The 57671-nt window shown below is 28.5% G+C and carries 61 protein-coding genes, 1 tRNA gene, 1 pseudogene and 1 riboswitch (2 of these 64 cut by a window edge); of the genes and pseudogenes, 46 read left to right on the forward strand and 17 right to left on the reverse strand.

Annotated features, from left to right (window positions below; all coding sequences use genetic code 11):
* Window positions 1–2196, forward strand: partial view of a Cna B-type domain-containing protein gene (locus tag WFJ11_RS00255; RefSeq protein ID WP_338817414.1) — the 3' portion only. It extends 1377 nt beyond the left edge of the window; only the last 2196 of its 3573 coding nucleotides appear in the window; the start codon falls outside the window, past its left edge; it ends in the stop codon at window positions 2194–2196.
* A 487-nt stretch (window positions 2197–2683) separates the two neighbouring features.
* On the opposite strand, the gene purD is transcribed toward WFJ11_RS00255, so the two are convergent.
* On the reverse strand, window positions 2684–3910 hold the full coding sequence (gene purD, locus WFJ11_RS00260; RefSeq protein ID WP_338817415.1) for a phosphoribosylamine--glycine ligase: 1227 nt from the start codon (window positions 3908–3910) through the stop codon (window positions 2684–2686).
* A 336-nt stretch (window positions 3911–4246) separates the two neighbouring features.
* On the opposite strand from purD, the gene WFJ11_RS00265 reads away from it, so the two are divergent.
* From WFJ11_RS00265 to WFJ11_RS00280, 4 genes are all read left to right on the forward strand, one after another.
* On the forward strand, window positions 4247–7645 hold the full coding sequence (locus tag WFJ11_RS00265) for an ATP-binding cassette domain-containing protein (RefSeq protein WP_338817416.1): 3399 nt from the start codon (window positions 4247–4249) through the stop codon (window positions 7643–7645).
* Between the two features lie 398 nt (window positions 7646–8043).
* Window positions 8044–8991 carry an NAD-dependent epimerase/dehydratase family protein gene (locus WFJ11_RS00270; protein ID WP_009354912.1) on the forward strand — a complete coding sequence of 316 codons (948 nt, stop codon included), beginning with the start codon at window positions 8044–8046 and terminating at the stop codon, window positions 8989–8991.
* A 22-nt stretch (window positions 8992–9013) separates the two neighbouring features.
* Window positions 9014–10198 (forward strand): glycine C-acetyltransferase, encoded by a 1185-nt coding sequence (locus WFJ11_RS00275; RefSeq protein WP_293440481.1) that lies wholly within the window; start codon window positions 9014–9016, stop codon window positions 10196–10198.
* A gap of 282 nt (window positions 10199–10480) precedes the next feature.
* Window positions 10481–10822 carry a hypothetical protein gene (locus tag WFJ11_RS00280; RefSeq protein ID WP_338817417.1) on the forward strand — a complete coding sequence of 114 codons (342 nt, stop codon included), beginning with the start codon at window positions 10481–10483 and terminating at the stop codon, window positions 10820–10822.
* Window positions 10823–10865: 43 nt separating this feature from the next.
* Here WFJ11_RS00280 and WFJ11_RS00285 read toward each other — a convergent pair whose 3' ends face one another.
* Window positions 10866–11045 carry a hypothetical protein gene (locus WFJ11_RS00285; RefSeq protein ID WP_338817418.1) on the reverse strand — a complete coding sequence of 60 codons (180 nt, stop codon included), beginning with the start codon at window positions 11043–11045 and terminating at the stop codon, window positions 10866–10868.
* Between WFJ11_RS00285 and WFJ11_RS00290 the strand changes: the two genes are divergently transcribed.
* Window positions 11035–12021, forward strand: coding sequence for a S1C family serine protease (locus WFJ11_RS00290; RefSeq protein ID WP_338817419.1), 987 nt, complete (start codon window positions 11035–11037; stop codon window positions 12019–12021). The two genes, WFJ11_RS00285 and WFJ11_RS00290, sit on opposite strands and share 11 nt — an antisense overlap.
* A 119-nt stretch (window positions 12022–12140) precedes the next feature.
* Here the strand turns inward: WFJ11_RS00290 and WFJ11_RS00295 are convergent, their stop codons facing one another.
* On the reverse strand, window positions 12141–12533 hold the full coding sequence (locus WFJ11_RS00295) for a hypothetical protein (RefSeq protein ID WP_313961346.1): 393 nt from the start codon (window positions 12531–12533) through the stop codon (window positions 12141–12143).
* 447 nt (window positions 12534–12980) lie between these two features.
* On the opposite strand from WFJ11_RS00295, the gene WFJ11_RS00300 reads away from it, so the two are divergent.
* Together WFJ11_RS00300 and WFJ11_RS00305 are read left to right on the forward strand one after the other, a co-directional pair.
* Entirely contained in the window at window positions 12981–14720 is a 1740-nt protein-coding gene (locus tag WFJ11_RS00300; protein ID WP_338817420.1) for a DEAD/DEAH box helicase, read from the forward strand.
* A gap of 27 nt (window positions 14721–14747) precedes the next feature.
* On the forward strand, window positions 14748–15452 hold the full coding sequence (locus WFJ11_RS00305) for a TrmH family RNA methyltransferase (RefSeq protein WP_338817421.1): 705 nt from the start codon (window positions 14748–14750) through the stop codon (window positions 15450–15452).
* A gap of 502 nt (window positions 15453–15954) precedes the next feature.
* On the opposite strand, the gene WFJ11_RS00310 is transcribed toward WFJ11_RS00305, so the two are convergent.
* The 10 genes from WFJ11_RS00310 to pip all read right to left on the reverse strand — a co-directional run bounded on the left by WFJ11_RS00310 (window position 15955) and on the right by pip (window position 20168).
* Window positions 15955–16173, reverse strand: a complete 219-nt coding sequence (locus WFJ11_RS00310; protein WP_009354846.1) for a DUF1858 domain-containing protein — start codon at window positions 16171–16173, stop codon at window positions 15955–15957.
* Between the two features lie 173 nt (window positions 16174–16346).
* Window positions 16347–16423 (reverse strand) — tRNA-Pro (locus WFJ11_RS00315).
* Between the two features lie 120 nt (window positions 16424–16543).
* Entirely contained in the window at window positions 16544–17146 is a 603-nt protein-coding gene (locus tag WFJ11_RS00320; RefSeq protein ID WP_323988536.1) for a YdcF family protein, read from the reverse strand.
* A gap of 9 nt (window positions 17147–17155) precedes the next feature.
* Complete coding sequence (locus WFJ11_RS00325) at window positions 17156–17641, reverse strand: GAF domain-containing protein (protein WP_338817422.1); 486 nt, start codon at window positions 17639–17641, stop codon at window positions 17156–17158.
* A 27-nt stretch (window positions 17642–17668) separates the two neighbouring features.
* Window positions 17669–18040, reverse strand: a complete 372-nt coding sequence (locus tag WFJ11_RS00330; protein WP_009354355.1) for a DUF6483 family protein — start codon at window positions 18038–18040, stop codon at window positions 17669–17671.
* Between the two features lie 8 nt (window positions 18041–18048).
* The gene (locus WFJ11_RS00335) at window positions 18049–18324 is read right to left on the reverse strand and encodes a hypothetical protein (RefSeq protein WP_338817423.1); all 276 of its coding nucleotides are present in this window, start codon (window positions 18322–18324) and stop codon (window positions 18049–18051) included.
* Window positions 18321–18599: a hypothetical protein gene (locus WFJ11_RS00340; RefSeq protein WP_338817424.1), complete on the reverse strand. Its 279-nt coding sequence runs from the start codon at window positions 18597–18599 to the stop codon at window positions 18321–18323. Before WFJ11_RS00340 ends, WFJ11_RS00335 begins: the two co-directional genes overlap by 4 nt.
* A gap of 40 nt (window positions 18600–18639) precedes the next feature.
* Window positions 18640–18894 (reverse strand): hypothetical protein, encoded by a 255-nt coding sequence (locus WFJ11_RS00345; RefSeq protein WP_338817425.1) that lies wholly within the window; start codon window positions 18892–18894, stop codon window positions 18640–18642.
* Between the two features lie 16 nt (window positions 18895–18910).
* Window positions 18911–19201, reverse strand: coding sequence for a hypothetical protein (locus WFJ11_RS00350; RefSeq protein WP_338817426.1), 291 nt, complete (start codon window positions 19199–19201; stop codon window positions 18911–18913).
* 25 nt (window positions 19202–19226) lie between these two features.
* A complete protein-coding gene (gene pip, locus WFJ11_RS00355; RefSeq protein ID WP_338817427.1) occupies window positions 19227–20168 on the reverse strand; it encodes a prolyl aminopeptidase in 942 nt (313 codons plus the stop codon).
* Between the two features lie 119 nt (window positions 20169–20287).
* Between pip and WFJ11_RS00360 the strand changes: the two genes are divergently transcribed.
* From WFJ11_RS00360 to WFJ11_RS00500, 29 genes are all read left to right on the forward strand, one after another.
* Entirely contained in the window at window positions 20288–20527 is a 240-nt protein-coding gene (locus tag WFJ11_RS00360; protein WP_338817428.1) for a SemiSWEET transporter, read from the forward strand.
* Between the two features lie 71 nt (window positions 20528–20598).
* A complete protein-coding gene (locus WFJ11_RS00365) occupies window positions 20599–20787 on the forward strand; it encodes a type II toxin-antitoxin system HicA family toxin (RefSeq protein WP_324010486.1) in 189 nt (62 codons plus the stop codon).
* 31 nt (window positions 20788–20818) lie between these two features.
* Window positions 20819–21202 carry a HicB family protein gene (locus tag WFJ11_RS00370; RefSeq protein WP_324000053.1) on the forward strand — a complete coding sequence of 128 codons (384 nt, stop codon included), beginning with the start codon at window positions 20819–20821 and terminating at the stop codon, window positions 21200–21202.
* 164 nt (window positions 21203–21366) lie between these two features.
* A complete protein-coding gene (locus WFJ11_RS00375) occupies window positions 21367–22254 on the forward strand; it encodes a fructose bisphosphate aldolase (protein WP_338817429.1) in 888 nt (295 codons plus the stop codon).
* A gap of 144 nt (window positions 22255–22398) precedes the next feature.
* Window positions 22399–22722, forward strand: coding sequence for a PadR family transcriptional regulator (locus WFJ11_RS00380; RefSeq protein WP_009354962.1), 324 nt, complete (start codon window positions 22399–22401; stop codon window positions 22720–22722).
* Window positions 22715–23266 (forward strand): DUF2812 domain-containing protein, encoded by a 552-nt coding sequence (locus WFJ11_RS00385; RefSeq protein WP_323988530.1) that lies wholly within the window; start codon window positions 22715–22717, stop codon window positions 23264–23266. The genes WFJ11_RS00380 and WFJ11_RS00385 overlap by 8 nt, the downstream gene beginning before the upstream one ends.
* A 230-nt stretch (window positions 23267–23496) precedes the next feature.
* Window positions 23497–24096 carry a Type 1 glutamine amidotransferase-like domain-containing protein gene (locus WFJ11_RS00390; protein WP_293440511.1) on the forward strand — a complete coding sequence of 200 codons (600 nt, stop codon included), beginning with the start codon at window positions 23497–23499 and terminating at the stop codon, window positions 24094–24096.
* Between the two features lie 138 nt (window positions 24097–24234).
* Entirely contained in the window at window positions 24235–24762 is a 528-nt protein-coding gene (locus WFJ11_RS00395) for a hypothetical protein (RefSeq protein WP_338817430.1), read from the forward strand.
* Window positions 24763–24860: 98 nt separating this feature from the next.
* Window positions 24861–25082, forward strand: coding sequence for an AbrB/MazE/SpoVT family DNA-binding domain-containing protein (locus WFJ11_RS00400; RefSeq protein ID WP_338817431.1), 222 nt, complete (start codon window positions 24861–24863; stop codon window positions 25080–25082).
* Complete coding sequence (locus tag WFJ11_RS00405; RefSeq protein ID WP_338817432.1) at window positions 25072–26202, forward strand: alpha/beta hydrolase; 1131 nt, start codon at window positions 25072–25074, stop codon at window positions 26200–26202. The genes WFJ11_RS00400 and WFJ11_RS00405 overlap by 11 nt, the downstream gene beginning before the upstream one ends.
* A 32-nt stretch (window positions 26203–26234) precedes the next feature.
* A complete protein-coding gene (locus WFJ11_RS00410) occupies window positions 26235–26792 on the forward strand; it encodes an EFR1 family ferrodoxin (protein ID WP_338817433.1) in 558 nt (185 codons plus the stop codon).
* Window positions 26771–26992 carry an EFR1 family ferrodoxin gene (locus WFJ11_RS00415; protein ID WP_338817434.1) on the forward strand — a complete coding sequence of 74 codons (222 nt, stop codon included), beginning with the start codon at window positions 26771–26773 and terminating at the stop codon, window positions 26990–26992. Before WFJ11_RS00410 ends, WFJ11_RS00415 begins: the two co-directional genes overlap by 22 nt.
* A gap of 54 nt (window positions 26993–27046) precedes the next feature.
* Entirely contained in the window at window positions 27047–27490 is a 444-nt protein-coding gene (locus tag WFJ11_RS00420) for a GNAT family N-acetyltransferase (protein WP_338817435.1), read from the forward strand.
* A gap of 138 nt (window positions 27491–27628) precedes the next feature.
* Entirely contained in the window at window positions 27629–27904 is a 276-nt protein-coding gene (locus WFJ11_RS00425) for a hypothetical protein (protein WP_338817436.1), read from the forward strand.
* 112 nt (window positions 27905–28016) lie between these two features.
* Window positions 28017–28301 (forward strand): hypothetical protein, encoded by a 285-nt coding sequence (locus WFJ11_RS00430; protein ID WP_313961328.1) that lies wholly within the window; start codon window positions 28017–28019, stop codon window positions 28299–28301.
* 238 nt (window positions 28302–28539) lie between these two features.
* On the forward strand, window positions 28540–28974 hold the full coding sequence (locus tag WFJ11_RS00435) for a MarR family transcriptional regulator (RefSeq protein WP_324000037.1): 435 nt from the start codon (window positions 28540–28542) through the stop codon (window positions 28972–28974).
* The gene (locus WFJ11_RS00440) at window positions 28964–30202 is read left to right on the forward strand and encodes an acyl-CoA thioesterase/bile acid-CoA:amino acid N-acyltransferase family protein (RefSeq protein ID WP_338817437.1); all 1239 of its coding nucleotides are present in this window, start codon (window positions 28964–28966) and stop codon (window positions 30200–30202) included. The genes WFJ11_RS00435 and WFJ11_RS00440 overlap by 11 nt, the downstream gene beginning before the upstream one ends.
* A gap of 139 nt (window positions 30203–30341) precedes the next feature.
* Entirely contained in the window at window positions 30342–30752 is a 411-nt protein-coding gene (locus tag WFJ11_RS00445) for a DUF6608 family protein (RefSeq protein ID WP_338817438.1), read from the forward strand.
* Between the two features lie 26 nt (window positions 30753–30778).
* Window positions 30779–31270 carry an SF0329 family protein gene (locus WFJ11_RS00450; protein WP_338817439.1) on the forward strand — a complete coding sequence of 164 codons (492 nt, stop codon included), beginning with the start codon at window positions 30779–30781 and terminating at the stop codon, window positions 31268–31270.
* A gap of 29 nt (window positions 31271–31299) precedes the next feature.
* Window positions 31300–31686: a hypothetical protein gene (locus WFJ11_RS00455; RefSeq protein ID WP_338817440.1), complete on the forward strand. Its 387-nt coding sequence runs from the start codon at window positions 31300–31302 to the stop codon at window positions 31684–31686.
* Window positions 31687–31711: 25 nt separating this feature from the next.
* Entirely contained in the window at window positions 31712–32350 is a 639-nt protein-coding gene (locus tag WFJ11_RS00460; RefSeq protein ID WP_338817441.1) for a DJ-1/PfpI family protein, read from the forward strand.
* A gap of 584 nt (window positions 32351–32934) precedes the next feature.
* A complete protein-coding gene (locus WFJ11_RS00465; RefSeq protein ID WP_338817442.1) occupies window positions 32935–33711 on the forward strand; it encodes a leucine-rich repeat domain-containing protein in 777 nt (258 codons plus the stop codon).
* A 10-nt stretch (window positions 33712–33721) separates the two neighbouring features.
* On the forward strand, window positions 33722–34324 hold the full coding sequence (locus tag WFJ11_RS00470; protein ID WP_338817443.1) for an alpha/beta hydrolase: 603 nt from the start codon (window positions 33722–33724) through the stop codon (window positions 34322–34324).
* A 461-nt stretch (window positions 34325–34785) separates the two neighbouring features.
* Window positions 34786–35379 carry a TetR/AcrR family transcriptional regulator gene (locus tag WFJ11_RS00475; RefSeq protein WP_004832653.1) on the forward strand — a complete coding sequence of 198 codons (594 nt, stop codon included), beginning with the start codon at window positions 34786–34788 and terminating at the stop codon, window positions 35377–35379.
* Between the two features lie 4 nt (window positions 35380–35383).
* Window positions 35384–36721 (forward strand): MATE family efflux transporter, encoded by a 1338-nt coding sequence (locus tag WFJ11_RS00480; RefSeq protein ID WP_338817444.1) that lies wholly within the window; start codon window positions 35384–35386, stop codon window positions 36719–36721.
* 391 nt (window positions 36722–37112) lie between these two features.
* The gene (locus WFJ11_RS00485) at window positions 37113–37370 is read left to right on the forward strand and encodes a SemiSWEET family transporter (RefSeq protein ID WP_269720679.1); all 258 of its coding nucleotides are present in this window, start codon (window positions 37113–37115) and stop codon (window positions 37368–37370) included.
* Window positions 37371–37386: 16 nt separating this feature from the next.
* Entirely contained in the window at window positions 37387–38019 is a 633-nt protein-coding gene (locus WFJ11_RS00490; protein ID WP_338817445.1) for a DUF421 domain-containing protein, read from the forward strand.
* A gap of 190 nt (window positions 38020–38209) precedes the next feature.
* Complete coding sequence (locus WFJ11_RS00495; protein ID WP_338817446.1) at window positions 38210–39397, forward strand: ATP-binding protein; 1188 nt, start codon at window positions 38210–38212, stop codon at window positions 39395–39397.
* A gap of 124 nt (window positions 39398–39521) precedes the next feature.
* On the forward strand, window positions 39522–40094 hold the full coding sequence (locus WFJ11_RS00500) for a hypothetical protein (protein WP_338817447.1): 573 nt from the start codon (window positions 39522–39524) through the stop codon (window positions 40092–40094).
* A gap of 45 nt (window positions 40095–40139) precedes the next feature.
* Here WFJ11_RS00500 and WFJ11_RS00505 read toward each other — a convergent pair whose 3' ends face one another.
* Window positions 40140–40832, reverse strand: a complete 693-nt coding sequence (locus WFJ11_RS00505) for a class I SAM-dependent methyltransferase (RefSeq protein WP_338817448.1) — start codon at window positions 40830–40832, stop codon at window positions 40140–40142.
* A 141-nt stretch (window positions 40833–40973) separates the two neighbouring features.
* Here WFJ11_RS00505 and fsa point away from each other — a divergent pair, with 141 nt between their 5' ends.
* Genes fsa through WFJ11_RS00525 form a run of 4 tightly spaced genes read left to right on the forward strand, consistent with a single transcriptional unit; the run spans window position 40974 to window position 44420 of the window.
* Complete coding sequence (fsa, locus tag WFJ11_RS00510; protein WP_004832661.1) at window positions 40974–41615, forward strand: fructose-6-phosphate aldolase; 642 nt, start codon at window positions 40974–40976, stop codon at window positions 41613–41615.
* Between the two features lie 12 nt (window positions 41616–41627).
* Entirely contained in the window at window positions 41628–42608 is a 981-nt protein-coding gene (gene glpX / locus WFJ11_RS00515) for a class II fructose-bisphosphatase (protein ID WP_004832662.1), read from the forward strand.
* 1 nt (window position 42609) lies between these two features.
* On the forward strand, window positions 42610–43920 hold the full coding sequence (rho, locus tag WFJ11_RS00520) for a transcription termination factor Rho (protein ID WP_338817449.1): 1311 nt from the start codon (window positions 42610–42612) through the stop codon (window positions 43918–43920).
* A gap of 38 nt (window positions 43921–43958) precedes the next feature.
* Window positions 43959–44420: a flavodoxin gene (locus WFJ11_RS00525; RefSeq protein ID WP_338817450.1), complete on the forward strand. Its 462-nt coding sequence runs from the start codon at window positions 43959–43961 to the stop codon at window positions 44418–44420.
* A gap of 611 nt (window positions 44421–45031) precedes the next feature.
* Here WFJ11_RS00525 and uraA read toward each other — a convergent pair.
* Together uraA and WFJ11_RS00535 are read right to left on the reverse strand one after the other, a co-directional pair.
* A complete protein-coding gene (uraA, locus tag WFJ11_RS00530; protein ID WP_313961314.1) occupies window positions 45032–46297 on the reverse strand; it encodes a uracil permease in 1266 nt (421 codons plus the stop codon).
* Between the two features lie 62 nt (window positions 46298–46359).
* Window positions 46360–46485 (reverse strand): hypothetical protein, encoded by a 126-nt coding sequence (locus WFJ11_RS00535; protein WP_009354988.1) that lies wholly within the window; start codon window positions 46483–46485, stop codon window positions 46360–46362.
* A 356-nt stretch (window positions 46486–46841) separates the two neighbouring features.
* Between WFJ11_RS00535 and WFJ11_RS00540 the strand changes: the two genes are divergently transcribed.
* Both WFJ11_RS00540 and yjeM read left to right on the forward strand, forming a co-directional pair.
* The gene (locus WFJ11_RS00540) at window positions 46842–48434 is read left to right on the forward strand and encodes an ABC transporter ATP-binding protein (protein ID WP_338817451.1); all 1593 of its coding nucleotides are present in this window, start codon (window positions 46842–46844) and stop codon (window positions 48432–48434) included.
* Window positions 48435–48925: 491 nt separating this feature from the next.
* The gene (gene yjeM / locus WFJ11_RS00545) at window positions 48926–50422 is read left to right on the forward strand and encodes a glutamate/gamma-aminobutyrate family transporter YjeM (RefSeq protein ID WP_293439600.1); all 1497 of its coding nucleotides are present in this window, start codon (window positions 48926–48928) and stop codon (window positions 50420–50422) included.
* A 73-nt stretch (window positions 50423–50495) separates the two neighbouring features.
* Here yjeM and WFJ11_RS00550 read toward each other — a convergent pair whose 3' ends face one another.
* The gene (locus tag WFJ11_RS00550; protein WP_338817452.1) at window positions 50496–51098 is read right to left on the reverse strand and encodes an ECF transporter S component; all 603 of its coding nucleotides are present in this window, start codon (window positions 51096–51098) and stop codon (window positions 50496–50498) included.
* 49 nt (window positions 51099–51147) lie between these two features.
* Window positions 51148–51261, reverse strand: a riboswitch (FMN riboswitch).
* Between the two features lie 210 nt (window positions 51262–51471).
* Between WFJ11_RS00550 and WFJ11_RS00555 the strand changes: the two genes are divergently transcribed.
* From WFJ11_RS00555 to WFJ11_RS00565, 3 genes and pseudogenes are all read left to right on the forward strand, one after another.
* Window positions 51472–55227, forward strand: coding sequence for an N-acetylmuramoyl-L-alanine amidase family protein (locus WFJ11_RS00555; RefSeq protein ID WP_338817453.1), 3756 nt, complete (start codon window positions 51472–51474; stop codon window positions 55225–55227).
* Window positions 55228–55570: 343 nt separating this feature from the next.
* Window positions 55571–56386 carry a 2-hydroxyacyl-CoA dehydratase family protein gene (locus tag WFJ11_RS00560; protein WP_338817454.1) on the forward strand — a complete coding sequence of 272 codons (816 nt, stop codon included), beginning with the start codon at window positions 55571–55573 and terminating at the stop codon, window positions 56384–56386.
* 23 nt (window positions 56387–56409) lie between these two features.
* A pseudogene (locus WFJ11_RS00565) lies at window positions 56410–57671 on the forward strand (double-cubane-cluster-containing anaerobic reductase); it runs 14 nt beyond the window's last position.

The following is a 57671-nucleotide window of genomic DNA, read 5'->3' on the forward strand; positions in this document are numbered from 1 at the left end:
ACTTTGAGCGAAGAAAATAATTGGCAACATACTTTTAAAAACTTAAATAAATTCAAAGATGACGGAAAAACTGAAATCAAATATACTGTTGAAGAAGAAAAAATCAATGGTTATGATACAGAAATAAAACAAAATGGAACTAATGATTTTACTATCATAAATAAAAGTAATGAAAAAGTTAAAATTCCTGTAGAAAAGAGATGGGAAGACAATAATAACCAAGATGGTAAAAGAGTTAAAGAAGTAGTTGTAAGATTACTACAAGATGGTATTCCTACAGATAAGACTATAAAATTAAATGAAGAAAATGGTTGGAAAGGTGAATTTACAAACCTTGACAAATACGATGCAAAAGGGAATGAAATCAAATATACTGTTAAAGAAGAAACAGTAGTTGATGGATATGAAAATGAAATAATTGCAGGAGAAGTAGGTGGAGTTTTAGGATATATCATCAAAAACAAACATAATGTTGAAAAAACTGAAATCCCTGTAGAAAAGAAATGGATTGGACCAGAAAGCGTTGAAGAAGTAACTGTAAAATTACTTGCTGATGGAGAAGATACTGGTAAAACTTTAACTTTAAAGAAGAGTGAAAATTGGAAAGGTAAATTTACAAACCTTGACAAGTATAAAAACGGAAAAGAAATAGTTTATACAGTTCAAGAAGTAAGTGTTAAAGGTTACGAAAGCAAGATAGAAGGAAATGCAAAAGACGGCTTTGTGATTACTAATAAGAATATAGAAAAGACAGAAGTTCCTGTAGAAAAGAAATGGCTAGGAAAAGCTGTAAATGAAATCGAAGTAAAACTTTTAGCAAATGGACAAGAAGTTCAATCAGCTAAATTAAACGAAGGAAATTCTTGGAAACATACATTCAAAGACTTGCCAAAATATGACGATAACGGAAAAGAAATAACTTATACAGTAAAAGAAGTAGCAATTGAAGGTTACGAAAGTAAGGTAGAAGGAAATGCAAAAGACGGCTTTGTAATTACAAACAAGAATTTAGCAAAGACAGAAGTTCCTGTAGAAAAGAAATGGCTAGGAAAAGCTGTAAATGAAATCGAAGTAAAACTTTTAGCAAATGGACAAGAAGTTCAATCAGCTAAATTAAACGAAGGAAATTCTTGGAAACATACATTCAAAGACTTACCTGTATATGATGACAATGGAAAAGAAATAACTTATACAGTAAAAGAAGTAGCGATTGAAGGTTACGAAAGCAAGATAGAAGGAAATGCAAAAGATGGTTTTGTAATTACAAATAAGAATTTAGCAAAGACAGAAGTTCCTGTAGAAAAGAAATGGATAGGAAAAGCTGTAAATGAAATCGAAGTTAAATTGTTAGCAAATGGACAAGAAGTTCAATCAGCTAAATTAAACGAAGCAAATTCTTGGAAACATACATTCAAAGATTTACCTGTATATGATGACAATGGAAAAGAAATAGTTTATACAGTAAAAGAAGTAGCAATTGAAGGTTACGAAAGCAAGATAGAAGGAAATGCAAAAGACGGCTTTGTAATTACAAATAAGAATTTAGCAAAGACAGAAGTTCCTGTAGAAAAGAAATGGATAGGAAAAGCTGTAAACGAAATCGAAGTTAAATTGTTAGCAAATGGACAAGAAGTTCAATCAGCTAAATTAAACGAAGCAAATTCTTGGAAACATACATTCAAAGACCTACCTGTATATGATGACAATGGAAAAGAAATAGTTTATACAGTAAAAGAAGTGGAAATTGAAGGATATGAAAGCAAGATAGAAGGAAATGCAAAAGACGGTTTTGTAATTACTAATAGAAATGTAGAAAAAACACAAGTTCCAGTTGAAAAGAAATGGATTGGAAAGGTATTAAAAGAAATTGAAGTACAACTTTTAGCAAATGGAAAAGAAATTCAAAATGTTAAGTTGAACGAAGCAAATTCTTGGAAACATACATTCAAAGATTTACCAAAATATGATGACAATGGAAAAGAAATAACTTATACAGTAAATGAAGTTGCAGTTGAAGGCTATGATACTAAGATAGAAGGAAATGCAAAAGATGGCTTTGTAATTACTAATAAGGAAAAACCAATTAAACCAAGAGTTCCAAAAACATCAATAGGAACACAGTTATTTGGATATATGGCAATGGCTGGAGTGAGTCTTGGACTTCTACAAATTTCTAGAAAGAAAAGAAATAAATAGTTAATTAAAAAGCAAAAGAGAGCGTAAGCTCTCTTTTTTGTCGTTTTACAATACATTTCACGTCATAGTACTGTTAGAAGAAGCACCCCTGAACACGTCATTTCGACCGAAACGGAACGTAGTGAAGTGAAGTGGAGAAATCTCAACTATTGCTTGCTGGCAAGCAATAGTATTTCTGAAAGAAATAAAAAATAATTAGATAAAATTATTATGTAAATCTTTCAAAGTCCTATTTAGTATGAGAGTTTCATATTTTATGTATCTACGATACATTTATATTTGCTTGTTTACAAGCAAATATATGAGATCTCTCCGCTGTGTTTCGCTTTGCTCCACTCCGGTCGAGATGACGTATAAGGGAGATAACTTCGTTTAGTAGCTAGACGTTAAAGGTAAATAAACTTCAAATTTTTTTATAATTTTGATATAAATAAAAAAGCATACCCATTATATTTCTGCTTGAGTATGCTTTTTAAAGTTCAATTTTTTAAAACTTGCCTACATCTTCTCTGTAGAAGAAAGAGTCACTCTTTAATTTTTCAATATCTCTGTAAGCTAATTCTCTTGCTTTTTCAAAATCTTCTGCCATAGCTGTTACAATTAAATTTCTTCCGCCCTTTGCATAGAGTTGATTGTTTTTTTCTTCAACTCCCATAAAGCAAATATCACTTTCTATCGGAACTAGATTAATTTTATCTTGACATTTTTCTTTTGACGGATAACCGTTAGATGCAAGAACTACACCAACACAAACTTCATCATTCCATTTGATTTCAGGTTCTTTATCATTCATTACATCCAAAATGTTTTGAACAAAGTCGGACTCTAAACGTGGTAATAGGACTTCAGCTTCAGGATCTCCAAGTCTGGCGTTAAAACTTAAAACTTTTATTCCATCTTTTGTTACAACAATTTCTCCATATAAAAACCCTTCAAATCCATAACCGTCTTCAAACATTGATTTTGCCATAGGTTTTAAGATTTTATCGACAACTTGTTCAATTTCATTATCCGTAATTTTTGCAACAGGGCTACAAGCTCCCATACCACCTGTATGTTCAGCCTCGTCGCTATCAGATGTTCTCTTATAATCCTTAACAATTTGTAGTGGATAAACTTTGCTATTTTTTACTAATGCAAAGATTGAGAATTCTTTACCTATGATAAATTCTTCAACTAAAATTTTTGAATTTTCATTTTCATAAAAGATTTCATTAACTATATCTGTTGCCATTTTGTTGCTTCTTGCAATGAAAATTCCCATATTTTTTGGAAGAGAATCAATCTTTATAGTGACAGGAAATTTTTCAATTTCTGAAACGAATTTTAGAGCTTGTTCTCTATCAGTAAATACAACATATTTAGTTGTAGGTATCTTTAATTTTTCCATAAGTTGTTTAGTAAAATATCTACTTGATTCTATTCTTGTTGCAGATTTAGTAGGTCCAAAAAGTCTTAAATCATTTTTATCAAACTCGTCTTTTATTCCAAGAGCTAAAACGTCAGCAGGTCCTACTATAGTTAAGTCGATATTTTCTTTTATTGCAAAATCTTTAATTTTTTCAATATCATACATATCTATATCTACTTTTGTTGCACCATCCATCTTGCAATTTCCAGGTAAAACGTAGATTTTTTCGACTAATTTACTCTTTTGACATGCCTTTAACATTGCATGTTCACGTCCGCCTTTTCCAATAATTAGTATTTTCATAAAATCACCTCTTTTTTATTAACGCTAAAATTGTCTATAATTGTTTTAATTTTAAAATTGAATTATTTAACTTTATATTATATCGTGTTTTGTTTTTGATAAATTTTTAAGGTAAACACAATGAAATTAATATAATTTAACAAAGTTAAATTATATTAATTATATCACTAGAACAAAGTTTTTTCAATTTTATTTTTCTATATTAATAAGAAATGTTAATTTTTTGTACAAATTTTTAGTTGAAAGTGTTTATTTTTATTGTATTTATTTAATTTTTTAGATAGAGGGTATATAAAATTTAAATCAAAAAATTTATATTAGTAAAGGAGGACGGGAATGTTACAGCTTAAGAATATCAGTAAAAGTTATAAAACAGGAGATTTAATTCAAAAAGCATTAGATAATGTATCTCTTAATTTTAGAGATAATGAATTTGTATCTATTCTTGGTCCGAGTGGTAGTGGAAAATCTACTCTGTTAAATATAATAGGTGGATTGGATAAGTATGAACAAGGTGAGCTTTTAATTGATGGAATATCAACAAAAAAATATAAAAATGAAGATTGGGACAGCTATAGGAATCATACAATAGGTTTTGTTTTTCAAAGTTATAATTTAATTTCTCATCAGACTATTTTGGCCAATGTGGAATTGGCTTTAACTATTTCTGGAATTTCTAAGGCTGAAAGAGAACAAAGAGCTATAGATGTACTGGATAAGGTTGGGCTTAAAAGTCAAATGCACAAAAAGCCTAATCAGTTATCAGGTGGACAAATGCAAAGAGTTGCTATAGCAAGGGCTCTTGTAAATAATCCTAGCATTGTACTTGCGGACGAACCGACAGGTGCGCTCGATTCGGAAACGAGTGTTCAAGTAATGGAGTTACTTAAAGAGGTAGCCAAGGATAGACTTGTAATAATGGTTACTCATAATCCTAAGTTGGCAAATGAATATTCGACTAGAATTGTTGAATTAAATGACGGACGAATTATTTCTGATACTAATCCTTTTGTTTTAGAGAATGAAAGTGAAGGGGTTCATAAAAATTTTGGAAAGTCTTCAATGTCATATCTAACAAGTATAGCTTTAAGTTTTAATAATTTAAAAACTAAATTCAAAAGAACTCTAATGGTAGCAATAGCTGGATCAATTGGAATAATTGGGATAGCTTTAATTTTAGGCCTATCCAATGGAGTAAATCAGTTTATTAAAGATACAGAAGAGGAAACAATGATTTCTTATCCAATAGAGATTGATAAAAGTAGTTTTTCTATGGGTAGAATGTTTGAAACATCAAGTGGAGAAAATAATGATGGAGATATAACAGAAATCAAAATTATTCAAAAGATGTTATCAGCAATTAATAAAAATGATTTATCTTCTTTAAAAGAATATTTTGAAAATGACGGAAAATCAATCAATAATTATGCTAAGACAATAGAATACAAATATGATATTACGCCTGTAATTTATACTTTAAATAAAGAAAAATATGTTAAAGTAAATCCTAATGAGGCAATGAAATCAATGGGTTTTTCTTCAAATAATTTTCTTTTTTCAAGTAATTCTATGAAAGCATTTAATAAATTACCTAAGAATGATAGTCTGTATAAGGATCAATATACTTTAAAATATGGCTCTTGGCCAAGTAACGAAAATGAAGCGATAGTAATAACTAACTCAAAGGGTTATCTATCTGATTTTATTTTTTATTCACTGGGGCTTCGTGATAATGATGAGCTTTTAAAAATGGTAAAAAAATTTGCAAATAGAGAAAAAACTGATGTAGAAGAGGATAACATCTCTTGGAAGTACGAAGATATTGTGGGTAGAGAGTTCAAAGTTTTAAGTAGCTCACAGCTTTATTCATATGACTCTAAAAATAAGGTTTATATAGAAAATTCTATGGATAGTACATTTGTAGAAAATCTTTTGAAAAATAATTCAAAAAAAATAAAAATAGTTGGAATAGCGTCTCCAAATAGTGACGAAAGTACACTCATTTTAAAACCTGGTATTTGGTATACGGATGACTTAGAAACAAATTTAAGAAAAATATCAAAAGAAAGTGAAGTTGTAAAGGCACAAAAAGAAAGCCCAGATGTTAATGTTTTAACAAATACTCCTTTTGGAGAAAAAATCAAACAAAATTTAGACTTTGCAAAGTTGTTTTCGATAGATCAGAAAAAACTGTTTGAAGCTTTTAAAATAGATATTTCTAAATTAAATTTTGATGCTAATTCAATGAAAAATATTGATTTTTCAAAATATTTAAATACTAGTTCAGATGTTGATTTTTTTAAAAATTTAGATATAAAACTCGATTCGGATAAATTAATTGGATTAATAAGTAATATTCTAAAAGGATATTTAGATTATTCTTCTAAAGATCCTTCGACTAATTATAGCGAATTGTCTAGCTCATTTTATGAATTTATGAAAACAGATTCTGCTAAAAATATTCTAAAAGAATTTTTTTCTAAGATGATTTCTAAAAATAGTGGAACTTTAATCACAAATGAAAAGATAACTGAAATAATGAAATCCATTATGTCAGGATATCCTGAATTTGCAAAAAAGAACAACTACACAGATCCTAATAAATTTAATCAATATTTACTAGAGTATTTGAAAAGTCCAGAAGCGAGAGAAAAAGTTTCAGCTGAAACTAGAAAGCTATTAAATTCTTTGAGAGAAAATTTAAAAATAGATAATAAAGATATATCAGAATTAGCAGAAGCTTTATCAAATGGATATTTGAAATATGCTAAAGAAAATAACAAGCCTGATCCATCTAAATTAAAAGATTCTTTTAATTCTTATATTGCAACTGATGAAGCAAAAAATATGATTTCTTCGGGAGTGAATGACTTAATAAAAGGTAGTTTAAAAGGAAATCAAAATTCTTCACAAAGTTTTGTGGAAAATTTGATGAAAAATATATCAACTGCAATAGCCGATAATATTAAAAATGTTCTAACATCTTCTATGAAAAATTTACCACAGGCAATATCCATAGATCCAAGTAAATTCGGAAATGCCTTTTCAATGAATTTAAATGAAGAAGAAATAAAATCTTTTATTATGGCTATGGCTAATAGTAATGAAAGTTCGTATGAGAATAATATGAAATTATTTAACTATGCGGAAGATAATGATATTTCTAAAATTAGTATATATCCTAAAGATTTTGAAGCTAAAAAATCAATAATTTCTTTGTTAGATAGCTATAATGAGATGAGGAAAAACAATTTCGAAGAGGATAAAATGATAACCTATACAGATTTAGTTGGAGCAATACTTTCTTCCGTAACTACAATTATAAATGTAATAAGTTATGTATTAATTGCTTTCGTATCCATATCGCTTATTGTTTCTTCAATTATGATTGGGGTTATAACCTATATAAGTGTGCTCGAAAGAAAGAAAGAGATTGGAATTTTAAGATCTATTGGGGCTTCGAAGAAAAATATATCACAAGTCTTTAATGCGGAAACTGGAATAATAGGCTTGTTCGCAGGACTACTTGGAGTTGGAATAACATATTTATTACTAATACCGATAAATATTGTAATAAGAAAAGTTACTGAAATGCCGAATATAACGGCTTATTTATCCGTTCCGCAGGCTATAACCTTAATCTTAATTAGTATGATTTTGACTTTAATTGGTGGATTTATTCCTTCAAAGAGCGCTGCAAAACAAAATCCAGTTGAAGCTTTAAGAACAGAATAATAAAATTAGTATAAAACTAAGGAGATTATCCTTAGTTTTTTTTATATTCCATTGTTTTAATAATTTATATAAAAATACTTTTGCTTTTAAAATTGATTAAAAATTTGATTTTTAGACTATATTTATTGTATAAAAATAAATTTTTTTGATAAATTATTAAGACAACGATATTTTTAGTGACAAACAAGATTAATATACGATTAGAAGATTTATTGTTTTAAAAAAGATTTTGTGATTTTTGCTTTATTATTATAATACTATTTGAATTATTTATACTCTTATACCTTGTAAAAATATTAATTTTTTTAATATAAGGTGTTGTAAAGTAATTAAAATTGATGTATAATACATCTGGATGGTAAAAATTTTACTCAGTTATTTTGAAAGGAGATTGAATAATGAAAAGGATTTTAATGACAGGAGCACTTGGACAAATCGGTACAGAATTGGCTCTTTATTTGGGGGACATTTATGGAAGAGAAAATATCTTAGCTACAGATTGCTCAGATGCAAACAAAGCGGCTATCGAAGATATTCGTTTTGAAACATTAGACGTTACTGATCCAAAAAGAATGTTTGAATTAGCTAAAGAATTTAAAGCTGATACTATAGTAAATTTAGCAGCAATACTTTCTGCTAGAGGAGAAAGTATGCCACAATTAACTTGGAAGGTTAATGTTGACGGAGTTGTAAATACTTTAGAAGTTGCAAGAGAATTAAATGCAAAAGTATTTGTACCTTCATCAATAGCAGCATTTGGAGCAGGAACTCCACTTGATAATACACCACAAGTTACTATTCAAAGACCTAATACTATGTATGGAGTAACAAAAGTTTCAGGAGAACTTTTATGCGATTACTATTTTAATAAATTTGGAGTTGACGTAAGAGGAGTTCGTTATCCAGGAATTATTTCTTATAAAACATTACCTGGTGCAGGAACAACTGACTATGCAGTTCATATTTATTATGAAGCAATTAAAAATAAAGCTTACACTTCTTATATAGGTAAAGGAACTCAAATGGATATGCTTTATATGCCAGATGCACTTAAAGCAGTTGTTGATTTAATGGAAGCTGATCCTTCAAAACTTAAAGACAGAAATGCTTTCAATATTACAGCTATGAGTTTAACTCCAGAAATTTTAGAAGAAAGCATTAAAAAATATATGCCTGAATTTAAATTAAGCTACGATGTAGATCCAATCAGACAAGCTATAGCTGAAAGCTGGCCAAATTCATTAGATGACTCTGCAGCAAGAGAACAATGGGGTTGGAAACCAAGCTTTGATTTGGATAAGATGACAGTAGATATGTTAGAAAACTTAAGTAAAAAATTAAAATAGTTATAGATAGGAGAATAAAGATATGAGTATTCATGATTTAAAATTTTTACAAGAAAAAGTTAATAAGTTAAAAGAAGACGGAGTTTACCGTAAATTACCTGTATTAAATGGAAAGAATTCATCAACAATTGTTCTTGATGGAAAAGAAATGGTAAATTTATCTGCAAACAACTATTTAGGACTTGCTAATAATCCAGTTTTAAAGAAAAAAGCTCAAGAAGCTATTGAAAAATATGGTGTAGGTGCTGGTGCAGTAAGAACTATCATCGGAAATATGGATTTACACGAAGAATTGGAAAAGAAATTAGCAACTTTCAAAAAATCTCCAAGAGCATTTATATTCCAATCAGGTTATGATTGTAATATAGGAACTATCCAAGCAATTACAGAAAAAGGTGATTTAATTATCTCTGATGAATTAAACCACGCTTCAATTATAGACGGTATTAGAATGACTAAAGCTGATAAAGCAGTTTTCAAACACAGTGATATGGAAGATCTTGAAAGAGTTTTAGTTGAAGCTCAAGGAAAATATAAAACAATCTTAATTATTACTGACGGTGTTTTCTCAATGGACGGAGACCTTGCAAAATTACCTGAAATTGTAAAATTAGCTGAAAAATATAATGCTTTAACTTATGTTGATGACGCTCATGGTTCAGGAGTAATGGGAAGCCACGGAAGAGGAACTGTAGATCATTTCGGGTTACATGATAAAGTTGACTTTGTTATCGGAACTCTTTCAAAAGCAATCGGAGTTAAAGGTGGATATGTTGCTTGTAACGAAGTTGCTTACGAATGGTTAAACCATAGAGCAAGACCAGTTCTATTTAGTACAACTTTATCTCCTGGAGATACTGCAGCTTGTATCGCATCTGTTGAAACTTTAATCGAATCAGATGAATTACAAAAGAAACTTTGGGATAATGCTAAATACTTTAAAGAACAATTAGGGAAATTAGGATTTAACACTGGTCATTCAGAAACTCCAATTACTCCAGTAATTATCGGAGATGAAGCTAAGACTATGGAATTTTCTAAAAAATTAAGAGAATACGGAGTATTCGGTTCAGCTATAGTATTCCCAACTGTACCAAGAGGAACAGGAAGAATTCGTTGTATGATTTCTGCAGCTCATAGTAAAGAAGAATTAGACAAAGCTGTAAAAGCATTCGAATTAGCTGGAAAAGATATGGGAATTCTTTAAGATTAAGCTTAGAAAATAGAGAAAAATAAAAAAATATTAAAGAGGAGAAAATTTCTCCTCTTTTTTAACTTCATTTAAGTTTTTGTCGATATAATGTTAGCAGTTGATAGATGAAACAATAGAAAATACAATTCTACTATTAACTGCAAAATTTATTTTTTGAATATATTTTTAAAAAATAAAAAATTTTTTAAAAAATTTTTTTCTTTAAGCTTACTTTAAGGTTGACAGTTTAAAATATATTCAAGATAATAAATGATATTAAAAAAGAGGTGATTTATTATGGACGATAAAAGAGATAATATCTTCGATGAAAATGAAAATAATATAAAAAATGAAGAACATAAAGAAGAAACTTCAAGACAAAATGAAAATAATTTAAATGAAACGCAAAAATTGTTCAATGAAGAAGATATAAATAACTCAATCGATGAGGATTATGGAGAATATACTGAAGATCCATATGATTATTATAAACAACAAGAAATTTATGATGAACCATATATGGAAGATTCAAATACGCAAGATAAAAAATTTGAATCTTATGTTGATGGTATTGTTCAAAAAGAATTTGAAAAAGAAAAAAAGCTAATAGATTTAAATCTTTTTCAAAATTCTTATTAGCTATAATTTTAGCTAGTGCAATAAGTATAAGTGGAACTAGTTTCTACTTAAAGAGTAATAGTGGAAAGTCACTTTTAAATAATTCTTCAAATGATAAAGAAGCGACTGCAACAACTATTAATACTTCTGAAAATCCAAATGTTGAAAAAGCAGTTGCACAAAAATCAATGCAATCAGTTGTAGGTATAACAACTGTTGGGGTTTCTGAAGATATGTTTTCCACTCAAAAACAAACAAAGGGACTTGGTTCAGGGGTTATAGTAAGTAAAGATGGTTACATTTTAACAAATAACCACGTTGTTGACCCTTCAAAAACAAAATCTGTAACAGTAATACTAAGCGACGGAACTAAAAGAGAAGCCAAAGTCTTATGGAGTGACAAAACTTTAGACTTAGCAGTTATCAAGATAGATCCAAGCGGTCTTAATTTAAAACCAGTTGAATTTGGGGACAGTTCTCAAGTTTCAATAGGTGATAAAGCTATAGCAATTGGTAATCCACTTGGTATAAATTTAAAATCAACTTTAACTTCTGGTTATATTTCAGGAAAAGATAGAGTTATTACTTTACAAGATGGATCTACTATGGAAGGTTTATTCCAAACAGATGCAGCAATAAACCCAGGAAATAGTGGTGGTGGATTATTTAATGATAAAGGACAACTTATCGGAATAAATACAGCAAAAGCTGGTAATAGTGACGGAATCGGATTTGCAATTCCTTCGAATTTGGCAAAACCTATTTTGGAACAAATAATTAAAAACGGTAAGTTCGAAAGTGTAACACTAGGTATAAAAGGTATAGATGTTTCACGATATAATGTCTTAGGACAAACAAAATTACCTGTTGACTCAGGTGTATATATTCATGAAGTTCTATCAGGTTCTCCAGCAGAATCTGCAGGACTAAAACCGAAAGATATTATTACTAAAGTTGGAGATACTAAAGTTACATCTAACTCAAGTTTAAAAGCAGCTTTATTGAACTACAAGATAGGTGATAAAGTTAAACTTGAAGTTTATAGAGATGGAAAAGCAACTACAATAGAAGTTAAATTTGAAAAATTTAATCTAGAAAATAGTAGTAATGACAGTAAGAACAACAATAGTAAAAAATATAACAAGAATTTTAACGGAAATAATTTCGGTAACGACAATGAAGACGGTAGCGATAATTATGACGGAAATGATGATAATTAATTAGCATATTAGTAGAGATTTTTTTATAAATCCTCCGTAAAAATAAATAAATGCAAAAAAAGCTATGAATTATATTCATAGCTTTTTTTGTTACTCTATTTAAGAGTAGTATTTATAAATTATTTGTAAATATTTTCTTTAGACAGTTTAAATTCATAATTATCATCTTCATCAATTATTGTTTCATCATCAACAAATGAAAGTTTGTATTCTAACTTATTTGCTGTTAAATATTTTTTATCACCTTTTTTTACTATTTTAGGATTATCAAATGAAGTGGCATTTTCTTTTTTGATTTTATCTTTAGCCTTATTAACATCATCAGGAGTTGAATTTGGATTTATTTTGCTTGGTTCTCCTGAATATATAAGAACTTTTTCGGTAATTACAATTTCTCCGCCATTTTTACCAACAAATTTTTTTCCATAATAATTTTTAACTTCATTATTCCCCGTACAAGCAGTTAAAAGTAAAATCATAAAACATAATAATACTTTACTAATTTTTTTCATACTTTACCTCCAATTAAATAATATAATATGTAAATAGATAGAATCTAAAATTTTAAATAATCTCCATTCTTGTACCTACTAGGGTAAAAATAAAACATACTGCCCTCCAAAATCTTTTTTACAATATTAAACTAAATTGATTTCTCAATACTATATTATCAAAAAAAAAAATAAAGTCAATATATATTTGAATAAATGTAAATTTTATAAAAAATTAATGAAGTATATTTATTATTCCCAAGTTATCCACATTTTTTGTGGATAACTGTAGTAAATTGTGGATTTAAGTTGAAAGTTGGACTGTATTTATGATATAATATATCGTTGAGTTATAAAAAAGAACTAAAATATAACTCATAATATGTCGTGATGTTTAATGTATAGTTTGTTTTTGTCTTTTTCTTTCGGAACTAACGTTAAGGTTCACGATAAAAGAAAGGGAAAAATATGATAGAAAATTTTAATGATTTTAATTTGTCGAAGGAAGTTTTAAAAGCCGTTGTTGAAATGGGCTTTGAAGAACCTTCTCCAATTCAAAAACAAGCAATTCCGACTATGTTAAACAACGAGGATATAATCGGTCAAGCACAAACGGGAACAGGAAAGACAGCATCGTTCGGTATTCCTATAGTAGAAAAAGTAAATAAAAACAGTAAGACAACTCAGGCTATGGTACTATGTCCAACAAGAGAATTGTCAATTCAAGTTGCAGAAGAAATTTCGAAACTTGCAAAGTATAAGGGAGTAACAGTTGTTCCAATCTATGGAGGTCAACCTATAGAAAGACAAATCCGTTCTCTAAAAATGGGAGTTCAAGTTATTGTCGGAACTCCAGGACGTGTTATAGACCATATTAAGAGAAAAACTTTAAAAACTGAAAATATTAAAACTTTTGTATTGGACGAAGCGGATGAAATGTTTGATATGGGCTTTAGAGAAGATATTGAAAAAATTATAGGCTTTTTACCTTATGAAAGACAAACAACTTTCTTCTCTGCTACAATGGATCATGAAATGATGGATTTTGCTGCAAGATACCAAAGCGAACCAAGACTTATAAAAGTCGTACCAAAGGAATTAACAGTTCCAAAGGTAACTCAATACTATTTTGCACTTAAGCATAATATGAAACTTGAAATTCTATCCCGTATTTTAGATGTTCAAAATCCAAAACTTACAGTAGTTTTTTGTAATACTAAAAAAATGGTTGATGACTTAACTGCAGGGCTTCAATCTCGTGGATATTTTGCGGATGGACTTCATGGAGATTTAAAACAAATCCAAAGAGATGGGGTAATGAATAAATTTAGAAATTCCACAATAGATATCTTGGTTGCGACAGATGTTGCTGCTCGTGGAATAGATGTTGACGATGTAGATTTAGTTATAAATTACGATATGCCTCAAGATGTGGAATACTATGTTCACAGAATAGGTAGAACTGCAAGAGCAGGTAGAGAGGGAACTGCAATAAGTTTTGTTTCTCCAAGGGAAATGAATACTTTATCTCAAATTCAAAAATACACAAAAACTAAAATAGAAAAAAGAGATATGCCAACTCTTAAAGACTTGATTAAAAGACATGAAGAAAGATTTATGGAAGACATCAAGGAAGAAATCAATAAAAATGAACATACAAAAGAGTTAAATCTTATAAATATTCTAATGAGTGAAGACTATTCTCCGATTGATATAGCTGCTTGTCTTTTAAAACATTATAATGAGAATAATAAACTTAACAATCACGAAGAGCTTATAGACGTGGATATTAAGAAGAATAAGAAAAAGGGAAATGACAAGACTTCTATTTCAAACAAGGCTGGAAAGTCAAATGTTACTGAAAAGAATTCCGGAAGAATTTATATTAACATTGGTTCAAGAAAGGGAGTTTCTCAAAGACATATAGTTTCTGCACTTTGTAATGATGCGAATATAAGCGCAAGAGATATTGGAGATATCGAAATTTTTGAAAAGTTCAGTTTTGTAAATATTCATAAAAACGCACTTAAAGATGCAGTAAATAACCTAAATAATGCTCATATTAAGGGCTTTAAGGTTTTAGTTGAACTTGCGAACAAAAAGGAAGACTCTTCAAAATTTTCTGCAAAATCTAAAGATAAGAAAAATAAAAAGGATAAAAAAGACAAAAAGGTTGAAAAATCTAAACGTGATAAAAAGAGAAGATAATTTTTCAAGAAAATTAAGGTAAATTTTATGGAATTTTGTAAATATAAAAAAGATTTGAATTTTTCATACACAATGGGAGCTTTCCCAACGATTGAGCTTTTACAGTCAAAAAATTACAAGATTATATCAGTTTTGGTACATTCAAAATATGACGACAAAGCAGGTCTTGAAAAAATTTGTGATGAAAAAGGAATTAATTTAATTTATAATGATAAAATTGTAAATAAACTTCAAAACAAAGAAAACACATTTGTTATTGGAGTTTTTGAAAAAAACTTTGCAAAGATAAAAAAAGACAATCACATACTATTATGTGAGCCGAGAGATAAGGGAAATTTAGGGACAATTTTACGAACTGCATTGGGTTTCGGATTTAAAAATATTGCAATAATAGACGGTTGTGATATTTTTGATCCTAAAACTGTTAGAGCTTCAATGGGAGCAATCTTTAAAATGAATGTAGAAATTTTTAAAAATTTTGAAGACTACAAAAAAACTTTTGAAGAAAATAATATTTACTCTTTCATTTTAAATAAGGATTCAGTGTCTCTAAAAAATGTAGAGATTAAAAAGCCTTTTACATTGATGTTCGGAAACGAATCACATGGACTTGAAAACTTTGACTTAAGTGGAACAACTTCCGTATTCATAGAACAGAGCGAAGACATAGATAGCTTTAATTTACCAATTGCAAGTTCAATAGCAATGTATAAATTTATGGAAAAAGAATAAAAAATATAAGTAAAAAGCAGGGGAAATCCCTGCTTTTTTGATACATTGACTCCTGAAATCTCATAGCATAAAAATTAACAATATTTGAAGTTTATTTACTGTTCACGTTTATCTGCTAATCGAAGTTATTTCTTTATACGTCATTTCGAGCGAAGTCGAGAAATCTCATAGTTTTGCTTGCAAACAAGCAAAACTAAATGTATCGAAGATACATACAATGTAAAAGACTTATTTATTAAAAGTCTTTAAGATAATTTCATATGAATTATATAAATATTATAGTTTTTATACAAGTCCTTTACAGGACTTACTATTATTTGTAAACAAATAATAGTAGTGGGATCTTTCGACTTCGCTCAAGATGACGTGTTGGTGGCTTTTCTTCTCAAAATGCTATGACGTGAAATATTTCGTTTTATATATGATATTTAATAAACCATATTGTTTTACCAAAGTAAAAAAGCAGGGAAGTCCCTGCTTTTTTGTCTTAGTATGGATGCATTTAAGCATTAATAAAGTTTTCTAACTTTTCTTTTAATTCGTCAAATTCAAATCCACCTTTAATAGCAATCATTTCAAGAGTTGCAATATCTTTCATCATTGCAAATAATTCTGGATTATCAAGATTTGAATATTCTGGACTTAAAGTCTTTAAGAAGTTTTTAACTTCTGGATATTTTTCAACTAATTCACCAATTTTTGTACTTTTTTCTAATTTCATAGTATTTCTCCTTTTCTCTAATCAATTTAATAATTTTATATATGATTTATTTTTTATGTTAATAATATTATAGCATAATTTGTATTGAAAATCTGTTGCATTTGAAACAAAAGAAAAAATTTTTAAAATTTTTTACATAAAAAAAAATTCCTATGAGTAAAACCCATAGGAATTGGTCGGGGTGAGAAGATTCGAACTCCCGGCCCCATGGTCCCAAACCACGTGCGCTACCAAACTGCGCTACACCCCGATACGATTACCTAAATATTATATAACTTTTATTATACTTTGTCAACACTTTTTTTGAAAATTTTTGTGTTAAGAAGTCATTTTTAGAGTGTTATTATACTATATAGGTTAAATCGTAAATTTAATTATTCTTTTGATGTAAATTTTTTATATCTTCTGCTGTAGGTTTATCAAATAGAAAAGTCTTTACAACTGCTAAAGTCTCTCTAACATTTGAAGCTATAACTGCCCCAAATGGAGTCTTTGCTGGAACAGTCCTTGCTAAAATTCCAAATCTATAAAGAATAAGTTTTGCCCTAAATAAATGATAGTCTGAAGAGATTACCATTATTTCTGATGGCTTTTTATCTAGCTTTTCTAATGCAAATTTTACATTTTCAAAAGTATTCTTGCTTTTTGTTTCAACGATAAGTCTTTCTTTATTAATTCCTTTTTCTACTAAATATTTTTGCATAAATTCTGCTTCAGAAAGTTCATTATTTTTTTCTTTTCCTCCACATAAAACAGCTTTTGCAGTCTTATGTTTATTTAAATATTCTACAGTAGTATCTAGTCTATTAATCAATGTTTTTGAAAGTTTTCCATTATTTGCCTCAGCTCCAAGCACTAAGACATAATTTTCATAAGTATCTATTTCATTCTTTTTAGAATGATAGATTAAAGATTGAATTAAGACGACTAAACACAAGCATAAGAATAGAAAAAATTTAAAAAGTTTTTTCATATTTACCTCCTATATGTGAGTTTCTAGCTGTTTGACAAATGCCTCTAGATAAGTTTGTTCTTCCTTTGAAAATCTATTAAAAATAGGGGAGTCTATATCCAAAACTCCAAAAAGTTTTTCGTTTTTAAAAATAGGAATAACAATCTCTGAATTACTTTTTCCATCGCAGGCAATGTGTCCTTCAAAATTATGAACATTTTCAACATTCAAAGTCTTTTTAAGACTTGCACTTGTTCCACAAACCCCTTCTCCGTTTTGTATTCTAACACAGGCAGGAAGCCCCTGAAAAGGTCCAAGAACTAGAGTGTTTGTCTTTTCATCTAAAAGATAAAATCCGACCCAATTAATTTTTTCTAAAAAGAAATTTAATAGGGCAGAAGCGTTTGATAAATTAGCTATTGTATTTTCTTCGCTATTGCATAATTCATACAAATCTTTTATTAAATAAGAGTATTGTTCTCCCAAGCTACCTTCGTATTTAATTTGATTAAACATTAATACCTCCATGTTGTCAAAATATTTCTAAATCAAGTCTGATAAATTATTCATATTAAATTCTTTTAATAAGTCTTTTATTCCTGTTTTTATCTCATCTCTTTCAAAATCATGTTCATTTAAAAATTTAGAATCTTTTTCGTTGAGATATGAGTAAAAAAGGAGACCTATTAACAAACTATCTTGAGTTTTATATTTCAACATTTTAAATAAAGAATCTTCAGCTTCATTTATATTTCCATTGTCGATTTTTGATTTTAAATTTTTTAAAATTTCCTTGCTTTCTTCTAATTTTAATAGTTTTTCAGGCGAAGAACTTTTGTCGATTTTAAAGACAAATTCTAAAATCATACTTATCCATTCTTCAATTTTTCTCATTATATAATCATTTTTTAACATATTTTCTCCTAATCAATTACTTCAAGATATGATAGGTAAAAGTATGCAGTTGAGCATATTAACCCCAAGTTTAAAAATATCCATAAACCTGTAGTTTTTGCATATCTTGAAAAATAAGCGCCTATTGCTCCAACTATCTGTGGGAAAAAGAATCCTAAGTATCCAATATAATTTGGTAGGTGAATTCCTTGTTCTGTTTTGAAGGATTTTACATATAGTAATAGAACTGATTCTACTACGGCGCCAATTAAAAAAAGTATTGTTGATAAATTTTCTTTTTTCATATTAAAACTCCATAAACCAATATAAAATACATTATATGTTCAAGATTAAATGTAATCAAGAAAAGAATTAAACTTATTATAGAGTAAATTTTATTAGAGTTACTCGTAAAATACATTGATAATCCAAGTAAAATTAAAGTTATAGGTTGTAAAGCCAATAAAATTTTTACATTTAAGTTTGAAAAGTGAACTGTAACACCCCAGAAAGCTGTGATGCAAAATGAAATCAAAGATAGTGTAAAAACTATTTTTGGTAAATTTTTATTTGATACCATATTGACCTCCTTATTTATATTAATAAGTAAGTTTTTTCTCCTAGCCGACTACTTCAATGAATGCTGCATAAAAGTAAAGAGCGGAAAGCATTAAACCTATATTTAAGAATAACCACAATATTTGTATTTTTGCATGTCTTGAATAAAAAGCACCAATTGCTCCCATTACTTGTGGGAAAATCAGTCCAAAATATTTAAGATAATTAGAAAGTTGAATTCCTTGTCCAGTTTTAAAGGATTTTACATATAGTAACAAAATTATTTCTACCACAGTACCAAATAAATAAATTATCATAGATAGATTTTCTTTTTCATATCTTACCTCCTAAGACCAATAAAAAAGTCATTATGTGTTTAATATTAAATGTAATTAAGAAAAGAATCACATTTATTATAGAGTAAATTTTACTTAATTTTCTTGTAAAATACATTGAAAATGCAAGTAAAATAAGAGTTGTCATAGATAATACAAGAAAATATATACCATCTAAATTATCTACTAAGTCTGTAAAATAATTTACAGAAAATAATAGTATTGTGATACAAAATGAAATCAAAGATAGTGTAAAAACTATTTTTGGTAAAGTGTTTTTTGTTTCCATAGCTACCTCCTTTATTTAGAGAAATCTAAAAAAGTTTTTTAAATTCCTCTTGTGCTAAAATAAGCTCATGAGTCATTGCAGGATCAAAAGAAGTATGACCTGAGATAGGGAAAATCAATTTTGAATTATTTAGTTTTTCATGCAATAAATAAGCTCCAATAGGTCTGCAATCTACATCATATCTACCATGAACTATTATTGTAGGAATATCCTTTATTTTTTCAACATTATTTAAAATGTAATTTTCTTCAAAGAAGCAATGATTTACAAAGTAGTGGCATTCCATAATCGCCATTGAAATATCTTCATCAGTGATTTCTTCTGAAATAACTCTCGGTTCAAGAGCAACTACTGAATTTTCAAACGCACTAAAAGACTTTCCGTATTTTTTCTTTGTTTCATAGTCATCTGAAGTTAAGTATTTGTAATAACTTTGAACATAATCTTTTCTCTCTTCTTCGTTAAAAGGAGATTTAAAGATTTCAAAGGTCTCAGGGAAAAACATTCCTGCTCCACCTTGATACAACCACTTAATATCTTCATCTCTTCCCAAGAAAATGCCTCTAAGAATTAAACCTACAACACTTTGTGGATAATTTTCTGCATAGTATAAGGAAAGAGTAGTTCCCCAAGAACCACCATAAACAAGCCATTTATCTATCTTTAAATGTTCTCTTATCTTTTCCATATCCTTTGCAAGATTTTGTGTATTATTATCTTTTAATTCCAAAAATGGTTTACTTTTACCACAACCTCTTTGATCAATTGTTACTATTCTATAAAAAGATGGATCTAAAAATCTTTTAGATTTGTCGCCACAACCACAACCTGGCCCGCCGTGAACAAATACAACTGGGGCTCCATTTGGATTTCCTGATTGTTCGTAATAAACTTCGTGAACATCATCAACTTTTAGATGTCCTTTGTCGAATGATTCAAATTCGGGAAAAAGTGTTTTATATTCCATATTAACCTCCAAAATAATATATCTATTTAGTCTATACTATATTAAATAAGTTCATTTGTCAAGTTGTATTTTATAGTCAAAATATGGTAAAATCATTAAATGAGATATTAGGAGGTTTTATGATAGGAATAGTAGCTGCTTGCCTTACAACATTTGCGTTTGCACCGCAAGTTATAAAGGTAATAAAAGATAAAAATACACAATCTCTTTCACTAATTATGTGTCTTATGCAAACAACTGGAATTTTTCTTTGGTTGATCCATGGTTTGATTATAAAAGACTTTGCACTTATTTTTGCCAACAGCATTTCATTTGTTTTAGTTTTAATTATACTTTTACATAAAATTAAATATAAATAGATTTATATACAAAAACTTGACTTACGTAATAACACGTGTTACAATATATTACGTAAGGAGGTAGAGTGCACATGCCACTTACTGGGAAAGAAATGCTTAAGCTCCTAAAGAAAAATGGTTGGAAAGAATTAAGGCAAGAGGGCTCGCATCATATTTTAGAAAAAGATGGTGCAATAATTGTAGTGCCAGTTCATGGGAACCAAGATTTAGGAAAAGGTCTTGAGCAGAGAATCTTAAAAGATACAGGACTAAAGAAATAGTCCTGTATTTGAAAATTTAAGGAGTGATTTTATGTTTGTAGTTTATCCATTTGTATTTAAAAAAGAAAGTCCACAAGGTTATTTTATTGAGAGTGTAGATATAAAAGAAGCTTATACAGGAATAAATATCGATGATATTTCTTTTGGTATTTCAATGGCAGAAGAAGTATTAGGACTTGTTTTATCTGAATATGTAGAAAGAGGAATTGAGCTACCAAAAGCCACTCCAATAAAAAATGTAAAGACAAAGAATGATGAATTTGTTACTTTAATAAAGATAGATTTAGAAAAATTTCTAAAAGATACATCTTTAGTTAAAAAGACTTTATCAATACCTAAATGGGCGAATGATAAAGGAACAAGGTTGGGTATAAATTTTTCAAAAGTTCTAACTGAGAGTATATTAAAAATGTAAATAAATTATTAAAAGGCAATTATCAAGATGATAGTTGCTTTTTTATACCAATTAAGTAAAAAAATATTAAAAAATAAATAATTTATGAGTTTGTTAAATTACTTTAAATATGATAAAATATAGCTAGAGTAAAATTTACTTAATAATTTTTAAGGAGCGAAGATATGGATTTACAAAAATTTAACAGAATCAAAAACGATGAAGGTTTTATAGCAGCTTTGGATCAAAGTGGTGGAAGTACACCAAAAGCACTTAGATTATATGGTGTAAATGAAGATGCTTATTCAAATGAAGCTGAAATGTTCGATTTAATTCACGAAATGCGTACAAGAATTGTTACTTCAAAGGCTTTTACTAAAGAACGTATATTAGGGGCGATTTTATTTGAAATGACAATGGAAAGAAAAGTTAACGGTAAATTCACTCCGGATTATTTATGGAATGAAAAAGGCATTGTTTCATTTTTAAAAGTTGATAAGGGCTTAGCAGAAGAAAAAAATGGTGTTCAACTTATGAAAGAAATTCCAAATTTAGCTGAAATTGTAAAAAAAGGTGTTGAATATGGAGTTTTCGGAACAAAAATGCGTTCAGTAATTAAAAAAGCAAATGAAGAAGCTATCAAAAAAGTAGTTGATCAACAATTCGACTTTGCAAAACAAATTATCGCAGGTGGACTTGTTCCAATTGTTGAACCTGAAGTTGATATAAATTCAGCAGAAAAGGAAAAATGCGAAGAAATTTTAAAAAGAGAAATTTTAAAAGAACTTGATAAATTAGAAGAAGGACAAGAAGTAATGTTAAAACTTACTTTACCAACTATTCCTAACTTCTACAAAGAATTAGTTGATCATAAGAGAGTTGTAAGAGTTGTTGCTCTTTCAGGTGGATATTCAAGAGAAGAATCAAATGAACTTCTTGCTAAAAACCACGGAGTTATAGCAAGTTTCTCAAGAGCTTTAACAGAAGGACTTAATGTAAATCAAACTGGGGAAGAATTTGACAAAATGTTAGACAGCTCAATTCAAAGCATATTTGAAGCATCAAGAAAATAGTTTTTAATACAGCCGAGGAATCGGCTGTTTTTTTGTGGGGAGATTTAAGAAAGATCAAAAAAATGTTGACACATATATCGAGGTGTGATATACTATATATACATCGAGATACGATACACAATAGTTTGATATAAGGAGTTAAATATGGATTTAAAATTAAAGAAAATATATGCGCCTATGTCGGAAACTGCTTTTTATATTCTGTTTAGTTTACAAGTTCCTAATCATGGATATGGTATAGGTCAGGAAGTCAAAAAAATGACTCAAAATGAAATAACTATCAGTCCGGGAACAATGTATGGAACTTTGTCGAAAATGGAAAAAGACGGACTTATAAGTTTTGTTAGAGAAGAAGAAAAAAGAAAAATATATTTAATAACTGAAATAGGTAGAGAAATATTAAATTTGGAATTGGAAAGAATAAAAAGATTGTATAAAAATAGCATTGGAGATGAATATTATGGCTAGAAGAAAAACAAAAATAAGGTTTTTTACAGTTAGTGACTATGTAGATGAAGAAAAATGGTTAGAGAATAATCATAAAAGCGGCTGGAAGTTAGTTAATTTTATACCACCTTGTTTTTTTGTCTTTGAAGAATGTAATTCTGAGGAAGTAATTTATAAGTTAGACTATGAAAATAAAAAAGCTTCAGGAGATTATATACAAATGTATAAGGACTATGGTTGGGAATATTTATGTTCAGGTTTAGGATGGAATTATTTTAGAAAAGTAAATACAAATAGTATTACAGAATCAGAAAAAGAAATATTTTCAGACTCTCAATCTAAGTTAAATATGATTAATCATATTTATAAGACTAGGATGTTTCCATTATTTATTATATTTTTAGTTACTCTTATTCCTCAATTTTCGAAATTCGTCAAAGATACACATAGAAGTATAGATATATATTTCGGAGGAATTTTTATGGTTTTCTTCTTTGTATATTTATATATTTTTATTCACTGTGGATTTAAGTTAAGAAAGTTGAAAAAAGAATTAGAAAGATAAAAATTAAAAATACATTGTACGAATGGTGCTGAAGACCATTGCATAATTGATTATTGTTGTAATAAATTATAATTCTTATATTAATAAACTAATATTAAAATAGGACTGTGAATCTGATTTCACAGTCCTTTTTATTGTGGAATTAATTGAAATATTAGCTTATATAATGTAAAATATAAAGTGTAAACTATAATTATAATCTTGTATTAAAATTTTAGGAGGGTATAAGTATGAATTTATTTTTATGTTCACATTTTTCTCAAGTTGGGAATTTAATTAAAGAAGAAATTGAAAATAAAAAAGTAGTTTTTATTCCAACAGCTTCAATAAATGAGGGTTATACTGGTTATGTAGGGTCAGCAAGAAAACTATTTAAAAAAATGGGAGCAAATCTAACAGAAATTGATATTTCAAAGGAAGATTTTAAAACAATAGAAGCTGTATTTGAAGAAACGGATATTATCTATTTTACAGGTGGTAATTCATTTTTCCTTATTGACCAATTGCGTAAAACAGGAGTTGATAAATTATTAAAAAAAGAACTAAAAAAAGGTAAACTTATGATTGGAGAATCAGCTGGTTCTGTTATATGTGCACCAAGTATATCTTATATTGAAATAATGGATGAAAAACCAGAAGATTATTCACAAATTGATGATAATGGACTTAATTTAATTGATTTCTATGTTTTACCTCATTATCTTACTTCACCATTCAAGAAAATTACTGCTACTATTTTAAAGAAATTTTCAGATTTGAAGATATGTCCTATTAATAATCATCAAGCTATTATGGTTAATGGTAAAGAATCAAAAATAATTGAAAAGTAATCAAATATAAGTTAAATTACTAAACAGCAAGTCAAATTGACTTGCTGTTTTTTATAAAATAAAATTGAAATATTGCTAAATATAATGTAAAATATAGATTAACAAATGTTTTATATTATATAAGGAAGAGAATTTAAAATGAGAAAAATAAATTTTAGATATAATAAAAATACTCCGATTATGTTATATATTATGCTTATAATTGGAATAGCAGTAGGTTTTTTTCTTTATTATGAGTTCCTTATTTATTCTGGAATTGTAAGTACAAATGAGTTACAGTATTTTAAAGAACATCCCAACCATGCTATTTATTTGATTTTCTTATTAATTCCAGTTACCATGTTTTTATCTACTTGGATTGTCTTTAAATTTTGGAGTAGAGAAGATGAAGAAGCAGAGCTTGAATTATACGATGATTATGCAATTTTAAAAATGAGAAATGAAAAAATTAAAATCCAAGAAGGAGAATTGGAGATTAAATTTCCACAACCACAGGCAATTTTATATACGACATATATATTAAAATTACCTAACCAGAAAATTGTCTTTGTAGGCTCTTTAAAAGAAAAGAAAAAATCAAAGCTATCTTTAAACATTGCAATAAAAGAGCTATCTGCTTATAAAAGGAGAAAATATTTAAAGAAGATAAATTTATTTAAACAGTAGAAATTAAAAAGCTACTGTTTTTTTATTGTGATTTGCTTTTTTAATTTCAATGTAGTATAATAAGTATGAAAAAACATACTTATTATACGGAGGTAATTATGAAAAGTAAAAAAGATGGAAAATTACATGCTTGGACTGCAAAGGTAGGATCTAAGGGTCAGATTGTTATTCCAAAAGAGGCAAGAAAAATTTTCTCCATAGAAACTGGAGATAATTTATTAATTCTTGGAGATGAAAGAAGAGGGTTAGCCATTATGAATGGAGATGTGGCAACAAAAGTTTTGATGAATATTCAAGGAGATTTAAGCGATGAAGATTAAGATATTAAAATTTATAGTGATAATACTTTTAGTTGTAATTGTTTCTGTTGCAATCTATGCAATTTATAATCTAAATTATGACTATTCTGGTGAAAAGTTCAGGAAAAACAAGGCTTCAAGTTTAGGCTTGGAAGAAAAACAATTTAATCTAAAAAATGGGAATGTAATAAATTATGTTGAAGGTCCAAATAATGGTCCGGCTATTTTATTATTACATGGACAAATGGTAGATTGGAAAGATTATCGTACTGTATTTCCTGAATTAGTAAAAAAGTATCATGTATTTGCACTTGATTATTATGGACATGGAAAGTCAAGTAAAAATCCTGATTTATATAATATTGAAAGCATAGGGTCCGATATTGCATCATTTATTCAAGAAAAAATTGGAGAAAAAACAATTATTTCGGGGCATTCTTCAGGTGCCTTAATTACTGCATATATCGGTGCTAAATTTCCACAAAATGTAAAAGCGATTATTTTGGAAGACGGACCATTTTTTGCAACAGAAAAAGGACGTGCTGGAAATACATTTTCTTATAAAAATTTCGAAAATATTCACAATTATTTAACTGAAAAACCTAATACTACTTATTTTGAACATGATCTAAAAAATGATCCGATGCGAAAACTGTTTAATAAAAATGGAGAAGATAATTGGGATAAAATTGTAGCTAAACCTGCAATGAAAAGATTTCAAAAGGATAAGACTAAAATACCGGTTATTTGGTATTATCCACCAAAGTTAGGAATTAATACCTTACTGCAATTAACTGCGAATTTACAAGATAAAACGGGCGATTATGACTTAAGATTTGGGGATACATTCTATGATTTCAGTTTCTTTAAGGGAATTAAACAAGAAGAATTATTGAAAGAAATTAAGGTTCCGACTTGTATTTTTCATGTAAAGGCACCAAAAAATACAGCTCCTTCATATTATAGTGAAGATGGAATTTTGCTTTCTGCAATGGATGAAAAAGATGCAAAGCGTGTTAATGAATTGATTAAAGGTAGTACTTTAATTGAGGGATTCGATTCTATGCACGACATTCACAGGGATCAGCCAAAAGCATATTTGGAAAAAGTAGAAGAATTTTTAGATGATATAGAAAAGTAAAATTGGTAGATTAGAATTCATTGGAGGAATATATGATAGGCATTTATTTAAGTGGAACAGGAAACACGAAACATTGTGTTGAAAAACTTGTAAATTTGATAGATGATAAGTCAAAATGTGTTCCTTTAGAATTTCCACTGATTATAGATTTATTAAAAGAAGAGGATGTAATTTTTTTAGGCTACCCAACTCAATTTTCCAATGCTCCATTTATGGTACGAGATTTTATTAAGAAAAATAGTTCTCTTTGGAAAGGTAAAAAAGTTTTTTGTATAAATACAATGGGACTTTTCAGTGGAGATGGAGCGGGATGTACTGCAAGAATTTTAAAAAAATATGGAGCAGAAAGTCTGGGAGGCATACAGATAAAAATGCCTGACTCCGTTTGCGACAGTAAGCTTTTGAAAAAATCTATTGAAGAAAATAGGCAAATAGTAAAAAATGCAGATAAGCGATTAGAAGAAGTTGCAGAACAGATTAAAAATGGAAAATATCCAAGAGAAGGACTATCTTTCATATCACATTTGAAGGGACTTTTTGGTCAAAGATTATGGTTTTATCGAAAACTATGGGATATACTGATAAATTAAAAATAAACGATGATTGTAATGGTTGTGGTTTATGTAGTAGGGTTTGTCCGATGAAAAATATCCGCATAAAAGATAAAAAGGCAGTTCCTGAAAACAAATGCACAATGTGTTATAGATGTATAAGTCTATGTCCACAAAAGGCAATTACTTTGCTTGGAGATAAGGTAATTGAACAGTCTAGGTTTGAAAAATATGTATAATAATGTGATGATGAATATAAAATATGAAATAAGTTGAGATTGTAGGATAAAATTATGAAGATATTGGAAATTAGAAAAAACAAAAAGCAGTATATGGAGCTTCTGCTTCTTGCTGATGAACAAGAAGATATGATTGACAAATATATTGATAGAGGAATAATGTTTATTTTAGAGGATAATGGTGTTAAATCTGAATGTGTAGTTACTGATGAGGGAAATGGAGTTCTTGAAATAAAAAATATTGCTACAAACCCTAACTTTCAAAGAATGGGTTACGGAAAAATTCTAATTGATTTTGTTGTTATTAAATATAAAAATCAATTTTCTACATTACAAGTTGGTACGGGAGATAGTCCTAAAACTATTGATTTTTATTTGAAATGTGGATTTTCTCGCTCGCATATTGTCAAAAATTTTTTTACGGATAATTATAATCAACCAATATATGAAGACGGTATCCAATTGGTAGATATGATTTATTTGCGTAGAGATTTATAAATTTGGTTTTGTTCAAGCTAAAATACAGCAGTTTAACAGTAAGTCAATATGATTTACTGTTTTTTTATATTTGAATTATCAATAAATATGATGTAAAATATAAATTAGCAAATAAAAGTGGAATTTAAGGAGGCAAATATGTGGTTAATAATTGGTATTGGAGCGATAATTTTTGCAGTATTGAATATTGTATTTTCATTTAATAATAAAAATTCAAAATGGTTAGGGTTTATAAGTTTATCACTAACAGCATTGACTGTATGTGCATTTTATTCTGAAGCTTCAAGCTATGTCCTTAAAGAAGATTGGAGTGCACTTATGGATGTTATTCCAACTGTTAGTAAGATATTATGGTTTTGCGTTTTTATGTCAATTTTAGTAAATGCGATTCCACTTTTTAGAGATAAGAAATAGAAAAATGATTTAAACAGTAAGTCAATATGATTTACTGTTTTTTTATATTTGAAATATCAATAAATATGATGTAAAATATAAAATAATAAGAAAATATTTTTAGGAGGCAGATATGTGGTTAATAATTGCAATTGCAGGAATTAATTTTGCCTTAATAGGTCGTGTTAAGGAATTTCGAGATGAAAATTTCATAGTTTTTAAAAGGATAAGTTTGTTGATAACTGCATTATGTTCTATTAATTTTATATATTCCGCTATAATTTATAATTCCTATTTTTCCAATACTAGTTGGAGAATGTTTTTAGAGACAATGCCTGGAGATTCTAAAAATGTATTAATTTGCATTGGCCTTTCTATTTATGTAAATTTTGTTCCGATTTCTATTTTTAGAAAATAGTCAAAATATAATAAAATAAATTTGAATTTATAGAGGATCTCTTTGTATAAATTTTGAGAATCCTCTTTTTTTATAATATAATCTAAAGTAGGAAAGTAATATAATAGGTAAAAATCATAAAATATTTGGATGATTAGAAAAAATAGCATGAAAATAAGAATATAATATTAATATGTAGTTGACATTTTTGGATAATTATGTTATTTTGTTAAGTAGGTTAACAAAAGGAGATGATAAAATGAATTATGAAAAATTTTTATATGATTTTCAAAATTTCATAAGGTTATATCATAGTTTAGAATACAAACAACATAAAATTTTTGACTTAAATTTATCAGAAGTACATTTATTAAAAATGGCTGAACATAATCCTAATTATACACTTGTTGAATATGCTGAAAAATTAAATATAAGCCGAAGCGCAATTTCGCAAGTAGTTAATATATTGGAAAAAAAAGAATGTGTCAAAAAAAATAAGATTAATAAGAAAAGTATTGTGCTTGAGCTAACCACAAAGGGACAAATAGTATGTGCTAAACACGATGAAGAGCATAAAAAAATTGAAAAAAATTTGAAGATAATTTTTAGTAAATATGATGATTATTTTTTTGAACAATTAAGTGAGTTAATGTCTGATATTGTAATTGTTTGGGAGGGATATGATGAGCTGTAAAATAATAATCGAAGATAGTAATAAAATTATGGATTCAAAGATTAATATATGTATTCAAGGACTAAAAAGATTTGAAGAAGTTAAAATTATTTTAGAAACAAGTTGTTTTTACAATATCAATGCTCCTATGAGTTGGTCAGAAAATACGCTTTGGAGGGCTGAGGCTGTTTTTCTCAGTGATTCAAATGGTACTGTATCTCTTAAAAATTCACCGTCTAAAGGTGGAGATTATATAGGTTTTAGAAATATGGGGTTATTTGAATCTCTCAAAGCTGTATCAATTACTAATAAAAAACGTATTAGAGACTTAAAAAAATTACCTTTAAATGATGTTGTTACTTATCAAATTTCAATTATGTCGGATGAAAAATTACTTGCTAAAACAACCTTTAATAGATTTTATAAAGATTTTAATATAGATTATTATGATATAATCAGAAAAAATTGGCAAGGAAGAATGTTTTATAAAAATGATAATAACAAAAAGCCAGCTATTATAGTATTATCAGGTAGTGATGGAGGAATTGAAAAAGCACAAAACATTGCGATGTTATTAGCTAATCATGGCTTTACAACATTAGCTATAAGTTATTTTGGGATGAATAACCAAAATTCAAATTTAGATAGAATACCACTTGAAAATATTGATGAGGCATTAAAGTATCTACAAAAGCTATCTTTTGTTGATTCTTCCAAAATTGGAATTTATGGTAGGTCAAAGGGTGCTGAGTATGGATTAATGTTTCTATCTAAATACAATGCTATTAGATGTGCAGTTTTAAATTCTCCAAGTGACAGGGTTTATGAAGGATTAAAAGGAAAAAGAAATTCTAAGCATTCTTCTTGGACATATGGTGGTGAAGAAATAGAATATAAACCATTTAAGATAAAGGATTTTATTATGAATATGTTAATAAAAAAATCAAGTACTGATAATTCTGGAGTTATAGATATAAAAAGCATCACTTGCCCTCTTCTATTAATTACATCTACAAAAGATGAAATATGGGATTCTTATAGAGCTTCAATCAACATTATGAAAAATATAAGATCTAGCGAAAAGAATATTGTATTAACTACAGCGTTAGGACATATGAATACAATTCCATATCTTCCAAATCTCCGCTATAAAAAGAATAAAACAGATGATATATATTATGAAACGGTTATATCATGGGAAAATACAATATCTTGGTTTGTTAAATATTTAAAAAAAGAAAAAGTATAGTTTTAATATAAAATTTATGATATAAACTATATATTATACAATTGATATAATTTTACTAGTAAAAGGAGAAAACTGCATCATGGTTGTTAAAGTTCTTTAATTCTTATGAAAATAAATTTAAATTTATGGAGGTAGAATTATGAAATATATATGGAATAATTGGTTAAAACAGGCTACTTTTCTTTACTCGGTGCTATATACCATTGCGACTATTTTTAATAGTGTGCTGTATCTTTTGAATGGAAAGTATGAAGACCCAAATGGAAATTGGCATGAAATTGATAGAGCGATTATTGTATTTATAATAGTTCTTGCATATATATTGATTAAAAATTTGAAACTTAAAAATTATTGGCTAAAGGCTATCATAATCTACATTCCAACTCTTTTATTAGTGTTTGGATATATTTGGCTAACTGGACTTAGAGAGCCTTTGGCAAAATCTGCTTATAGAGATATCTTTATAAATTACACAATAGGATATCTTGGGGCTTCGCTAATTGGTTGGGGAAAAACTTTTTTCAAGCCAAAGAATACAGAAAATAAATAAAATTCATTTAAAAGGGGGATATAATATTGGCTAGTTGGAGCGGTATAAGGAAAAAACTTGAAAAAGAATATCTTGCTGAAAGCCTACAAGGGCATATTCAATATTTTGCTACAACTTATAGCAAAAGTCCAGATCATGAGGGACGAACAGCAATAAGATATGACGGAAAAGAAATCATCAAAGGTTGTTTTTGGAATAACTGGTTTAAAGCCGATTTATTTCCTAAAGATGAAAAATACGAAGAAAGAATGAAAAAAGAAAATGCATTTATGGACGATACAGCTTTAAAATTGGGAGTATTTGACCAACGTTGTTTTTATAAAGCCTTTGCAGAATTTGACAATCAAAGCATAGAAATAAGCCTAAAAAGTGAAAATTTACTAGTAAGAATTTTTGCGATTTTAGATAGACGAGTTGGAAAAAGAAAGTTGATTCAAATGAAAGAAACAATAGAAAATGAGCCGGATACATTTCAGGAGTTCTATGCAATTCGTATGAATGCTGAAGGACTTATTTAAGTTTAAATAAATTTGGAGGAGAAGAGATTATGTTATTATTGGGCGTAAAAAAAGAAAATGATTGGCTTTTAGCTGAATATAATTTGACATATAAAGTTGGCTGGGAGAATATTTGTAAAGCAGTTAGTTTAGCATACGAATATTATGATAATGTAGAAATTCTAGTTGATAATAATAAGGTGAATATCAATTCAAAAGAAGAAATTTTACAATTGGATGAAGCAAGAACAATGACTATTAGAGGAGTTTCAAAGATTATTCAAGTTCCATTAATGATAACATTCTTTAATCAATTACAAACTGTAAGAGTTTCCGTTGCCTGTGCAACAGATGAGTTCAAATATGCAGACTATAAGAAATTCAATATGTCATTAGGGCAATACATGGATAGCATAGAATTGGCTATGTATAGGTAAAAAGAAAAAAATGGAGGTATAGGAAATGAAAAAAAGAATTGCATTATTGGTTTATCCTGATTTTAGTTTGCAAGAAGTTGCAAATCTAATGTATGTATTTCGTTGGTATTTTGATACTTTTACCGATGTAATATATACAGAATTAAGCCCCGTTAGGAGTGAAGAAGGAATTTTGATAAATCCGGTAAAAACTTGTTCTGAGTTTTGTAAAGATGATTATGATTGCCTGATTCTTTCAGGATGTAGCGACTTAAGACAACCAATACGAAATAAAAAAATCAAAGAATTTTTAGAAAGCTTTGTAAATGATGATAGTTTTGTTATTGGTGCAATTTGCTCCAGTCCGATATTTTTAGCACAAGCAGGTTTGTTGAAAGGTAAAAAATATACGGATTCTTTATTTGTTGAAATGAGAGAATCATTTGCTTTCGTTGAAGAAAAAAATTTTTTACCACAGTCGGTAGTTGAAGATGGAAATATTATAACAGCTGTTGGAAATGCATTTAACGAATTTGCAGTACATGTTGCAAAAAAACTTGGTTATGATTGTCCGGATAAAATATTAAGTGGTTATACTGACTCAAATGACGTTAATGACTATATACATCATCTTCCTGAAGATGAAATATTAGAATTTAAAGAAGAATTTAAAGAATTCTTTTAAACAGTAAGTCGTAAGATTTACTGTTTTTTGCTGTATAGAGTTTGAATTTTATTTATTAAAAAGTAATTACAAGGCGATAGAAATATCATCTTTTTCTATAATAAAATATGAGATTTCCAGAGTAATTGTATCTAAAGATACAATTACCCCGTCAGACCTACTTTTGTTTACAAGTAAACAAAGTTAGGGCTAGATTCGCTCCATTCGTTTCACTCATTTCGGTCGAGATGACGTGTTAGAGGCGTTGTTTTGCTTGATATCGTCGCGTGAATTATATTATTTTTTATGCAATTTTTAAATTCATTTTTAATAATATTTGAAGTTTATTTACTTTTAACGTTAAGCCCATAATCAAAGTTTATTCCTTATACGTCATCTTGAGCGAAACGTAGTGTAGTCGAAAGATCTCATACTTTTGCTTTAGCAAAAGTAAATGTATCGAAGATACTTAAAATATCTAAATCTCATAAGCTCACAAGCATATCAACTTAAATTGAATGAAATATATACTTATGATATAATCATAATAAAGTATTAGCAATGAAAATTTAGATATAATCTTCTTAAATAGAAGGGAGTAAAAAATGGTTTTAAATGAAAAACAATTAATATACGGTTATGATTATTACTTCAAAAATGAAAATAGACCTAGAAGTATTGTAGAGGTTTCTGAATATAATGGAGAAAGTGCAATTATAATAAATTGTACTCAATTGGATGATAGTTCTAATTCAAAGTACAAAACTGCAAAGTCAAGAAAAAATGTTGTAAATGAATGGTGTGATTTTTTAATTAAAAATCCAACGGCTTTTACAGAACTTACATTTTGTACAAGAATGCCACAAGAGTTGTTTAATGCGGTTTGTTCACAACAAAATCTTAAAAAATTATATATTAAGTGGGGAGTTTATCCTGATATTTCTAAGATTTCAAATCTTGTAAATCTTGAATATTTGCATTTAGGCTCAGGTTCAAGTGTGGGAAGTATTGAACCAATTTCGAAATTAGAAAATTTAGTAACTTTAACAGTTGAAAATTTTCAAAAAATTGACGATTATAGTCCACTTACAAAACTTAAAAAATTGGAAAGTCTTACAATTGAGGGGGATTGCTTTGCTCCGAAAAATATTCATATAGATTCTATTGATTTTTTGAAAGATATGAAGCAATTAAGATTTTTTAGATTTTTTACAAGTATTGTAAAAAGTAAGGATTACACTCCACTTTTAAGTCTTGAAAATATAGAACATTTATCTATTAAGCCGTTTAAAGAAGTTAATAAATTATATGATGAGATAATTAAATTACCTAAATTAAAATATGGAACAATTGTATTTAATCCCGAATTTTATAAAAAATAGAGGTGTTATAATGAAAAATGCAGTTATATACATACATGGGAAAGGCGGAAATTCTGTTGAAGCAGAACATTATAAAAAATTTTTTAGTGATGAATATAAAATTATTGGCTTTGATTACAAATCTGAATTTCCTTGGGATGCCAAGGTAGAATTTTCAAAGTTTTTTGATTCCATAGTCTCTGAATATGATGATATTTACTTAATAGCAAATAGTTTGGGAGCTTATTATTCTATGCTTGCATTATCGGATAAAAAAATTAAAAAAGCTATGTTTATTTCTCCAATTGTAGATATGGAAAAACTAATTTTAAATATGATGAAAATGTCTAATGTTTCAGAGGAAGAGTTATATAAAGAAAAAGAAATTGCAACATCCTTTAGTGAAACTTTGTCTTGGGAATATCTTACTTATGTTAGGAATAATCCAATAGAATGGAATGTACCAACAGATATTCTCTATGCAGAAAATGACCTTCTAACTTCTTTGGATACTATGACGAATTTTGCAAATAAAACTAATTCTAGTCTTACTATTATGAAAAATGGAGAGCATTATTTTCACACTGAAGAACAAATGAATTTTTTGGATAATTGGTTTAGTGAATTTATATAGTATTAGCTTAAGTTTGGTCGAATTTGAGAGGATTAAGTCAGAAGTTGTGTATAATAAATTTACAAAAATGCTACTAAGATATTAATTAGTAGGTTTTTGTTTTAAAATAATATAAAGTAAATGCTGAATATATTGAATAGAATATGTTATTATGATATGGTTTAATAAAATTTAAACAAAATTAATGTTATGTTAATACGAAATTATAAATTTAAAGATATGAATGTTTTGAAAATGAAGAGAGATAGAATTTTAGAAAAACTAAGAAATTCTTAAATAGAAAAATTTAAAAATTGGACGAGAAGACTATTTATCGGAAGTAGATAAGTAGTCTTTTTTATGTGAACAAAAAGTTATTATTTATTTGTTTATTATGATTTTTGTAGTATTAAGGTATTGACAATTAAGTTAGTTAGTGTTAATCTATTGTTACCGAGAGTTATGTCGGTAAGGAGGGCAAAATGACTAGAGAACGACTAACATCAAGAGAAAGAAAATTGAAAATACAAAATATTGCATTAGATGTTTTTACAAGAAAAGGATATAAAAACACAAGTATGTATGATTTAGTACAAGCTACTGGACTGTCTACAGGAGGTTTGTATCACTACTATAAAAGTACAACTGAAATTCTATACGATTTGATGTTAAGAGGTTGTAAATATCGAGAAGACATTATTGAAAAAAAGATATGTGAAATTTCTAAGCCTTTAAGTGTAGAGTTATTAGCTGAAATTACTGTTGATAGGGCACTTTCTACTAATATATTTATTCCAATATATGTTATGTTTTTGCAGTCAATGAAGGAAGATGAAGACTTACAGGAACTTTATAAAAAATTACAGGACAGTTATATCAAAAATTTTAAACGAATGCTAGATGAATATGACTATGGAGAAATTTGTGAAGAATCTTTGAAATTACTCAATGATTTACTTAATACTATTATCTTGAGTTGTGAGACATTGGGAATTAGGGAACATTTAGTTTCACAACGTCAAGTTCTTGAGAAAATGATAATTGATGTTTTAATGATAAATAGAGAAGAGGTGTAATTAGATGAATAAAGATAGTAAAGAGCTCTTAACAGCTAAACCGTTACAAATATTAATTAAACTTTCATTACCGGCAATATTAGGGATGATTGTTATCGGCTTATATCCGCTAATGGATGGGATTTTTGCCGGCCAGATACTTGGAGAGAAAGCTATGACCGCTGTAGGAATTGCCACTCCGTTCACATATATCAATACGGGTATCGCAACTTTAATTGGGGTAGGTTCAGCGTCACTATTATCCAGAGCCATTGGAGAAGGAAATCAAAAAATAATAGATAAAGTTATGGGAAATCTTTGTTTTTGGATTCTAACATTGTCAACAATTGTTACTGTTTTAGGGATCATATTTTGCCAACAATTACTTAGTGTATTTGGTGCAAAAGGAGAACTTTTAAATCTTTCTACTCGTTATTTACGAATTATTTTTATAGGGTCTATTTTTGTAAATTTCGCGCAGGCAGCAAATATGGTTATGCGTGGCGAGGGGTTGATGAAACGAGCAATGCTTATTATGGGAATTGGTGCAGGTATAAATATATTGTTGGATCCGATTCTTATGATACTATTTAGAGAGCGTGGTATTGAAGGTGCTGCTGTCGCTACGATAACAGCACAATTTGTTCAGGCAATTTTTACTCTTTGGTATTTTAAGAAAAAAAGTAAAGTTGTAAAAATTGAGATGATTAGAAAAGAAGGGGATATAACCGGAGATATGTTTTCCGTAGGTGTTTCTGCTATGCTTATGCAGGTGTTAACTATTATTCAGCAGAGTTTTCTTTATAGTCAAGCTTTTCGTTATGGTGGAGAAACATCCGCAGCAATTATGGCGGCTATCTTAAGAATACAGGCTTTTTCATTCATTCCTCTTTGGGGAATGAGCCAAGGATTACAACCTGCTATTGGTGCCAATTTTGGAGCAGAGCAGTATGATAGGGTCAAAAAAATATTCAATGTTTTCGCTATCAGTTCTATTATATTAGCTGCTTGTTTTTGGCTACCTTCAGAAATTTTTGCTAAACCAATTCTTGGATTATTTGGATTATCCGATGAAACACTATTTTTAGCTATTCCGAATTTCCGCATAATGTACAGTATTTTCATTGCTTATGGGGTAATGATTATGACTATAACATTTTTTCAAGCGATTGGAGATGGTAAAACAGCCGGTATTTTAGTTATGTTAAGACAGATAATTTTGTTTATTCCAGCTGTAATTTTATTACCTCGTATGATTGGAGCACAGAGTCTTTGGTACGTTTTGCCAATAATTGATGGAGTCGTTGTGTTACTGGGAATTCAGAGATATTTTATGGCAGTAAAAAAAATGGAGAAAAAATAGATTATATAGAAAAACGGTAAATTGTGAATGATTTACTGTTTTTTATTGTGAAACAACAAGGTTCCCGGGAACCCACCCGATGCGAAGCATCGTGGAAGGGTGGGGTTCTTATTGATGAAAATAAAAGATAATATATTATGTAATTGAAAAAATTAGTCGAAAAATTGAAAAATCCAAAAAAAAAGATAAAAAACTAATTCGAGTATTACTATTATGAAAAATGGAGAGCATTATTTTCGTACTTAAGAACAAATGAATTTCTTGGATAATTGGTTTAGTGAATTTATAAAAAGTGAGTAAAATAATTTCACTAAAATAGATATTTTAAGCTGAAAATATGATATAATTATATATGCTATTAAAACATTGAATATAGAAAGAGGAAAATTTTATGAATCAAAAAATACTTAAAATCTTAGGTTGGGTAGCAACTTGTACCGCAATGCTTATGTATATATCCTATTTTCCACAAATTATTAATAACTTACACGGAAATAAAAGTGGTTTTTTACAACCTATGGTTGCAGCAATTAACTGTACTTTGTGGGTTAGCTACGGATTTTTCCAAAAGAAAAAAGATTGGCCGATTATTGTTGCAAATATACCGGGTGTAATTTTTGGAACAATCGCTGCTTTAACAGCTTTATAAAAATTTAGGGGGAATAATGAATCCATTTCTTTTAGTAGCTATAAAATTATTAATCGGATTTTTAGCTTTAATAACTATAATAAACATTTCAGGAAAAGGAAACTTAGCACCGAATTCGGCAAGTGATCAAGTTCAAAATTATGTACTTGGAGGAATAATTGGTGGTGTAATTTATAATAATAGTATTAAGATACTTGACTTCATCGGTATTCTATGCATTTGGTGTGCTCTTGTATTAGGCTTAAAATGGCTTAAACAACATGTTGTAAAAGTAAAACAAGTTATAGATGGAAAAGCATTGATAATTATTGATGAAGGTAAAATTAATATAGAAAATTGTAGAAAAGTAGGCCTATCTGCTCATGATGTATCTTTTAAACTTAGAACGAATAATGTTTATTCAATAAAAGATGTTAAAAGAGCCATTGTTGAACAAAATGGTCAACTTATAATTATTCATTATGGAGAAGAAAATCCAAAGTTCCCACTGATAACAGACGGACATTTACAAACTGATATTTTAGAAACAATAGGAAAAGACGAATATTGGTTAATTGAAGAAATTAAAAAACAAGGATTAGAAAAATATAGCGATGTATTTTTAGGAGAATATGTAGATGGAAAGTTAATTCTAGCTCCTTATAATTAATAGTTACAGAAGTAAAACAGATAGCAGAAAAGCTATCTTTTTTGTTTGTAAATTTATGAAATAATTAGTTATATTGAATTAAATAAACTACTATGGTATACTATCGATGAATTAAGATATAGAAAATATTGATAATAATTCAAAAAAATTATATTTAAATAAAAAACAGTATTTATGAATGGAGAAAATTATGAGCAAAGAGTTTTTACAAGAAATTTTAGAAGAAAAAATTGGAGAATCTGATGTTTTGGAATTTAAAGATTATTATTTTGAAAATGGAAAATTAAGCGAATTAAATCAGAAAAATTTAAATGATTTATTTAAAGAAATATGTTCGTTTGCGAATTATAATGGTGGGAAAATAATTCTAGGATTAAAAGAAGATGAAAAACATAATCCTTCTAAGTTTTCTGATGTGGGAGTTAATAAAGATAGATTTGAAACTTGGGAGCAATCTTTTAGAAATAAGATTTTGGTTAATACAATCCCTGCTCTTTATGGACTAAAATTAGAACATATTTCTATTGACGAAAATACAAATTGTATCATAATTGAAGTACCAAGAAGTGAATTGAGACCTCATGCATTTAATACAGGAAGCAATCACGAATTTTATATTAGAAATGGTAATACTTGTGCTAAAATGAAATATAACGATTTAAAAAATAGTTTCAATGAATTTGCTTTTAAACAAGAACGAATAAAAAGGTTTATAGATGAAAGAATAGTTTTTATTCTTAATGGAAATTTAGAGGAAAGTTTAACTACTAACAGCTCTTTAGTATTGCATCTAATACCTGAGTGGTCATTAGATGAGTCTAATTTTCTAAACTTGAGTTCTTTACAATACAAAAAAAGTTTTACGGTTTTTAGTCCTCCGGATATTTTAGGAACTACTTTATATAATTCAGATGGTTTAATAAGGGTTTATGGGAATAATATTAGAAATATTCAGTCTTATACTCAATTATTCTCTAACTCTTGTATTGAATCAGTAGAAATTAGATTATTAAATGACTATAATGATGGAACTATTTATAAGTGGAATGTATTAGAAAAATTTTTGGTAGAGAAAATACATGCATTTTTAATTGATTTAGAAAAAATCGATATTTTTGGAGGAATATATATTACTGTTACATTACTAAATGTAAGAGATAAACAGGTATTATGTAACGAGTGGTGTGATAAATCAGAAAAGATATCTCATAACATTGTAAAAACTCCAATATTGAAATGGACGACTGAACAAGACTTCCCAGAATTTCTATATCCAATTCTAACTTCTCTAGCTTATACTTGTGGATTAAATCATTCATCTTATTATGATAAAGATGGGAACCCAATTAAAGAAAAGTTTGATTTTCTTCAAAATTAAATAATTTTTACAATTTTTTATATTACAATTCAAATTATTAAATGGAGATATTATTATGAATGAAATAACACAAAAATTTGAATTTAAAGAGTAGATTACAACTATTATACCAATTTGTTCGTTTGTGTTTTCTATCTTATCATATTTTAGAACCGAAAGAATAAAGCGAGAAAATGAACAAAGGGCAAAAGAATTTGAACTTTATAAGGAAGCAAAAAGACAACAAGACGCAATGATTACTAGTTTATTAATGAAACAAAGTACAAGAGCATCTGTTGTTCCATATTTTAACATTGTTTTAAGAGATGAAAGAATTATTGAAAGTAATGATAAAATAACTCTAGGAATAGGAGTTATTAATATAGGAAAAGAAAGTACCACAAATGTACAATTGGTACCTAAGATATCAGAACGGGGATTAAATGAATATTTTGATAGTGATAAAGGATATAAATATGGTATTTCTGAATATTTAAATAGATATTATGCAAGACCGGGAGAAGAAATAATTTTCTATATAAGAATTTTAAAAAAAGAAAGCATCTCTGATTTTCTTAATTTCAAAATAAAATATTATGACTTAATAGGAAATTGTTATATACAAGAATTTAGATTTGGATTTGATAATTATTTACTAAACGGATACTACTTAGATAATGCCTCATATGTTCCTAAATTGGTAAAAAATGATAAATAATTACTAAAAAACAAACCTACTCATTACGAGTAGGTTTTTATCTATCTATTTACTTATTACAAATACTACTGACGGAGAGTTTTCTTCGTCGAATTTGTCTTTTTTGAAGTTTCCGTAGATTTCGTATTTTAGTCCGAGTCTGTTTACAAATGAAATTAGGTCATCAACTAGTAGTGGAACTAGAAGTTGTGTATTTTCAAAGCTCTCATTTTTAGTCGTAAGAACTGTGTTGAAACGGATTTTGCTGTTTTCTCTGTAATAGTTTCTTGTAAATTTTACTTTTGTTCCAAGAGTCGGTAAGGCTCCAAGGAATAGGTCGTTTTTAAGAATGAAAGGTTTGAAGTTTACCCAGCTTAAGACTAATTTTCCGTTTTCTTTTAGTAAACCCATAGTTTTTAGGATGAAGCTACAGATTTGGTTTATGTCTTCCAAATGTGCAATTGTTGTTCCAATGCAATAGCAGACGTCAAATTTTTCTTCAAAGTCCAATTCTAACATATTTTTTTCATATACTTTGAGTCCTTTTTTTCTTGCTTCTTCTACCATGCTTTGTTCTAAGTCAATACATATTACATTTTTCCCTAAGTTTTCCAAGTTTTTTGCAACGAGTCCTGTTGCACAGCCTATATCTAAATAGTCTTTTCCATCTGATATATTATTTAAAAAATTTAGTTGTGCTTCATTTGTTGGGAAAATATCTTCGTAGTATTTACATATTTCTTTATAAAATTTATTCATAGAAGCCTCCATTCTAAAAAATATAATGTTATAATTGATTATACCCAAATTTTTTAAAACAACTTTTTGTTTAGTTAGCATTTTGCATTGTTTTGTGGTAAAATATATTCGAATAGATTAATTATATTTAGGAGGCAATTGATGAAATTTTTTATTGACACAGCTAATGTTGATGAGATAAGAGAGATAAGTAAATGGGGCATTCTTGACGGCGTTACTACGAATCCATCTTTGATAGCGAAAGAGGGAAGAGATTTTGTTGAAGTTATAACTGAAATCACTTCAATCGTTGACGGTCCTATTTCAGCGGAAGTTATCAGTCTTGAAGCGGAAGGAATGGTAAAAGAAGCTAGAGAACTTTGTAAGATAAATAAGAATATTGTAATAAAAATTCCTATGACTGAAGAGGGATTAAAGGCAGTTAATGTTTTGAGCAAAGACGGAATAAAGACAAATGTTACTTTGATTTTCTCAGCAACTCAAGCACTTCTTGCAGCAAAGGCAGGAGCGACTTATGTAAGTCCTTTTTTAGGAAGACTTGATGATATTAGCTCTGAAGGAATGATTTTAATTGAAGATATTTTTGAAATTTTCAGTAATTATGCGATTACAACTGAAATCATTGCCGCATCTGTAAGAACTCCAATGCATGTTCTTCAAATTGCAAAGAGTGGAGCGGATATTGCAACAGTACCTTATAAGGTGTTCAAACAAATGTTAAAACATCCACTAACTGATATAGGAATTGAAAAGTTTTTAAAAGATTGGGAAAGTGTTAAATAGTAGGAGGAAATTATGGATAGAAATTTAACTTTAAATTTAGTAAGAGTTACAGAAGCTGCGGCAATTCGTTCTTCATATTTTTTAGGAAAAGGCGATAAAAATGGTGCAGATGGAGCGGCTGTTGAAGCAATGAGATCAATGTTCAATGAACTTCCAATGGAAGGAACTGTTGTTATCGGTGAAGGAGAAATGGACGAAGCTCCTATGTTATATATCGGCGAAGTTGTAGGAAATGGACAAGAAGGGGTCGCAAAGGTTGATATTGCAGTTGATCCTGTTGATGGAACTTCCCTTGTAGCAAATGGATTGCCAAATGCAATTGCAGTTGCTGCTTGTGCACCTGCAGGTTGTTTATTACATGCTCCAGATATGTATATGGATAAGATTGCAGCTGGTCCTTTGGCTGTTGATTGCATACATATTGATTTACCTATCGAAATGAATATAAGAAGACTTGCGAGAGCTTTAGGAAAAGAAGTTGGAGAAGTTACAGTTAGTATTTTAAATAGAGAAAGACATCAAGATATTATAGATAGAGTTAGAAAACTTGGTGCGAGAATAAAACTTTTTGAAGCCGGAGATATTGCTCAAGCCATTGCAACTTGTATTGATAATAGTGGTTGTGATTTAATGGTTGGAATCGGTGGGGCACCTGAAGGTGTTTTAGCTGCTGCGGCAATTAAAGCATTGGGTGGAGTTTTCCAAGGAAGACTTGTTCCTGCTGATGAAGAAGAATTTAGAAGATGTGAAGCTATGGGACTTGAAGATCCGCTAAAAGTTTTAGAAATGAATGACTTAGTAAAGGGCGATGAAGTTTTATTTGCTGCAACAGGTGTAACTGACGGCGAACTTATTAACGGAGTTAGACATATAGGTAATGATAGAGTTAAGACTTACTCTGTTGTTATGAGAGCAGAAACAGGAACAATTAGAAATATTGAAGCAACTCATAGAATTTCTAAAAAACCTGAATATGCAAAGATAAAGAGATAGTATGAATATAGAACTTTTAAAAGGAAAATATCTTGATGAATTAAAAACTATTGCAAAGTCTTATGGAATTGCAAATGTTTCAAAGTATAAAAAGAATGAATTGATATCTGAAATTTTAAAGGCGGATAATGGCTTTGAAAGTGAAGAGTCTGAACGAGTTAATATAAATGAGCCCGTTGAAAATGAAAATGACTCAAAGACTAATACAAAAACAGTTTGTGGGCTTATTGATATTACTGCAGATGGTTATGGTTTTTTGCGCTCAAATGGCTATGACTCAGGAGAAGAAGACATTTATGTCTCACCAACTCAGATAAGAAGATTTAGGCTTAAAAAGGGAGATAAAATTTTAGGCTTAACTAGAGAAAGTAAAGAAACTGAAAAATTTTCTCCACTTATCTATATAAATGAAATAAATGATATTAAGGTTTCAGAATTAAAAACTAGAAAAGATTTTGACGATTTAATTCCGATTTATCCGAATGAAAAATATACTTTAGAAACTGAAAAGAACGAAGTTTCAACTAGAATAATTGACTTTTTAGTACCTATTGGAAAGGGACAGAGAGCTTTAATTGTTGCTCCTCCAAAGGCGGGAAAGACAAGCCTACTTCGTTCAATTTTAAAAGGCATAGAACTCAATAATCCAAAGAGCAAGATTTTTGTTTTACTTATTGGAGAAAGACCAGAAGAAGTTACAGAAATGAAGAGATTTACAAAAGCGGAAGTAATAGCTTCAACTTTTGATGAATTACCTCAAAATCATATAAGACTTGCAGAATTTGTACTTGAAAGAGCAAAAAGACTTGTAGAGCTTGGAGAAGATGTTGTTATTTTGGTTGACAGTATAACAAGACTTTCAAGAGCCTACAATGTAAATACACCGTCCTCCGGAAAAACTCTTACGGGTGGACTTGATCCTTTTGCTTTGCATAAGCCGAAAAGATTTTTTGGATCTGCGAGAAATGTTGAAAATGGTGGAAGTTTAACTATAATAGCAACAACTCTTGTAGATACGGGAAGTAAAATGGACGATATGATTTATGAAGAATTTAAGGGAACGGGAAATATGGAAATTCATTTGAGTAGAAAACTTTCGGAACTTAGAATTTTCCCTGCCATTGATATTTATAAATCAGGAACTAGAAAAGACGATTTACTTTTGACAGAAGAAGAAATACAATCTGCAAATTTAATTCGTAGAAAACTTTCAAATACAAATACTAACGAAATTATGGAAAATTTAGTAAAAAACATAAAGAAAACTGAAAACAACAAGGAATTTTTCAAAGCTATCTTAAAAAATAATTAAAAATTAAAGTTTCGATTTGAAACTTGAAGGAGATTTAAATGAAAATTTTAGTTGTGTATTATTCCTATTCAGGAATAACTAGAAAATTAGCGGAAGATATCGCTTTAATTACAGATGGAGATTTGTTGGAATTAAAACCGCTAAGACCTTATTCATTTTCATATAACACAGCTGTAAAAGAAGCTAGAATTGAAATTGAAAAGGGATACTGTCCACCTTTAACTGAAGAAATAGGAAATATTGATGATGTAGATGTAGTTTTTATTGGCTCACCTAATTGGCTTAAGACTTTTGCACCACCAGTTCTTACTTTTTTACGTAATGCAAATTTGGATGGTAAAACAATTATTCCATTCTGCACTCATGGTGGCGGAGGTTTTGGAAGAATGATTGATGATATCAAAAAAGAATGTAAAAATTCTACAGTAAAAGATGGATTAGCATTAAGTGGATTTTATGATTTCGATGAATTACAAAAATGGATAGAAAATAATTTATAAAATTATGGATTTTATAGAAAAACTCAACTTTGCGAAAAGTTGAGTTTTTACTTTTTTCAAATAGTATTTAGAATTTATTTACTGTTCATGTGAAGCCCTTAATCGAAGTTTTCTATTTATATGTCATCTCGACCGAAGCTGAGCAGAGCGAGACGGAGTGAATCTAGCCCTAACTTTTGTTGTTTATTCATAAACAACAAAAAGTAGGCCTGACACAAAGATAGTAATGAGATCTCTCCGCTTCATTCGTTTCACTCATTTCGGTCGAGATGACGTGTTGGGGGCGTCGACTAGTTTGGTGTTGTGACGTAAAATTTTTGCTATTCTAATTTTTACTTTTTGATGTTTATTTACTATTAACGTTAAGCTAATAGGTGAAGATTATTTTTTATACGTCATTTCGACTGTAGCGATAGCGGAATGGAGAAATCTCATATTTTTGCTTGTAAACAAGCAAAAATAAATGTATCGAAGATACATTCAATAATGGAGATCTCAACTATTGCTTGTTTATATTTCTGAAATAAATCTTAACGAAAGTATTAATTAACTTTTTATAGAATTAAAAAACTCAACTTTGTGAAAAGTTGAGTTTTGTTTTTGTCTGTTTTTTATTTATGATTTGAAAGTCCGAATTTGTTTAAGAAATGGAATATTAAACTTAATACTACTGCAACCATACTTGCAAGAACCATTCCTTTTAACTGCATTCCAAAAAAATTAATTGAAATTCCACTAAGTCCTGTTACGAATACAACTGAAGTCAAAATCAAATTTTGGCTATTTGAGTAGTCAACTTTTGAATCAACTAAAAGTCTTATTCCAGAAGTACCAATCATTCCGTAAAGTAAGAATGTTATTCCACCAATTACATTTCCTGGTATGCTTTGAATTAACATACTTAATGGTGCTATAAATGCCATACATATTGAGATTACCGCTGCACCGGCAATTACATAAACTGAATAAACTTTAGTGACTGCCATTACGCCGATGTTTTCTCCATAAGTTGTTGTTGGGACTCCGCCTACAAGAGCGGATAACATAGTTGAGAAGTTATCGGCAAAGATACTTCTGTGTAAGCCCGGATCTTCTAAAAGATTTTGACCGATTATATTACTTGTTACAACTTGATGACTTATATGTTCTGAAGTTATAACGAGTAATGCTGGAAGCATTATCAAACTTGCTTTGAAGTCGAAAATTGGAAATTGAAATTCCGGTATTGTAAATAATGTTGAAGATGTAACTGTAGAAAAGTCAATCATTCCAAAAGCTAAAGCTGCAATATATCCACAGATGATAGCAATAAGGATTGGAATTGTTCCTAAAAATTTTCTAAATACAACTGAACCTAAAATCGCAACTGAAAGAGTGATTAAAAATACATAAACATCAGCATTAGTTGAAGTTTCAGTCAATATATTTGCGCCGATTTTTCCACCTCTTATTGTATTTCCTGCAAGTTCAAGGCCGATAAGGGAAACAACAGCACCCATTGCTGCAGGTGGAAGCACAATATTTATCCAATCTGTTCTGAATTTATAGATTAAATACGCTAAGATACAACCTAAAAATCCCGTTGTTGCAAATGCCCCAAGAGCATATCTATAACCCATAGTGTTTATAATAACAGTACCTACTCCTAAGAAGGCAAAACTTGAACCTAAATACGCAGGAGCCTTTCCCTTTGTAATAAAAATAAACAACAATGTACCTATACCATTCATCAAAAGAACAATTCCTGGGTTCACATTAAATAAAATTGGAACTAAAACTGAAGCTCCAAACATAGCAAAAGTATGTTGTAAACTTAAAGGTATAAGCATAGTAACAGGAACTTTGTCCCTTACACCGATAATTTCTTTATTATTCATAAATCCTCCTTCTACTTTAGTCTTAAAAATATAAAAAAAATGAAATAACAACAGTTATTTCATTAATAATTAAATACAATATTTTTTAAGACAATAAGTCCATTATTAAAATCAAAAAAGAGAGTCGTTAAAACAAAATCAAAATAATTAAATATATTTTCTTTAGAAAACTTAATTAAATTTGTCATAACATACCTCCTTAAATTTATCTTTAAAATTATACAGCATAAAACACAAAAAGTAAAGTCTTAAATTTCATAAATTTATTAAAAATTAAAGATTTCATTTTGATTTTTAGTATGATATAATTAAGTTTATCATAAACATTTCAAAAAGAGAACTTAATTTCATCATACTTAACCTCCAAAAAAGTTATAGAAATGAAAAGCATGATATAATTATGTTTACCATAAACATTTTAAAAAGAGAACTTAATTTCATCATACTTAACCTCTAAAAAAGTTATAGAAATGAAAAGTATGATATAATTAAGTTGTGTAAAAAAGTGAATTATATTATTAAAATAATTATTTAGGAGTAAGAAATGGAAGATTATTTATCTAAAGTTAAAAAATATATTATTCTTCAAGTAGTATTGGATTTTATTGGAGTTATTTGTTTAGCATTAACTCCATTGATTCAAAAGTGGTTATTTGATTATGGATTACAAAGCACGTCAAGTCAAATAATTTTAGCAATTCTATTATATGCTTTATTACTTGGAATTTATTCATTAATGCAATATTTTTGTATTTTAGTAGCATTTAAATCAGGAATTTCATTTGAAACAAGACTTAAAAAGAATTTTTTTGATAAAATTTTTAATATGAATAGTAAAGTTTTTCAAGAGAAGCCGATAGGGGAATATATTTCTATTCAATCAAATGATATTACTGCATTAGAACAAGATTATTTACAACCTATTGTAGATGTAATTCGTTCTGTAAATATGATGTTGATTTATGGGGTTATTATTTTTATGAATATCAACTATAAAATTGGACTAGTTGTAGTTTTATCTTCTATTTTTGCGATTTTTATTCCAAAAATATTTGGAAAAATGTTGGATAATAGCAGAAGTAAATACCAAAGACATCTTGGAAAATATACTTCAACTATTTCCGATTTGCTTGAAGGTTTTGGTTTAATAAATTCTAAAACGATTAAAAATATAAAAAATAGACATAATGAGATTTTACACAAAACAGCAGATAAAAGGTATGAATTTGGGAAGAAAAAGGCTCTTGTACTTGGAGTAAGTGATTTAATGACCAAAATGGTTAGGGCATTAACTTTTGCAATTATAGGATATTTATTCTATAAAAAAGAGATAACAGTAGGTGTGGCAATAGCAACACTAAGCTATTCTTCTGCATTTATTGACCCTATTGATAGCTTGCTATATGACATTACAGCTATCCGTTCAGTAAATTCTACAAAACAAAATATCATTTCATTTTTAAATCAAAAATCAGAAACAGAAAGCAAAAAAGAATTGGGAAATTTTAAAAATGAGCTGATTTTTGATAATGTAAATTTCACAGTTGATAAATTACAACTAGAAGATATAAATTTAAAAATAGAAAAAGGAAAAAAATATGCAATTATTGGTAAATCAGGTGCAGGAAAGTCAACTTTTTTAAATTTATTACTTGGAATATATAAGCCAAATCAGGGGAAAGTCATTATTGACGGAGAAAATGTAAAAGAGCTTAATTTATCAAATACATTGCTTTATATGAGTCAACATGAGCATATTTATCGTGCATCTGTAAAAGAAAATATAACTGTTTTTGATTCATATTCCTATGATTACATTCCTGATAATGCCCATGAAATTGCTATGATAAAGGATATTCTTAATAGAAATACTGATGACTGTTCAAACTTTAGTGGTGGTGAAAAAAGAGTTCTTGCATTACTTCGTATATTGTGTAGAAAAGGAGAAATACTGGTTTTGGATGAACCTTTTACAGGGGTGGATACTGAAAGTGTTTCAAAATTAGAAGATATTTTATTGAAAACGGATCAAACAGTTTTGATTGTAACACATAATACATCTATTGAGCATCTTAAAAAATTTGATAATATAATTAAGGTGATAGACAGAAAAGTTTTTATTGAAGATGTAAAGTAAAAATTTAAAAATAGTTTTATTAAAACGGCAAAATTAAAAGCCGTTTTTTTATGCATTTTTGAATTAATTCATTTGTACGAAAGAAAGTAAAAAACTTTTTTAAATACGCAAAAGTTTTTTTACATAAATATAAAATAAGAAAAAATTGTCAAAGATACATATTTTAAAAGATGATATTATCAAAATATGCAAAATAACGTCAACTCTTAAGCTGTGAATAAATGTTATATTAAAATTACTTATGAAAGTTTTTGCGTATAAATTTGTCATAGCATAACAATCTAACTTAAAAGTGATGATACCTTTAGAATATGATATATATCACTATTATAAACTTAATTTTTTTATAAAAATTCAATATTTTGAATATATGGCTTAATTTTGAAAATCATACTCGATTAGAAATATAAAATTTTTTTATGATATGTTGACAGGACTGTGATTTTATGTTAAAATTCAAAATGTAAAAAATAAATATTTGGAGGGATATTATGTCTAAAAAGAAATTGAGTTTAAGAGCACTCGTTTTGATGGTGTTCACTTCTGTTTTTGGGTTTACTAACATCACAAGATCATATTATCTTATGGGATACGCAGCTATTCCTTGGTTTATTATTTCTTGTGTTGCATTCTTCTTGCCATTTGCATTTATGATTGCAGAATATGGCTCAGCTTTCAAAGATTCTGAGGGGGGAATCTACTCATGGATGGAAGGAAGTTCAGGAAGTAAGTATGCATTTATGGTAACGTTTATGTGGTATGCATCTTACATTGTATGGATGGTAAATGTTGGTTCAGGTATTTGGATAGTTTTATCAAATGCAATTTTTGGGGTTGATAAAACTCAAAGTTGGTCATTATTTGGACTTGACTCTGTAAAAACATTAGGTATTCTTGCTATTATATGGATTGTATTTTTAACATTCATTTCTAACAAAGGTGTTGATAAAATTAAAAAGTTCACATCTTTTGGTGGTAGTGCCGTAGCATTGATTAATGTATTTTTATTTGTTGGCGGAATTTTAATGTTAATCCTTAATAAAGGTGGAGTTGGTGATCCAATAACTGTTGATGCTTTAGCTCATTCACCAAACCCTGCTTATGCTGGTGGTTTACAAGTATTATCATTCATAGTATATGCTATATTTGCTTATGGTGGTTTGGAAGTTGTAGGTGGACTTGTTGACCAAACTGAAAATCCTGAAAAGAACTTTCCAAAAGGTATAGTTATTTCAGCTATTGTTGTATCTTTAGGATACTCATTAGGTATTTTGATTTTTGGTACTTTTACTAAATGGTCATTTGCATTTACACAATTTTCAACACAAAAAATCACTTTAGGTAATGTATCATATATTGCTATGAATCACATGGGATATCAATTAGGACTTGCTTTTGGTCTTGCTGAATCTGCTGCAAGAAATGTAGGACTTTGGGTTGCTCGTTATATGGGTATTTCAATGTTCCTTGCTTTAACTGGAGCATTCTTTACTCTTATTTATTCACCATTAAAACAATTAATTGGTGGAACTCCTAAAGAATTATGGCCAAAATCATGGACTGAACAAAAGAATGGAGTATATACTAAACCAATGATATATCAAGCAATTTGTGTAGTTGTAATCATATTTATAGTATCATTTGGTGGAAAGAGTGCACAACAATTTTTCCAAATTTTAGTTTCCATGACTAATGTATCTATGACTTTACCTTATTTCTTCATTGCTTATTCATTCTTAGCATTTAGAAAAAATGAAAATATTGAAAGACCTTTTGTAAGATTTAAAACATATTCAACAGTTAAAGTTGTTGTAGCAGTTACTTGCTTTATAGTTGGTTTTGCAAACTTATTTACAGTTATTGAACCAGCTATTTCATCAGGAGATTGGTTAACAACAATAATGTCAATCGCTGGACCATTATTATTCACTTTGATTGCATTATTACTTTATAGAAGAATGGAAAAAACAAAAGGAATAGAAAAATAAAATAAGAAATATAAAGAAACGGCAAATAAAATTTGCCGTTTTTTGATGTATTTATTAAAAAAAGCATAGAGTTCTATGCTTTTCTTTTTAGTATTGGGGAAATTCTTTTATATAATAAAGATGTTAGAATTGACGTAACTGCTGTCTTAACTAAGTTAAAAGGTAGAACTGAAAAAACCATTAATGTAAAGTAACTTTTTACAAGAGGATTTATTTTTGCTACCATACCTACAAAAGAATTTAAGTCAATTTTTAACAACTTCGCATAAAGTGGGAATATAACAAAATAATTGCTCAAAGTTGCAACTAAGGACATTGAAATACTACCTATTAGTAGTCCTAAAAGAGCTGACTTTTTACTTTTGTTATGCTTATAAATAAAAGCTGTCGTCAATACAAATGCTGATGAAACTATAAGATTTGAAAGTTCTCCAACATAAAAAGTTTTTGTTCCATTAATTACAATATTAAGTAATATTTTTATACATACTATTAAAAATCCTGCTAGTGGTCCCATTGCAAATCCTCCGATTAATGCAGGAAGTTCTGCAATATCCATTTCCATAAATGTAGGTGCAAAAGGTAGTGGAATTTTAATAAACATTAAAAGTACAGATATTGATGCAAGAATTGCAATCTTTGTAATTTCTGAAATACCGAATTTTTTGTTATTCATAATAACCTCCTAAAATTTAGCAAAAAAAAATGCCATCTTTAGGGCATAAAAATCTCTTCTTTCATCCAGACTTTAACTGTCGGTATTGGAATTTCACCAATTCAGCATAATGCTCGCAGACTTTACTGCCGGTGAGGAAACGACCCTCGCCCTGAAGACAAGTTGAGTATATCATAAATAATAAGTATTGTCAATAGGAAAAATTTTGTTTTAAGTTTAAGACTAAAGCATATTCTATATGTTTTTAATAAAGATTATTAATGAATAATGATTATTCATAAAAATTATTTATTCATTGATAAATTATTTGCAAAAAAATTTTCTGTAATATATAATCTATATGTTAGAAAATTTTTAAGGAGGTAGCATTAGAATGAAAATGCTTAAAAAAATCTTTGCATTTGTACTTTTGTTTTCAATTGTATTTAGTTCTATTGGTATAAATACTTTTGCAAAAGAAACAAGTGCTTTAACTGATGTAGAAGATACAACTGTTATGTCTCCTACTGAGGACGGAAAGAGGACCTTTACACTTAAGGGTTCTGATTTAGAGGAAGAAGATATTAAGGCTAAAGTAGTACTTAAAGGCAGTACAGAACGTTTAACTGAAGTTGAAAAGTCAATAACTTTTTCTGAAGAAACAAAAGAAAACACAAGTAATAAAGTTGTTACTTTAACTTTTCCTAAAAATGAAACTGGAAAAATGCAACAATATGAAGTTTCTTTTAGTGTTAAAGGAGATGGTGAATCTTTTGTAGATGAGTTTAAAAAAGTTATAAGGATAAGAAAGAGTTCTTCAAGTGGTGGTGGAGCTGTTGTACCACCTGTAAATCCTGAACAACCTAAACCTGTTGAAGAAAATGCAATTTTAAATGTAACAGCAGATACCGAAAACTTGCCAGCAGAAGGTGGAGAGGTGAATTTATCATTATTTACTAAAAAAATTAATGATAAACATATATCTTCTAAAGATGTAAAACTTCAAGTATCTTTAGATGGAAATGTAACAGAATTAGGAAAAAATGTAGAAGTAAAAGGTGAAAAAGCAAAAAAGACTATAACTTTAAAGTTGCCTAAGAATAATACTTCTAAAGAGCAAGTTTATACTATAAAATTCAATACAAAAGGCTCAGAAACAGAATTTCAAGATAATCCAATAGTTGTTACTATTAAAGTTGCACCATCTGAGCAAAATAATGAAGAAAATGCGATTATTAGAGTAACACCTGAAAATCAAAACTTGCCAACGGAAGGTGGAGAAATAAATTTAGAATTAATTACTAAGAGAGTTAATGAAAATCATATTTCTGCTGAAAATGTTAAAGTACAAGTATTATTAAATAATATTCCTACTGATTTAGGAAAAAATGCAGTAGTTAAAGGAAATAAGGCTAGAAAGACAATTACTTTAAGTTTTCCTAAGAATGAAACTTCTAAGGAACAAGTTTATACTATAAAGTTTAATACAAATGGATCTGAAACTGTATTTCAAGAAAATCCAACAGTTAAGATTACAGTTGAAGCTTCTGAGCAAAGTAAAATGCTTGTAAATGAACTTAGAGTTAAAACTCCTAATATGCCTAAGGCGGGGGGAGCTAATACTATTACTGTAAAAGGTGAAAATTTAGAGTCTGATAAACTTAATCTTGAAATTTTCAAAATTGAAAAAGGCATTGAAAATAAAATTAATATAGATTATACTTTTGCAGGAACAAGCGAAGTTCAAAGTGCAACTTTAAATTTCCCAAAAGCAAAATCTAATAACGAAGAAGTATATAAGATAAGATTAAAAGATAAAGAAGTTACTGTTACTGTAGGTGGCGAAGAAAGTGGAGAAGTAGTTGATTTAGTTCCAAGTAATGTTTATCTTAATAACAGTAAAACAAAAGTCACTTTAAAATTTGATGAAAAAATTTTTCCAGTAAAGGACATTGAAAGTCTAAAATCTGGAATTTCTTATAAAAAATCTGTATCAGATAATTTTGAAAAGTTAAAGCCGGAAGATAAGGTTGAAGTGGTTGAAGATAGAATTGTAATCACTTTAGCAAATCCAATTGAAATTAAAATGGGAGCAAAGATTAACTTTGCAGATAGAATAATCAAAGATGGAAAAGACAGAGAAAACAGAGCCTTTGAAAGATTTATTAATGATGCATTACCAACAGTAAATGAAGCTAATTTTGTTGAAGGAGAAATTTTAACAAAAGTAGGTGGAAATGCAAAAGTTAAGATAATTGGAGAAAACTTAAAAGAAGCTCTTAAGGTTAAAATCTTAAAGAATAATAAAGATAAAACTTCTAATTCTGAAATAACAGAATCAGCGGATGTAAAAGTTGAAGTTATAAATAACAATCAACAAAATATATCTTTTAAATTACCGGCAAATAAAAGCTTAAAAGCAGAAACTTATTCAGTTATGGTATCTTTAGATGGTGGAAAAACATATTCTTCAGCAATTGGAGTAAATATATTACAAAATAGAGCAAAAAGATTAGTTTCAACAGTTTTACCTACAGATAAAATAACAGACAAGCCAATTTTGAGCTTTATGTCAATTCAGTCCTATGGAACATCAGGCGGTGGTACTGAACAACCTGATGTAACTCATACTTATACTCCAGTTGGTCAAGAAAGTAAGAAAACTTGGGTTACTATGTTTGGTGCAAATTTTAATAAATCTTTAACGAAGATAAAAATTGTAGATGAAAATGGAATAGAATGGTACCCACTACAAAATGAGGGAACATCTGATAGTATGGATAATTTCATAATGGTAAGTGCAGATGGAACTGGAATTTACGGAAATGGAAATACTCAAATGTTTGAACTTATTTGTCCAAGAAATGTTACAATCCCAACAAATCCAAATGGAGATGTTACTTTTAAATATTTAGTTGCTGTTGATGGTGAAAATTTTGATGAAGAAGTTTTTGTAAAAGCAACTGTTGTAAATGATAAAGTTGGGAAAAAGGAAAATATGACAGCAGATGAAATATCTGAAGTAAAAGTAAAACATCAAACAGAAAATGGTAAAGTAGTTTCTAAAGAAATAACTGTAAAAGGTTATAAATGGTCTAAACTTAGATCTTTTAATGTAAGACCTATAGAAAATAATACGGATTTTGAAGCTGTAAAATATAAGATAGTAAGAGCTGATGGAAGTATTGAAGAAAAAGAAATAGGAAATATCCATGAAGAAAAAATTAGAGATATTAAAGAAGTAAAATTTATCTATAAGAGCAAAATAAATCCAGATGAAGTAAAAACTCTTACTGATTCAGAAACTAAGATTTCTGTAACAGGGAAAAATTTAACTGGAAAAGAAATTGTAGTTAATAGATTATGTATAATTAAGTCAAAAGATGTTTCTGTATTCGATATTTACTTTGTAGATTCAGCTACAAAAGAAAAAGTTCAATTGCCAATGGACCAATATATGGTTAAAATTCCAAAAGAAAATGGTAGAGAAGCTCTTAAGGTATTTTATTTGAATGATAATAATGAAAATGAAGAGATTAAATTTACACAAGATGAAAATTTTGTAACATTTAATACGACTCACTTCTCTAAATATGGTGTTGAATATAAGGCTAATAATCCAGAACAAACAGAAGTTTATGAATGGGTTAAAAATGATGATGGAACATGGACATATCAATCATCTGACGGGAAGTTAGTAGTAAAAGACAGCTGGAAATTTATAGACAATGAATGGTATAGATTTGACAAAGACGGTAAAATGCTATCAAATAAATGGTTTGAAGAAAATGGAAAATGGTACTATATTGAAGAAAATGGAACAATGTCTAAAAACGAATGGATAATCGTTAATGGAGAATGGTACTATGCAAATACAAGTGGAAGAATTTCACAAAATGAATGGGTACTAGTAAACGAAAATTGGTACTATGCAAATGCAAGTGGAAGAATTTCACAAAATGAATGGGTATTAGTAAATGGAAATTGGTACTATGCAAATGCAAGCGGACGTATAGCAGATAGCGAGTGGTTCATAATAGGAGACAAATGGTATTATGCTGAAAAAGGCGGTCTAATTGCTCAAGGAAAAACACTAAAAATCAATAATGTAAATTATATATTTGATTCAAACGGTGTATTAGTTGAATAATAAAACAAATAATCTTATTAAAAACTCCGATAATATAATCGGAGTTTTTTTACATTTTTAATTGATAAATCGATATTCTACTATAAAATTTTATTATGAATAAAGAGTTTCAATTAGAAATTCTAATTTTACTATACAAAATATATGTGATATAATACAAATATGACATTATGAGTTAGTGTGTTTGACTAAATGATAATAAAAAAATTTTATTACAGTTGGAGGTGAATAATTAAATAGTCAGATACAGTGTAAAAAGTAATTTTATCATAGAATTTCTTGAATAATATCTAAAGGATTAAATAAAGAAAATTTGAGGAGATATGACTGGATAGAAAAAATTATGGAAGATTTGAGAGAAGAAATTTTAGAACTTAGGCGAAATGCTTTTGTAGAAACAATAATGGGTTTGGAGAATGAAATATACATAATAGGTTACTTGGGAAGAACTGTTCCAAAAGAGATATTTTACGGTTTTGACCTAGTGCCCTTACCTTTGGACGGAGTAGATAAATACATATTGGAATATTCAAATGAAAAAGATTTGTGTAGCATAATTGATTCAACTTTGACTTATGCTATGACAAAAAAATGCCCTTTACTTTATAATGCAAAATTGGTTGTTGTAGACAATTCCTGTCCTTTACTTTTAAAAATATTAAAAGATAATTTAAAGGACAAAATTTTTTTCTATGATGGTAATATAAATAATTTAAAAAATAGAGTGGAGGACGTTTATAAAAGAGATTTTTCTGAAACAAATTTCTTAAAAGCCATTGAGTTATCTAAAAATATTTCTTCAAAATTGGAAAAACTTTCCAAAACCAATATTGATTCCAGATTTTTATACGAAGTAGAATTTTATACTCAATTTATTTTCTCTTTGGAAGAAAAAAATAATATGATTGATAGAGTATTATCTCATTTTAAGGATGTAGATAAAAAAAGGCAGAAGCTATATGTTCCAAGAGCAATTCAGATTTTAGATTATATCGATGAAAAATATAAGGACTATAAAATCATAGAAAATTTTTGTCTTGGAGAAGTTTTTAAGACTTATAAAAGTAGTGGTTATGAGTTTTTAAAAGAGAAGTATAATTCTAAAAAATCAGATAAATTAGATATTTTATTTCAAGATTGTCCCTATGATAATAAATAAAAATTTATTTTAGGAGGCAAGAAATGGCTGATTACAGAAAAATGTGGGAAGAATTAGATATGGACGTAAATACTCATGATATTTTATGTGAAGTGTTACCTGTCGCATTTGGGGATGTTTTTTTAAGTCAAGAGAACAGACCAGAGAGTATGGATTATTTTAATATGGTTGTTGCAGAAATTCATGGGATTAGACCTGCAGAACTTATTGAATTTCAAAAGAAGGGTGGAAAAGTTGTAGGCTCTTTCTGTATCCATGTTCCAGATGAAGTGGTAGTTGCTGCTGGAGCTATCGCAACAGGTTTATGTAGTGGATCTCAATTTTGGGTTCCAGGTGGAGAAAAGGTACTTCCAACTTCAACTTGTCCATTGATTAAGGCATCTTTAGGTGCAAGATTTGATAGAACTTGTCCTTTCTTTAGAATTGCTGACCTTTTTGTTGGAGAAACAACTTGTGATGGAAAGAAAAAAGCTTGGGAAATTTTAGCAAAAGATGCTCCAATGTATATAATGGATATTCCACAAATGAAGAGAGAAAAAGACTTTGTTAAGTGGAAAGAAGAAATAAAAGATTACATGGCTGAATTGGAGAAATTGACAGGAAATAAGATTACAGAAGAAAGCCTAAGAAAAAGCTATTGTAACTATAAATAATAAGAGAAGGGCATTACAAAGATTAAATAGCTTTAGAAAACTTGAAAATGTACCTATTTCAGGAAGAGATGTACTACTTATTACACAAATAGCATTTTATGATGACCCTGTAAGATTTACTGCACAGGTAAATAGACTTTGTGATGAACTTGAAGAAAGAGCAAAGAATAATGTAAGTGTATTTAAAAAAGATGCAAAGAGAATATTGTTGACTGGTACTCCACTTTCAATTCCAAACTGGAAAATTCATCAAATAGTTGAAAATATTGGGGGAATGATTGTCTGTGAAGAAATGTGTACAGGTAATAGATATTCTGAACATTTGGTAGATGAAAATGGAAAAACAATTGATGAAATGGTTGAAAATCTAACTCGTAGATATTTAGGAAGTATAAATTGTGCATGCTTTACTCCAAATACTGAAAGAGTTGAAGATATAATAAGATTAGTTAAAGAGTATAATATTGATGGAGTTATCGATGTAAACTTGAAGTTCTGTACACTTTATGACACAGAAGGAACTATAGTCGAAAAAGCATTGAAAGAAGCTAAAATTCCTGTTTTAGGAATTGAGACTGACTATACTGACTCAGACAGTGAACAATTAAAAACAAGAATTGGTGCATTCATAG

The organism is Parvimonas micra (genome assembly GCF_037482165.1).
GTDB lineage: Bacteria > Bacillota > Clostridia > Tissierellales > Peptoniphilaceae > Parvimonas.

Coding starts and splice junctions, on each gene's coding strand:
- purD (WP_338817415.1), bottom strand. CDS start 3,910: ATGAAAATACTAATTATTGGAAAAGGCGGACGTGAACATGCAATGTTA.
- WFJ11_RS00265 (WP_338817416.1), top strand. CDS start 4,247: ATGTTACAGCTTAAGAATATCAGTAAAAGTTATAAAACAGGAGATTTA.
- WFJ11_RS00270 (WP_009354912.1), top strand. CDS start 8,044: ATGAAAAGGATTTTAATGACAGGAGCACTTGGACAAATCGGTACAGAA.
- WFJ11_RS00275 (WP_293440481.1), top strand. CDS start 9,014: ATGAGTATTCATGATTTAAAATTTTTACAAGAAAAAGTTAATAAGTTA.
- WFJ11_RS00280 (WP_338817417.1), top strand. CDS start 10,481: ATGGACGATAAAAGAGATAATATCTTCGATGAAAATGAAAATAATATA.
- WFJ11_RS00290 (WP_338817419.1), top strand. CDS start 11,035: ATGTTTTCCACTCAAAAACAAACAAAGGGACTTGGTTCAGGGGTTATA.
- WFJ11_RS00295 (WP_313961346.1), bottom strand. CDS start 12,533: ATGAAAAAAATTAGTAAAGTATTATTATGTTTTATGATTTTACTTTTA.
- WFJ11_RS00300 (WP_338817420.1), top strand. CDS start 12,981: ATGATAGAAAATTTTAATGATTTTAATTTGTCGAAGGAAGTTTTAAAA.
- WFJ11_RS00305 (WP_338817421.1), top strand. CDS start 14,748: ATGGAATTTTGTAAATATAAAAAAGATTTGAATTTTTCATACACAATG.
- WFJ11_RS00310 (WP_009354846.1), bottom strand. CDS start 16,173: ATGAAATTAGAAAAAAGTACAAAAATTGGTGAATTAGTTGAAAAATAT.
- WFJ11_RS00320 (WP_323988536.1), bottom strand. CDS start 17,146: ATGAAAAAACTTTTTAAATTTTTTCTATTCTTATGCTTGTGTTTAGTC.
- WFJ11_RS00325 (WP_338817422.1), bottom strand. CDS start 17,641: ATGTTTAATCAAATTAAATACGAAGGTAGCTTGGGAGAACAATACTCT.
- WFJ11_RS00330 (WP_009354355.1), bottom strand. CDS start 18,040: ATGTTAAAAAATGATTATATAATGAGAAAAATTGAAGAATGGATAAGT.
- WFJ11_RS00335 (WP_338817423.1), bottom strand. CDS start 18,324: ATGAAAAAAGAAAATTTATCAACAATACTTTTTTTAATTGGCGCCGTA.
- WFJ11_RS00340 (WP_338817424.1), bottom strand. CDS start 18,599: ATGGTATCAAATAAAAATTTACCAAAAATAGTTTTTACACTATCTTTG.
- WFJ11_RS00345 (WP_338817425.1), bottom strand. CDS start 18,894: ATGATAATTTATTTATTTGGTACTGTGGTAGAAATAATTTTGTTACTA.
- WFJ11_RS00350 (WP_338817426.1), bottom strand. CDS start 19,201: ATGGAAACAAAAAACACTTTACCAAAAATAGTTTTTACACTATCTTTG.
- pip (WP_338817427.1), bottom strand. CDS start 20,168: ATGGAATATAAAACACTTTTTCCCGAATTTGAATCATTCGACAAAGGA.
- WFJ11_RS00360 (WP_338817428.1), top strand. CDS start 20,288: ATGATAGGAATAGTAGCTGCTTGCCTTACAACATTTGCGTTTGCACCG.
- WFJ11_RS00365 (WP_324010486.1), top strand. CDS start 20,599: ATGCCACTTACTGGGAAAGAAATGCTTAAGCTCCTAAAGAAAAATGGT.
- WFJ11_RS00370 (WP_324000053.1), top strand. CDS start 20,819: ATGTTTGTAGTTTATCCATTTGTATTTAAAAAAGAAAGTCCACAAGGT.
- WFJ11_RS00375 (WP_338817429.1), top strand. CDS start 21,367: ATGGATTTACAAAAATTTAACAGAATCAAAAACGATGAAGGTTTTATA.
- WFJ11_RS00380 (WP_009354962.1), top strand. CDS start 22,399: ATGGATTTAAAATTAAAGAAAATATATGCGCCTATGTCGGAAACTGCT.
- WFJ11_RS00385 (WP_323988530.1), top strand. CDS start 22,715: ATGGCTAGAAGAAAAACAAAAATAAGGTTTTTTACAGTTAGTGACTAT.
- WFJ11_RS00390 (WP_293440511.1), top strand. CDS start 23,497: ATGAATTTATTTTTATGTTCACATTTTTCTCAAGTTGGGAATTTAATT.
- WFJ11_RS00395 (WP_338817430.1), top strand. CDS start 24,235: ATGAGAAAAATAAATTTTAGATATAATAAAAATACTCCGATTATGTTA.
- WFJ11_RS00400 (WP_338817431.1), top strand. CDS start 24,861: ATGAAAAGTAAAAAAGATGGAAAATTACATGCTTGGACTGCAAAGGTA.
- WFJ11_RS00405 (WP_338817432.1), top strand. CDS start 25,072: ATGAAGATTAAGATATTAAAATTTATAGTGATAATACTTTTAGTTGTA.
- WFJ11_RS00410 (WP_338817433.1), top strand. CDS start 26,235: ATGATAGGCATTTATTTAAGTGGAACAGGAAACACGAAACATTGTGTT.
- WFJ11_RS00415 (WP_338817434.1), top strand. CDS start 26,771: ATGGGATATACTGATAAATTAAAAATAAACGATGATTGTAATGGTTGT.
- WFJ11_RS00420 (WP_338817435.1), top strand. CDS start 27,047: ATGAAGATATTGGAAATTAGAAAAAACAAAAAGCAGTATATGGAGCTT.
- WFJ11_RS00425 (WP_338817436.1), top strand. CDS start 27,629: ATGTGGTTAATAATTGGTATTGGAGCGATAATTTTTGCAGTATTGAAT.
- WFJ11_RS00430 (WP_313961328.1), top strand. CDS start 28,017: ATGTGGTTAATAATTGCAATTGCAGGAATTAATTTTGCCTTAATAGGT.
- WFJ11_RS00435 (WP_324000037.1), top strand. CDS start 28,540: ATGAATTATGAAAAATTTTTATATGATTTTCAAAATTTCATAAGGTTA.
- WFJ11_RS00440 (WP_338817437.1), top strand. CDS start 28,964: ATGAGCTGTAAAATAATAATCGAAGATAGTAATAAAATTATGGATTCA.
- WFJ11_RS00445 (WP_338817438.1), top strand. CDS start 30,342: ATGAAATATATATGGAATAATTGGTTAAAACAGGCTACTTTTCTTTAC.
- WFJ11_RS00455 (WP_338817440.1), top strand. CDS start 31,300: ATGTTATTATTGGGCGTAAAAAAAGAAAATGATTGGCTTTTAGCTGAA.
- WFJ11_RS00460 (WP_338817441.1), top strand. CDS start 31,712: ATGAAAAAAAGAATTGCATTATTGGTTTATCCTGATTTTAGTTTGCAA.
- WFJ11_RS00465 (WP_338817442.1), top strand. CDS start 32,935: ATGGTTTTAAATGAAAAACAATTAATATACGGTTATGATTATTACTTC.
- WFJ11_RS00470 (WP_338817443.1), top strand. CDS start 33,722: ATGAAAAATGCAGTTATATACATACATGGGAAAGGCGGAAATTCTGTT.
- WFJ11_RS00475 (WP_004832653.1), top strand. CDS start 34,786: ATGACTAGAGAACGACTAACATCAAGAGAAAGAAAATTGAAAATACAA.
- WFJ11_RS00480 (WP_338817444.1), top strand. CDS start 35,384: ATGAATAAAGATAGTAAAGAGCTCTTAACAGCTAAACCGTTACAAATA.
- WFJ11_RS00485 (WP_269720679.1), top strand. CDS start 37,113: ATGAATCAAAAAATACTTAAAATCTTAGGTTGGGTAGCAACTTGTACC.
- WFJ11_RS00490 (WP_338817445.1), top strand. CDS start 37,387: ATGAATCCATTTCTTTTAGTAGCTATAAAATTATTAATCGGATTTTTA.
- WFJ11_RS00495 (WP_338817446.1), top strand. CDS start 38,210: ATGAGCAAAGAGTTTTTACAAGAAATTTTAGAAGAAAAAATTGGAGAA.
- WFJ11_RS00505 (WP_338817448.1), bottom strand. CDS start 40,832: ATGAATAAATTTTATAAAGAAATATGTAAATACTACGAAGATATTTTC.
- fsa (WP_004832661.1), top strand. CDS start 40,974: ATGAAATTTTTTATTGACACAGCTAATGTTGATGAGATAAGAGAGATA.
- glpX (WP_004832662.1), top strand. CDS start 41,628: ATGGATAGAAATTTAACTTTAAATTTAGTAAGAGTTACAGAAGCTGCG.
- rho (WP_338817449.1), top strand. CDS start 42,610: ATGAATATAGAACTTTTAAAAGGAAAATATCTTGATGAATTAAAAACT.
- WFJ11_RS00525 (WP_338817450.1), top strand. CDS start 43,959: ATGAAAATTTTAGTTGTGTATTATTCCTATTCAGGAATAACTAGAAAA.
- uraA (WP_313961314.1), bottom strand. CDS start 46,297: ATGAATAATAAAGAAATTATCGGTGTAAGGGACAAAGTTCCTGTTACT.
- WFJ11_RS00535 (WP_009354988.1), bottom strand. CDS start 46,485: ATGACAAATTTAATTAAGTTTTCTAAAGAAAATATATTTAATTATTTT.
- WFJ11_RS00540 (WP_338817451.1), top strand. CDS start 46,842: ATGGAAGATTATTTATCTAAAGTTAAAAAATATATTATTCTTCAAGTA.
- yjeM (WP_293439600.1), top strand. CDS start 48,926: ATGTCTAAAAAGAAATTGAGTTTAAGAGCACTCGTTTTGATGGTGTTC.
- WFJ11_RS00550 (WP_338817452.1), bottom strand. CDS start 51,098: ATGAATAACAAAAAATTCGGTATTTCAGAAATTACAAAGATTGCAATT.
- WFJ11_RS00555 (WP_338817453.1), top strand. CDS start 51,472: ATGAAAATGCTTAAAAAAATCTTTGCATTTGTACTTTTGTTTTCAATT.
- WFJ11_RS00560 (WP_338817454.1), top strand. CDS start 55,571: ATGGAAGATTTGAGAGAAGAAATTTTAGAACTTAGGCGAAATGCTTTT.